This window comes from Serratia sp. BNK-17 (assembly GCF_048684935.1).
GTDB lineage: Bacteria > Pseudomonadota > Gammaproteobacteria > Enterobacterales > Enterobacteriaceae > Serratia > Serratia nematodiphila.
In genome coordinates this window covers 1-44,167 of record NZ_JBLQTR010000002.1, presented here as the reverse complement: position 1 = coordinate 44,167, position 44,167 = coordinate 1, and the positions used below count along the sequence as shown (strand labels likewise).

Sequence of the window (44,167 nt, the reverse complement as noted above, 5' to 3'; positions counted from 1 at the left end):
GCCCACCCATCGCTCGATCGCGGTCGGCATCTTTCACCCCTTCCAACTGCCGGTTTAATTTATCGACCGTTACCAGTAGCGGCTCAATCCAGTAAACAGCCTGGCCGTAGGTCAATCGGCAGCCGGCGGCAGCGGTGGCGGTATCTGTTGCAGTAGCGCCGGCGGCAAGGCCTGGCACTGCGCCGGCACGTAGACGGTTCGTGTAGTCGTACAGCCGCTTAGCAACAGCAGGATCAACGCACTGCCGGCCAATTGGGTCACGCTTAACAATCTTGCGGATTTCATTCTGTGACTCTTCTGATTTAAGTCCGACGGCTGTTTGATACCCAGCAACCGCGCCGGCTATTTGGTTCATTCGGTTAAACTGAAGCGCCTGGGTAGCGATAGTCTCACCCTGCAGGGCGTTATCGGCCTGCAGCTGGCGCGCCTGCCCCTCGGCCCGCTCTGCTCGTTCTGAGTAGTACGAGACGGACCACAGCGAAACAGCCAGGGCAGCAACAAGCATTGTCACCAGACCTAACCGCCAATATTTAAGTAACCCGGCTATCACGCGGGGATCTCGACGTGGGGGGCATCCAGGAACTTCGCCGGCTTATCTTCTGGATTATCCGTCCAGGTGATGCCAAATCGCAGCTTTACGCCAAGCTCTTGGCCAGCCTGGTGCATGGCCACCAGCACCGGCAGCCAGCATTTATGATCATTCCAGTCGGCGCCAACGGGTAGCAGGTCTACCGCATTCCCGGAAAGGTGGCGGCTATTCATGGTTTTGCTCGCGCCGGCGTCTTTCAGCTGCTGTTGTCGTGCCTTGGTGCGTAGGCCTTCAATAACGATAAAATCAACAGGTGATAGCTCTAGGGCGCGACGAACAACGGACACCAATGCAGGATTGACGCCAACGAGACTATTCTCGCTGCGTTGGCTGAATTTATAGGTCATGGGAAATTACCTTTGAAGGGGTTTTGCTAACGTCATAACGTTGCCGCGTGAAGCCATCACAGCCACACAGAACGCCAGATTAATCAACGTCTCAGACCAATTCGCATAACTATAATCACCGGTCAGAATGCGGATAGTTACTGATGCGCTAGCCACAATCAGGATCCAAGCGCAAAACGACGCAAAGGGCCGATGCTTCGACCCTTTTTTGCTATACAGAATCATGCGCGCCGCCATCACAGCGCAGGTAATTGCGTTAACGATTAAGAGGTATTCATTTAGCATCACTTCCCCCTCGCCGGAATCGGTCAAAAAAACCTGTTGGATTTTGACTTGCGGACATGAGTAACCGGACTGCGATAGCAGATGCCACCAGCGCACCAACTGGATCACCAGCCTCGATATCGCCAGGAGTCGCCCAGGTGATAAGGTCAGCTACAAACGGCGCCGCTAGAATGCCCACCAGCAAGGACACAACAAACAACGCCATTTTCTTCAACCAGATAAAATCCGTAGCCGACATGACAAAAATAACGGCGCCGGCAAAAGCCCCGATCACCACTCCAGAATCAACCCCTGATAGCAGCCCCGCTACAGTCACGCCGGTTAATGCGGCTGTTGCTGCACCAGTACCTGGCTCAGTCATTTTTTGCTCCTTTGTTCGCTCAGCGAACGCCGGGCGTAAGACATAAAAAAGGCCACGTATTAGCGCAGCCAGCAAAGAAAAAGCCCCAGCGGTTAGGCTAGGGCTTTTGGGTGAAGCGAGGTCATCTGTACCGAGAACGCAAATACATCACGTTATGAAAAAAGGTATAGCAAAGGCTCACATTCGTCAATTCATTTTGAAGTTATATTGATTCATTTTGTGGTCAAGCACTTTTCCCGGCATCTATAGCGCATAAATTAAGCTGCCGATTTATGAAAAAGAAAAGAATGTTGACGGCCTTCATGGAATACCATACTTTAACGACTGCTTTACTAGTAATTCTACTATATACTTAAAGAAGAGATTCAATAAAATGGCAAAAAAACCAAAAGTTATACCTCCTTCCGTGCCCTCTACTGCTCCAGTTGTTGACAATTTGGTACATGATTTACAATTGACCGATTGGAAAGCATCCAGTAAATCGGGCCAGGTCACGGTATCCGGCATCAGTGGAAGAACTGGCCAACACGTCCGCGTTACCACCTATGAGGGGACAGGTTTCTCAGAGCGAACTGTATCAACTTGCGATCTAATGCCCTTGGATCAGCGTCGGCAAGAAACGCAACGCCTGCGTAGCACGGGTTTGAGCCAGCAACAAATTGCCGACCGCTTAGGCGTATCTCAGAAAACAGTTAGCAACGATTTGAAAAAGAAATAATGATTTATTCCCTTGCTGTGACGCGTCACATTTTTTAAGCGTGACGCGTCACAGTCACCCATTTATTTCGCCGCACGCCCTAAGCGGGCAACACCAGCCATGAGCATTTCTTGCAATACATCCGTATCGACTACGTTTTGAACTAAATTACTCATGCTTTCCTTGCTGGACGGCGCCAACTGGATAACATCTTGCGGCAGGAAACTTACCTTAGCCTCTAAATGCTGATTGAACCCTATCTCAACCCTGAAACGTGTCAGGGCATCAGCCAGCAACCCATCAGCAAATTTATCAATATCAGCCCGGTTAAAATCATCAACAGAAATGCCTGCCGCCGTAGCATGCCGATACCAACGCTGGAACATATCAGCCGCATAATCCCGCGCGCGCCGGCGATAGTCAGAATCCACCAGCAACGGGGTATCTAAACTACTTCCTGCAGTTGCTCCCGTATTGGCCATCAACGCCCGAATAAAGGCCAGCGTGACCTCAGAACTCAAATCACCCTCGATATGCCTGGATAACAGCAGAAATCCCCACAGGGTGAACTGATAGCCGGCGCCCTTGCATTTCACTATGTTCCGCTCGGCAAAATCCTGTGTTACCTCCAGGCGCCGAACTATCGCGTTAAGGTCCCGGGCCGATACCCCATAAATTCGGGCAAGCGCCTTACTGTCTACGTATGCCATCCCGTTAAACTCAGAGACGAACGAACTCGGACGCTCTAACAGCTCATTCATTGCGGGGTAGTTACAGCGCTCTGTTCGAACCACCAGCGGCGCAGGCGCGCCAGCTGTCTCTTTGTCCAGGATATCGAGCACCCACCGGCGAAACTCTTTCGCTATCTCAGTCCGGGCAAACATGGCGATCAGGTGGGCACCACGTAGGGAGAAAATACGGCTGCGAGCCTTTAAATTCGCCGAGGTTCCTGATTTGGGTACCTCGACAACATCGGTCATTCCAGCTGTAAACTCATCTTGGTTTTGATTGAATATTTTTGTTACTGCTCTTGATGACGAATAACCAAGTGCATTGGCGATTTCTTTGCTTGATAACCAGATTTGATTGGCATGGTTTACGACGTTGAATTGAGTATCGTGGAATGCGAGTTGATTAGTCATGGCTTAACTCCTTTGGTGTTTTGAATATCACCACCAAAAGCTGCTAAACAATTTGGTGGTGAGACGTACGGGGTTAGCAGACCGGTCACCAAAGAACCCGGCGAGCCTTTCGGCTCCCCCGCACGTCCCACCATTGATAGGTGTAGCCGTGCGCCGCACACAAAAAAACCGCATGGCGCGGTTGTGCGCTTTGGTAATGTTCGAGCTGCTAAACCCGGCAACCCATTGAGGGGCTGCAGCACGATGTTATCCCGAACACCACCAGCCCTACCACCTGTTTTTATAACCATGTATCACCGCCTGTTGTTGGTTTTAACGGGGTGTGTATGTAAAAAACACAGTTACAGTGTGGAAGGCCCTGAAAATCAATCAAATAGGATTCACCGATCGGTTGCGTATCAACGATCGTTTTGAACGATCGGTTGTTGTCACTCCTTTTGTATGCCTATAAAATAACCACTCTTAAATGATGGACTTTATCAAAGGGAATGCATGACTATTATTTTTTTGATTATTGGCTTTGCCATTTTGTATTGTTATTTCGTTTACGTAGCCCCAGCCCTTTCAAAAAGAAGGTTGAAAAAGCTCCAAATCGAAATGATGGAGTCGCAGCAAAGAATCGATACTCTTTTGAAAAAACAAGATCGCATCTTGGAAAAAACCGCTATCGCCGAGACAGTGGATACCTCCCCCCAAAAGCCAAACGATACAAATCATAATTACATCGCCTCGAGGTTCGATCACTACGATCCAGAGCTTGCACTTAAAGTTGATGCCCGTCTTATTATTTTGAACTTAGACAACGAGGGAGAGGATAGACTTATTCATGTAACGGATTACGCTCCAATTTCCTGCCTTTTTCGGGGGCACTTTGTTGGGGGACCTCAAGACGGGCAAGTTATTGAGGTCAATCTCGACTACAACAAAGAGGCAATTAACCCTGAAACCGGTGAAAGAATTCCTGGCATAAAGCGCTTCCTCAGACAACACCGCCTTAAACCATAATAAGTTATTGCTGGCGCGCTCATCACAGGGTTTTAAGCGCCAGCTCTTTCCATATCAACGTTTGAGCGCATACCGCTTCACCATTTCGCCAACATCCACCAGCTGGCCCAGGCATCACCTCGCCGCACGTCGGACAACTCGTCTTCGCCAGCGCCTCCAGCTGCAATTTTAATGACCGGTCATCTTGAACGAACAATAATTCAGCGTATTCCTCCACGGTATACGCCGCCTTCCCTGGTCGACGTAAAGCCGCATTTCGCCGGTACGCTTCATACTGCGCCTCTGTGACCACCAGCTTAATCACGCGCTGGCCGCCGGCTTTCAGTTTTTCCCGGGCTTCCCGGTCGCGCCGGCGCTTCTCACGCTGGCGCGCTGCGGCCCGTTCCCTGGTGTCAGCCATCGGCGCGCTGTTTCCCAATTGCTATAAGCTGTTGTAGCTCCTCCTCGGCCTTCTCGCTCCACTTCTCGCCATGTGCCAGGTAATGCCCCAGCATGAAGTAAATCACCGCAGCCTGTTCAGCCTCTGCCTTTCTCGGGATTTCATGGCCACCAGCTCGCATCGCCGCCGCCAGGTGACAGCATTGGAAATTAGGGCGCCCGAGGATACCCGCTAATTCAGCCGTTAATGGCGGTAGCTTGCCAAGACCTGGAGCTGTTGGCGCTGGCGGGGCGGTGTAGATTGGCGTCGTCATGTTAAGGCCGCAGGTTGTGCGCGGGACAGCTGACCACGACCCGCCGGCGCGCTTGCCGCGATACTCCTTTAAGCTGTCCGGATCGATGTAACCCACCGGCGGCGCGCCCCGGTTAGCCAGGAGTGCGCGCGCCATTAATTTGGCGTCACCATGCTCCAAGAATCCATCCTCTGCGATTTCACGCAGTCGCTCAGTAGTCATCTTATTGGCCATGTGGTCCCCCGTCAGGCAGATAATCAGGATGGGCGCGCAGCCATTGCTGCAGCTGCATACGGTCCGCTTTTGAGGCCTTGCGCCAGTGTGGCGACTGGTAAACGTCCGGGCCGGGTTTACACCACTTTTCCCACATTTCCAGACCTGGCTCGTCTCGCCGACCATAGGTTTCGCGATGATAAGTAGTGCCATCGGCTAAGATGATCATCCAGCTGCGGCGCACATAGATATCCCCCCGGGTCAACCCGCCGCCGCCTTTAAGCACAGCCCCTTCAAAATTGATTTGCTTGGCCATCAGTTCACATCCTCCACCAGCTCGCCTTTTGTTAAACGGCTCAGGTTTATCAGCGCCGCGCGCAACTCTTTTGCGTGGCGCAGTTCGCCGATCAGGCGGTGAATCTCTGACGTCATAAACTCCACAGTCGGAACCGTGATCGTTTCCATGTTTGCCATTGCCGGCGCGCGGGCCTGCGTCACATCATTTGTGCCTGATCCACCAGCTGCAGGAACTACCGGCGGCGCCGGCGGGCTATCATCCGTTGCGGCAGGCGCGGCAGGCGCGGCAGGCGCGGCAGGCGCGGCAGGCGCGGCAGGCGCGGCAGGCGCGGCAGGCGCGGCAGGCGGCACGCTATCGCGCTTTTCTTCCAGCTTGTAGTAATTCACTCTATCCAGCGTGATCAGCCGCACGCGGCAGGCGCGGCGGTCATGAGCCAATAGCGGCCCAATATGCCCCGAACTTATCCCAGCTGCAGAGGCCAGCTCCGCAGCGGTCATTTTCCCTCGTTGCGCCAACAGTTCACGCAGCTGGGCCGACGTCACTTTTGGCTTAGCCGGCGCCGTTGGTTTTGCTGCCGGGGTTGGTTTCGATGCCGGCGCGGCCGGCGGAGACATGGTTAACCTTACGGCCTCCTGCTCTGCAGTGCTTAGGACCGAATACAGCCCGTTATCAAATCCAAGCGTACCCCGGCGATAAGCGCCCGTTAACAGCGCGCGTAACGTGGTTTCGCTCTCGTCCAGGACGTGCGCCAGCGTGTCCAGCGACGACGGCCCTCGCTCCTCCAGCACGCTGATCACCTCTGAAAGTTTTACGCTCACGGCTAGCCCTTCCCTGGCGCGCAGCAGCTGCACAAATCAGCCGCCACCCAATGACAGCCACCAGCACAGCCGCGCGAATAGGAACAGCCGCACACGCGGCATTTTTGGGCCTCGTCAGGTGTAACCCGATAAACGCTGGCCATATAGTCGCCAGTGCCATCGATGCGCGTCACAGTGATGTGCTGCCAGGTGCCGAAAACCTTACCGGCCAGGCGGCGCACAGCTCCTTCAGCGCTGGCCGTATTAGTTGCCTGTTTGCCGGCGTGTCTTGCGATGTATGCCCCGCTGTAGTACCGCGTTTTTACGTCAATGCTATGGATCATTCCTTTGCCCTCCCGTTGGCCGCATGAGCCGGATAAAATGCCGATGCCGGGTAATATCCGTATGCATCGACCGTGAAGCCGCGAAACTGTGCCGGCTCATACTTCACCGCTGTAACCTCCAACTCTCGAACCCAATCAGGGAGCAAAAATTTCTGAGCAATTGGCGTTGGCCAATAGAGAAACACCCAGGAGTTAGGCTTGCGGCGGCTGAATTTATAAGACATGCCCAGCTGGCGGCGCGCGGCGTGATTAGATTTCATTGGCCACCAGCCTTAGCGAGTAGCCGATCCAGTACCGGCGCTCCTGCAGTTGGGAATTCAGGGCGGAAGCGCCAATGTGAAATAGCGTCCAGCTCCACCAGCTCATCATGGTCTTCAGAGCAAAGCTCCCAGCTGAAAGCCTCGCGGTCCTGCGTCAGCTTGTGCGCTATGTGCTGGACGTTCCCCATACACACCACGTCTACGGGTACGCCATACGGCGGCAACTGCTCAGAAACGGGGATCCATCCATCGGCGCCAGCTGGGGCCACTATGCGGCCATCGGATAACGCGGCGGCGTAAAGGTCCTGATTGCGCTTGTCGCGCAAATTCCACTCAGCCCGTGCGGCGGCGATCAGCAATGCCAGATCATCAGCGTCGTTTATCTCAGCTGATACCTCGCCACTTTGGGCGCCGCACTCATGGCAAAATACAAAGGCTTCGTACCAGCCCGGGATTAGCGCGTCACCGCGTGTTAGCGGCTTTTGCGTGGTTTCGTAGCGGATAACCTCCGCCGGGGCGCCGGCGCAATATGGGCACGCGTCCAGCTCTGCAGCTGTGATTTCACTCTTTCGGCACATTGTCGAGACGTCCTTAAAGATTTATTTAAATAAAGATTTAACACTGCGATGCCTAAAAAAACGCCCCGGCTAGCGGGGCCAAAGACTACACACAGCAATCAGTGTTGCGACACCAGGGCGCTACCCCTGCTTACTTCCCGCCGCTCTGTTTTGGTATTGGCCGCCAGTTGCTGCGGCTCAGCCGATTCACGGGGCTTTGCGTCGGCCGGCGCTGCAGTGCGCTTACACACGTCACAACTGAAAGGACACTCCAGGTCAGCGACGCCCCCGTCCTGCCATCCACCAGCGCGGCGGGGAATGTCCTTTCATGTTGTGCGCCCCGTAGGGCGCGCTGGGTGTTAGCTTGCAAGCCACTCGTCATAGGTTTTCAGCGGTTTCCCGGTCATGAATTCGTTGCCTTTACCGTCGTCAGCGCAGGCAAGGTAAATCTGATATTCGCTGTCGTTGTCGCCGCGCGCCTTGGTCTGCCAATTCGCGTTTTGTTCGAGTTGCATCGTGTAACCCTCTGCTGTCGGATATGGCGCCCGCCGGCATGGCGGACGCGTCTGGAGCCTTTAGCGCAACGGAACAACCTGATAGCCGTCATAGCGCGTCATGGTGCGGCATTCACGGGCGCCCCAGGCATCAGCGGCCTGTTTGGTCGGGAACGTGTTGCCGTTCACCCACACGCCGCACACGCGGTATTGCAGACGGAATTTGTTAACTGCAGGCTTGCCGGACAGTTGGCGCTTTAACCAGTTGTTGGCGCCTTTTTCGGTTTTGAATGGCTTGCTCTTTGTGCGGGTCATCGCTGTGAAAGTGCCGTCACCGTTAGGGAAAACACCAACGCTAACGCTTTCATTGTTGCCCAGGTCGTAAGTGGTTTTTTTCATCGGGTTATCTCCGGTTTGGCCCTGGCGGTATGCCCGGCCGGTGAAAATATATTAGGACTTTTAGTCCTAACCATCAAGCTATTTTTAAATATTTATTTAATTCTTTATTTCGTTATTCCGGGAGGTGTGCCGATGACAAAGACGCGGTGCGCGAACGAGTCCGGCGCGTCCCTGACCTCTTTAATCGCTTTGTTGTTGCGCGCCTGGCACGGTACGCAGAAACCGCTACGGACATAGCGAACATTACCCCCGCATTTCGTACATACGCGGCCGATAAATTTAATGTCCCCCGCCGCGCGGGCTGCCTGGCGATCAGTGCGCATAATTACCCAGCCCGGCCAGCACCTTCGCCAGCTCGTCACGCGCGGCCACAATTTGCCGCGTAGAGACTCCGTGAACCATTCGCAGCGAATGGCCATTCGTTAGTTTTGTCAGAATGTCGATCGCTTCCTCGATCGCCGTTCTATCATCAGCAATGCGGCGCTTTTCCATCATTCCCCCGTTGTTTGCTCAACCAGGCCGCGATAAATCCGCGGCCCTTTGCTAAGCGCCGTTTGTAGGTGCTCAGCGACATAAAAAGGGCGTGGGCTTTGTCTATCTGTCTGGCTTTTTTGTCGAGGCCCCCCAGATCCCACGCCCCGTATTCGATTCGGATTACCGTTGCCGCATTTCTATCAGCTGCAGCCAACGCCATCACAGCGGCCTCTACGTCTGCCTCTACAGTCCACAGCGCCTGGCCACGGCCACCGCCGGAAAACATGCAGCCGGTGATCATCATCATTTCCAACATTGACCCGAAACCAGAGCCGCCATAACCATCGGCGCGGATCCATCTGGCCCACTGCTCCAGAAGGGCGTCCAGCTCATGAGGGCGCATAGCTAAACCTCGATAATGGTGATCGGGTAGTGTTGCTCCACCAGCTTTTTCTTGATTCGATACTCAGCAGTACGGACGCCCTTCACGTCGATAACCTCAACAACACCGTCAGCGCCAAAAACAACAAAATCCGCAACGTACTTCACACCGCCAGGCAGATGAAACGGCACCTGACGGAGGAACATCACAACATCGCCGGCGCGCTGCCGTAGTTTGAGCTGGCCGTAATAAGCCGCTTCTTTTTTGCTGTCGAACGTGAAGCCATCGACAACCGTTTTTTTATTCCCGTATTTCCCTGGTGTTTGGCGCAATGTCTTGTAATTCAGCATTGTTAATTGGCCTCTACCGGCATTTCGCCCAGGCTGAGATCGAAACCTATCTCGTCTTTCACGCTCTGCGGCAGACGTTCCCACGTCAACGCACACAGATAGGCGTCTGTGCCGTATTTCTCGGAAAATTTCACCGCTGGCTTGCCTACAGGGTGACGAACGGCAAAACCGGCAGGCAGGCGAGCACCGGCGGGGATTACGCCTCTATGATGCGCAGCGCAAGCGCCATAGCCCCGAAAGTGACAATCGGGATCGGTACTCCCAAAATCAGGATCATGATGAAACTCAGTCCACGCGCCCGGGTTTTCAATTTCGCGGCCGTCCAGGATGCAGGCAATACAGCCAACGGATTGAATTACAGCCGTGATATACAGCCTTTCCTTTTTTGTTGGTGTGCGGCCGTTCATTGGCGCTCTCTCCGCAAAAAATCGTTAAATCGAGTGATCAGGCCAGCGTAAGCCGTGCGGGCGTATGGGTTGCTGTTCAGCTCACTGCGGGACTTGATGCCGCACAATGTGCGCAGCTGCTGCGCGGCGGCTTCTTTGTCGTTTACTGGCGTATTGGTTTCCACAGCCAGAAAGCGCCAAAATTTTGGATTTGCGCAGTAGCGCGCCGCGCCTATGACGTAGCTCATACCGCACCCCGGAAACCGCGCGCGCGGCTGTAGCAGGCCGAAAACGCTTCTTCGGGGGTAATGTATTGCCGGCGTTTCTGCTCAGACTCCAGCGAGCCAGGGCGGCAGCAGACAAAGAGATCGGCAGGTGTGATCGGGTTGTCATCAAAAAGGCTATGTAGCGGCGCGTGCGGTATGCAGATCGTCGCCTGGTGTCGGCGAAGCAAATCCAACTCGCATTGCTCGTTTATCCCTGTGACGACGATCACCAGGTCCCGGGCTTTGCGGTTCGCCTTACGGTTCAATATCAGACGGCGGAGACGGGTAAATTTCTCGCCAGAATCAAGCGAAGCGCCGGTGTTGTCGATGTGCTCGACGCGGTAACAACCTTTCAGGTCTTTGGCCAGCTGCCGCACCATAACTACTTGTGCGCTATGCTGGCCTCCCACAAACGCCATAAGCATCATGATAAGCCCCTCAGTGAGTCCCGGCGGGCATCGCGGATAGCCGCATGAATCTCTTCAACGCTCCCCGCGTCCTTGCCGACCTCCTCCAACACAGAGACGGCATTTCGCACCTCTTGCACGGTTACATTAGTTGTCGCCCACCGAGCAACTATCCCGGGGCCGTTCAAATTGCATCGATGCGCCGGCAGCTGCAGCTCATCAAAAACCTGCTTCAGGCGCGCCAGATTGCGAACCATTAGCGACCCCTGCAGGCGGCGCCGGCGCGGTGAGGATTCGGAGCTATTTTTTTTCGTTAAAAACAATTCGCGCATTTGGTTGATCGCCACTAAACCATCAGAAGCCTGAATAATCCGCGCCTGGTTATCAGGGCTGGGGAATCGCTCTAAACGGGACCAGGCGCCAAGAGCCGACGGGGTAAACCCGTGTTTTTCTGAGCACTTTTTAATCCCGCCTTGCTGTTTCACCCACTCTAAAAGAGTCACAGCACACCCTCAAAAACCACACTTAATTTAAAAATAACCACAATTTGAGGTTTCGACAAGCAAAAAAATTATGCAAAACTACAATTTGTAGTAACCTAACTGCAATTTGGGTAAGGGTACGTGATGAAAACTAGAGACGAACAAACTACACAAGTGATCGGCTTGCGCCTGCAGCAAAAGAGAAATCACGCCGGGAAGAGCGTGGTAGACGTGCAAAACGAGACCGGCATACCACGCAGTACACTACAGAACTATGAAGCGGGGATCCGTCAAGCGCCATTAGGTGTGATTCGAAAGCTCGCCAGCGTCTATAGGACCTCAGCGGCTTACCTGGCCGGGCTTTCTGACTATGAGGGCGACGATGAAGCCCTGGCGTTCTCCACTGCTGATCCGTTTCTTGCCGGCAAACAGACAACGAGAGATGACCCGCTGGCGTTCAATAGCTCCATGCTAGCCCAAAAGGGATTATCACCTGCAAAACTGGCACTGATTCAGTCTTCAGATAGCTTCCTAGAAGAGGTGCCAAAAGGCGCCGATGTGCTTATAGACACATCCGTCAAAGAAGTCACAGCAACAGACATTTATGCGTTCAAAGATGATCGCGACAACATTATTATTCGGAGCGCACGCCAAGAAATAGGTAAATCCGGGTTTACTATCTACGCTACGAAAGATGTCCATTTTCCACCTAAATATATCTCAGGTGAGGATGACAGCATTTCGGTTTTTGGACGGGTCGTCTTTGTGGGTAGCTGGCGGTAATACCTCGGCACGGCGTTACGTCGTGCATTTTTTTACCCTCAAAAACCACAAAACGAGACCAAGACCACACTTCGAAGCGGTCGATAGCGCTCAAAGAGGCCATTATGCAAGATTACAGCAATACTTCTTATGCAGATTACACCATGAATACTAACGATATTTTGTCAAAAAGCATGGCTGTAGAATCTATTCTCCTCAACGTGCTTGATCGAGAGGGAAGGAACCAAGGGGAACTATTCGAAGCTGTATTATCCCTATTATTACAACAAGTAAGGGAAATTGATAGGTTTCGAATTATATGTGAGAAAGATAACCGCTTCTCCGCCGAGCTGATCCGCATTGGCTCACACAATATCGGTGCTGTAGCAATGACCGAGCGGATCCAGGCAGAAGGGGACAAAAGCGGAGACTTGGCTGAGGCGCTGTTAACCCTTATACAAAACCAAATTTTTGAGATTCAGTTAGTTAGGAGTGAGATCACCTCATTCTAAACATACGCGGGCATAGTCGCGCCCGCAATCTTTATTTCTTTATTTAAATAAATATTTACATCCCTCTTTACACCTCCCAGGCATTGCGATAAGCTCCAACACGCTTAATCTTTAAATATTTAATTAAAGATATATTTACGGAGCCTCGACAATGACACTTTCAGTAGCCCTCGCCTCCGGTAAAGGCGGCGTATCAAAATCCACCCTGGCCCGCGCCTTGGGTGTCTCTTATGCAAAATCTGATTGGACCGTACTCGGCGCCGATCTCGATATTGGCCAAGCAACAATGGCTAACTGGATGCGCCGGCGCATTGCGAACAACATCGAGCCGGTTTTTGACGTCCAGTCATTCGGGGCGCCGTCCCTGGTGAAAAAGAAAATCGAATCCGGATCGTGGGATATGGTTGTGCTGGACTGCGCCGCGTTCGCGTCAAAATCCACTATAGAGATCGCCCACATGGTAGACCTAATGGTTATCCCGACGCGTTTCAGCCTCGATGACCTGGAGTCCACAGTGCATACGGCTAATAGCCTGGTACAAGCCGGCGTCCCTATCAAAAAGTTGGCTATCGCATTCAGTGCCGTAGCCGAGAACGCGCAGGACTATGAAGACGCCAAGGCATACATTGGCCAAACCCCGTATTTCATGATTGACGGCTACATTCCCCAAAAGCCGGCTTTGAGCAAAACGCAGGACCTCGGCCGCAGCATCATTGAATGCGCCTATGTGGCTCCGCGTGAACGAGCCGATCACGTCGTCCAAGGCATCATCGATCGCCTTGAGACATTAACGAATTAAAGATTTAAATAATTAACGATATAAATATTTAAGGAGCACCTTATGGCAGGCCCATCGAAAGCAGCAAAGAAGGGAAAGGGCATTGCGCCAACACTCAGCCAGACCGCAACAGGCGTAGAAACCACAGCCAAAGCGGGCAGGGAGTTAAAAGGCGGCAAGGCGATGAATTTCAACGTTGACCCTGAATTTTTCACTGACTATAAAACGTTCGCCACAATGAATAACTTGAGCATGAAAGAGCTTTTAGAGCGGTCTTTTGCTGAGTACAAGCAAAGACACGGCTGAGGCTGGAAGGTGTAACGGCCGGGATTGCGGCCCGGCCGTTACTGACACAAGTAACTACGGAGATAGTTATAATGTCCGAGAAACAATATAACCAAATTTTGAAAACCCGTCTAACTGACCTGCCAGAATTGAAAATTAAAGACGTCGCGGCCGTCCTGGCCACTCGGCCGGCATGGCTGCGTGAAATTGCCAGTCGTTGCCTAATGAAAGCAATCTAACCTCCATGCGCTGAATTTTCAGCTCATGTAGTCATCAATCCATTTTTGGATTAATTATCATCGGCGCCCCCTGCGCCGATGTTTCTACTTGCGCGCAGAGTGGCCAGGCGGTATCTTTCCCACATCGTAGCAAAATCTGCGATCGGGATTGAGACCCCGGAATTCTTACAGGCGCATATACCGCGTTAGCGGTTTTTTTATGCGCTAAGCATGGCTACACCTCAATGGTGGGCTGTGTGGGGCATCCGTAAGGATGGCCGGTTTCCTGTAAGCCCGGTAGTCTCAACCCCACACAGCTCACCACCAGTTAAAGATTGAGACCTTCTGGCGGTGATTTCCAAATGCTTACAGGATACTCATCATGACAGATCAAAGCCCCCTTTTGACCACCCCCGAACACTTCATATCAAGCCAGAACGGCAATCTAATCACCACTTCATACGCAATAGCTGAGGCATTCGGTAAGACGCACAGTGATGTACTGCGCAGAATAAAAACACTAGATGCGCCTGAAGACTTCACTAAACGCAATTTTGCGTTTAGCTATAAAATCAATAAGTTAGCAAACAACAAAAAAGATATATACGTTAATACAACAAAAGACGGCTTTATGCTCCTGGTGATGGGCTTCACCGGCAAGAAAGCGATGGCCATTAAAATCGCCTACATCAACGCCTTTAACATGATGGCCGAGGAGCTGGCCAGGCAGCAGAAACAAGCCGACCAGGTGAAGCAAAAGCAGCTGCAGGAGATCGCCGCAAAAAGCGCCCAGGAACACGACCAGTTTAAGGCGGCGCCGGCATATCGGAACGAGGCCCGCGATTATGTGTGTGACGTCCTGGCAGGCTGTCAGGCGTTCGCGGAAGAGCATGGGATAAGCATGGCTGATTGGGTGCCCATCGACCGCGACAAAGCCGCCTCGGGCCTCCTGGCGGACCTGCTCTATGGTATCAAGGCCGAGCTGACATTTAGCGCCAGGCTCGAGCCGCAATTTAAAATACTGCCCGCCGGCGCCGTACACATCATGCCAACCGATCCAGAATGCATGAAAGCAGTTGTGGAGCGTGTTGTAAGCCCCGATATCTTGGCGGCAATGCTTCAAGTAGGCATTTCCAGACTAGCCGCCAAAGTAAAATAGTTACATTGTCACTTAATGTTTTTTCAGCCGCCAGGAATGGCGGCATTTTGTAAGGATGCACAAATGAAACGAGTTATTCTGTTCGCCGTCCTGGCGATGTTCCTGGCACCTGCAGCATACGCAAAAAATACCGCCATGCTTGAAATGCGCATCAATGGCACATGTAACACAATGGCTAGCGGGAACGGACCAGCAAGCCCTGATGTTCTTTTTGATATGTGCTGGCGTGGGGCGCGTGATGCCTACAAAGGTAAACCGGCAACCTGTCACAATAAAATTAAGCAGTTCGACCTAAAGGCGCAAAAGTTATCCGGTATAGAACGCGCTGAATACGTCCAGATTGGATCCGCTTACCGAATAGGATGTAATGCTGGGGAATCAGCAAAGAACGCAGGCCTTTAGGTAATAACCCCCTCCCCCGTGACACGTCACAGGTGTATCGTGTGGCGAGTCACAATACCAGTAAGGGGGATCAGCCAAATATGGTTCGAGGGATTAATGAGAGTAGGTGGTCGGTATATCGAGATTAATTCCAATTTTCTTTATCAGAGCGTATAAATTTTCCTTGCTGTCACCTTCAAGTATTGATGCTATCTCATTCAATGCTTGCGCTGATTCAAGAACTACAGATTGTGAGGGAACACACCTAATGCCGATATAACTTTGTTTGAGACTGCCAGGTAAAGCCGAGTATTTAGCCATTAACTGAGCCGCTGCTTCTTTTAAATCATGAAGGGTTTCATAATTAGCACGGAAATTAGTTATTTTGGATTGTTCCCTCAATAGCAGCGCTGAGATTCTCCCTAATTGTTCCCTGAATGATACGTAAGGTTCAATTACTCTCTTAGCTATAAGCTGGCCAACGACAAAAACAGTAACACCAGTTAGAACGGTTACGGCAGCAGACGAACTCATAATTTTACCAAAAGACTGAATCATGAGAGCCATCCTATCGGGTGGGTAACTACTTGTCTACTGGACAGATGTGTCATATGAACTCGCAGAGTACATGCAGATTATCTCTACTTTCGGGTAGGATGCCCGGCCGAGCAGTCAATGAGGGAGGCGGTTTGCTTACAGCTGAAACGCAAAACCCCGGAATCATTTGCATGACCCCGGGGCTGGTATCCTTTCGCTTTATGTCAAGGAACTGGCATCACTGAGATGCACACACCACTACGAGGTGGGAGAAGAACCGTCGACTAGCTACACGAGGCACAAACTACGCTAGTTTTAAGGGGCTGTCAATACCTTTTCGAATCTGGAATAATGTTAGATATCGCCTAAAAACGCCCAAGAAGATGGATTTATGCCAAACAGTTATGATTACACTGAACCGGCACGGTTGCTAAGCACCGCGCGTTTAAGCAGTTATAAAGTTTCTCTTGCGACACAATCAGATGCTCAACTTTTCGGCGCTTATTGTTGGAACTTAGCTATCGTAGGGGCATTTTATCCCCTGATACAAATCATTGAGGTTTCTCTTCGAAACGCCATAAATCATGTCGTTTGCACGAAATATCAACAGGAAGGGAAATATTGGTTCGAATTAATACCGTTCACTCAAGATACCAACCTTCAAGGGGATCTAGTTAACGCCGACCAAGTTAAAAAATTCAAAGATAACAATAAAAAAGCAAAAAAAAGCGCCAAGAAAGCATTGGAAGAAAAGGGAATAGCTCAACCTATACCGACTATTGATCAGATTATTTCTCAAACTGAATTCTCTACTTGGGAATACATTTTTGACAAACACTTTTATAACGGTACGGAAAAAAATTTCCTTTGGCCCCACGAGTTAACAAAAGTGTTTAAAAAGCTCCCGCGCGTTACTGATAAAAACCCTAGTTTTCATCAACGTGACGCTATTCGACGCAGAATTGAAGAAATAAGAGCATTCAGAAACCGGATATCTCACAATGAACCAGCCTGGCATGTTGGCAGCGCAAAGACGAAACAGGCAGTTATAAGCAGCTTGATGGAAAAACTAAATAACATGATGGAATTGTTATATTGGATTTCGCCTAAGTTTGCAAAATACGTTAGAGATATAGGGATTGAAACAAGAATTAAACAAGTGCTACATATAAATGAAATAAATAGATACATGCACACATTTGAACAATATGATGTTGCCGATTTAGAGCAATTGATAGCGGTAACACAGCGTGCAAACACAGAAAACCATCGTTGTTATTTCAGCGTAAACGGTGAAATGGGTATTTTATTACCTCGGAATACATTGCTTTTACAATAATCAAAGCTCCCTGAAAATGGGATAATCCCTCGCTGTGACACGTCACAGCGTTAAAATGTGACGCGTCACACCAGCCGGCCGCAAGGCCGGTTTCTTTTCGTGCGCCGGCGATGGTTTCTGATTACAATTTGTATCTTATTCATCCAGCAGTTACGCAAGGAGCACGATGATTCACGGACGATTCAGACTTAATCGGGACACCGTTACGCTTTTAGAGTGCGGGGTGAACGGGAACTATCCCGCGTTCTCCGGCAACGGCAAATACACCAATCAACCAGGATGCACGCATAAACCGGACGACGGCGCGCTACCAGCTGGGCGCTATTGGATTGTTGACCGGCCGACAGGCGGCATAGGCTCCCAGGCTCTCACCTGGGCGAAAGACTTTGTTAACCGTACAGATCACGCCACCTGGTTCGCCCTCTACCGCGACGATCACCGCATCGATGATTTCACCTGGATAAACAGCGTTAAGCGCGGACAGTTCCGCCTACACCCCATCGGGCCGGCCAGGCTTTCCCTGGGCTGTATCACCCTATACAACGCAGAGGACTTTGTACGGCTCCGGGAGCGGCTTTTACGGACGCCGCGCGCAGGAGTTCCACGCACAAATAACAAATTAATGGCATATGGATCCATCGATGTGATCGGCTATGAGAGGCGCTGTACAGTATGAGAAAGCTAGCGGCCGTTGTGGCCTTTCTTTTATTCATGGCTATCTTGCCGAACGTGATCCCGTCTCAGCTGCTTCTAACGAACAGCATGGCGATTAAAATGGTCCACAAGTCCACGGAATGGGGTCTAAGTGACCCCGAGGCACTATCAACGGCCTATCTGCTCGCTATCTATGCCGCGATCGCTGCAGTGGCCTCCTGGCTCGTCTTGCGCATTGTCCCAAAAAAATCAGCGTAGCCCACATAGCAAAAAGCCCGCACATTGGCGGGCCTATAAATATTTCTTTAATTATTTAAATCGTTATTTTCGACTAACTCAGCGATGCCGCGCCAGCTCTTATACGCTTTTTCGACCTCAGCCAGGGAGTGAAAAACCCGAACGCCTGGGCCGCGATATGCGCGGTGAGCAGCGTTATCAGTATACATTTCCCACCACTCAAATTTTTCATCAAACATCAGCGTCATATCGTTACCACGGGCCACCAGGTTGAAATGTTTGGCGCCGAGAATCGTCACATTTAAAGTCATCGGGTTATCTCCGGTTTGGCCCTGGCGTCATGCCCGGCCGATAGAGATATGTTAGGACTTTTTTTCCTAGCCTGCAAGACCTTTTTTAAAGATTTATTTAATTCTTTAACGGATAAAAAAAGCCCGCGAATCGCGGGCAATTGTTTGAGTTGAAAAACGAAGGTTTTATTTTTTATGCGGTTTTTTGCATTTCGCGGCGTGCCAGCTCGGCTAAAAAGCCGCTGCGGGATGTATACTCGCGATGCACTTCTACATACTGGTCAATTTTCAACAACAGATTTTGTGGAATAGTGATATTTAACTTTACGGACTTGCCGTCATATTTACTTAAATCGATATCAACATACGCCCAAATCCCGCCTTGGCAATCTTCATCATGAAGATGCGCGGAAATGTCCTGGGCAGCTGGTAACGCTTTGCCTTTCTCGGCCTGATACTCTAGATGCGCATCAATTGCGCCATATGCATCGGCGATCGCGTCGTCGATGGTATCACCGGCAAAGTAAGCGCCGATAATATCCGGTACGAAACCGGAGAAACTACCGCCCTCTGCCTGATGGAGATAGATCGGAAATTTCATTCATTCACCTTTAATTAGTTTCTCTTTAAGTGGCGCACCCGTTAGGGCGCGCCCCTTTTACTGCTTTACTACGTTACTGCTTTAACTGCTTGAGAATTCTCTGTAGCGTTCCTGTCGCTAAGTCCTTCTCAGGATGGGGGACCGTAATGATGTCTTCTCTGCCTTCCTTCACAAATGTGTGGTGGCTTCCTTTTACGCGGTCTAACACCCAACCTTCTTTCTTCAATTTCCTAATGAGTTCTGCACTGCTCAATAAAACCTCCTTCTTTTTTCAACTCGGGGGCAGTATACCCACCAATACCTACCATTGTCAATATTTTTAGTGGTTATTGGTGGGTATGGCGTACCACTCAGTGGCGGCCCGGTCATTCTGCACTAATTTGGGGCAAAAGGAGACTATTTAACATAATGGTTGTTAAGCGCCCTGGCGGATCGCCACTCGTCACGAAAACCGCGCGTACACGGTAAAAGAAGGGCTTTTCGGGCCTGATATCGGCCCTAAATTATGTTACTAACTTGTTAACAAAACGACGATTCTGATTTGATGAGGAAATGCCGGCATAACGGCCGTTTTCATCACTTATCTCTGATCGCTCTTTCCATTTCAGCCCAGCGCGCGCTCTCCGCCTCGTAGACGTGATTAAACGCCGCGTGCTGGTCACGATGCACCGTTTCATCATATCGCTCCCAAGAGCGCGCAGACCAATGATAAACGACATAGCCGGCCGCCTCGGGCCGGATAACAAATGATTGGCCAGAATAGAGGAACGGAACGCGCGGCAGCTCCTCCCCGATTTTTTGCACCAGGTAGCCCGCGCCCCCGATCGACATGAAGCCCATAACATCACCATTACTGTATTTTTATACAGTATAAATGATAGTGACCAAAAAAAAAGCCCCCGGAGGGGCCTTAATCATAGGTGTGTATCTAAGCCTGTCAGTTCTGTAAAAGTCGCCTGCAGAACGTCGCAATAGATCATGCTGCTCTCGCTCACCTCTGTAACGTTCATCCCGCGGATTTTAAACGCCTTGATCGTGTATGTATCTGAAGCATCGAGCACGATGTGCAAGCGAGTGATGCCATTTTTAACAAAATGCGCCTTCTTTGGGAGATCGAATTGCAGCCCGCGATCGATGGCTACGAAGTTTTTGGCGCCAGTCATTGCAATCAGACGGTTGCCGCCGAGCTGGGTCAGGATACTTTGTGCAATTTCTTTATTAGTCATCGGTTTATCTCCGGTTTGGCCCTGGCGTCATGCCCGGCCGATAGAGATATACTAGGACTTTTTTTCCTACCCTGCAAGACCTGTTTTAAATATTTCTTTAATTATTTAATTATTGATTCGGCGTGCGTGAACCTCCCAGCGCTCGATCCCCATTTTTCCGCAGAATGCCGCCAGGTAGTCCAGGCCGGACCATTCCCGCACATCGCCGCGCGCTTTCTCAACAAACACCGCCATATCGCCAGAAGTCGATAAGCCGAATAGCTGCCAGCGGCCGCGCTCGTTCTTTGTGGCCACAACTTTCGAAAAGGCGCCGGCGGAAAACATATCCATAAAATCGGCTCGGCCCTTACGCTTCAATGTTATGCTGCCCACGAAACAAACCTCCGATTTGTATATAGCAAATCTATCATTTGTGCTTTGGCGGTATCATGCCCAGGCCAGCGGCATAAACCAGCAGACACCACCCGGCATAAGTTGGGCCAGGCGCGCCCGCAATCCACTTCCTGATCGTTCGACCTTCAACGCCGGCATAATTCCCTGCAGCTGAGCCAGTGAAGCCGGCCAGTGTCATGATCACGCGCATATCGTCGCCCGTCGGCCGTTCCCAGCCTGCTGTATACGGGAGGAGTGTTTTAGGGTTTAGCCCTTTATCGATCGCATCTTGTTGAGCTGCTTTTATTTTTGAATCGGTCATTTGTGATCCTGCGCATTTCTTCTCGATGCGTGAACATTAGGACTTTTTATCCTAATGTGCAAGTTTTAACTATCTTTTAGGCCTGCCTTTCTACTGCATAGAACGCTCATACAGGCCACGGTGTAGATAACCAGGCGAACCCCGCGATTTTTCGCTTGATGCTTACAGCTGGCCACAGAGGCCGAATTTGCCCCCTCTTCCTGCTAAGCGCCCTTTTTGGCACGGCATTACCGCGCTTAATTGGCTTCCGGTCGGAGACAAAAGAAATATTCAGCGATTTGCCCGGGCGCTTGCGCCTGGGAGCTACCTTAGAGGCGCTTGCGCCGATATCCGAACCGGCGCGAGCGTTAGCTCGCTGCAAGGGCGGACGTTATCCCCACAACGTGGGACGTATAAGGTTATGAATAGTCATGATTAAAAGAATGTAATTTTGCATCTATTTCTAATGGAAGCATTCAAAAATGGTTTCCGCTTGCATCTATATGTGGATAAGAGATCGAGATAGGTGATTGCCGGCGGCATGAGGGGGATCTTAGCCGTTGTGATGATTTTTTGGTGGGTATTTATTGAACAATTGCGCCCAGGGCTGGATCGCCGCTAGCGCGGCTGTACGCCACGCTATTCAGGGGAAAGGTTTCAGGATGGGATTATATTGGCGGGCTATCCGCAATCCGCCTGAGTCGGCCCAGCTCGCGATCCACCAGCTCTTTAACCCCTTCAGGGCCGAGGCTGATCAGTTCATCGCGGCCCAGGCGTTTAACCAGGCCTTTTGTTATTTCATGGCGTTGCTCGTCCAGGCTCTTTGTGGCCAGCTTCTTGGCCAAACGCCGGGCGGCGTGATCCTTGTTCTGTTTCTGCCGGCGTTCGAACGCTATACGCCGATGGTTTTCCCGTGCGCGTCGGCGTGCTTCGGTGATCGTGAGCTGCTCAGCGTCTACCAGAGAAAGGCCGCGCTTTTGGAAGCCCAATTGCTGCCGCTGGGCGGCCTCATACTCTTCATCACTCAGGCCGCACATGCGAATGAATGCCGGCGTAATCTCGATCAGTTTCGGGATCCAGGTGCCGGCCGTTCTATCCCACACCTTTTCGCACTTGAGAATCCCGTACTCCTCGAGCGTCAGCACTGCACGACTGGCCCGCGTGATCGACTCATTGCCGGCCGCCGATTTGGTCGCAAGCCCGCACTGGTGCGCCAGCATTTCAACGCTCACCTGAGCTATGCCGGTGACAGTGTTCAAGTGGTGCGCGATCGCTTCGGTGACAGCCTGGATAGCTCGGCCACGGTGCAAATTAAAATGCCGTTGGCGCCGGATAGGCTTCAGAGTTTGGGGATTTATCGGCTGCAGCCCATAGAACCCTTCCCACTTCCAAACCTTGCGTTTAGACGCGAAATTACACAGTTTCCTGATGAAACTGGGCCTCGCTTTGTGGTGCTCAGGCGCTACAAACGCCGGGGCGGGATTATGGACATAGTTTGTAAACATGTACGCGGATTCTCGGCGCATTGCGCTTGCTTTTGCCTGAATCCACGTCTATTATCGGAGTTGTCGAGGCGTCCGATAGATTTTTTCTTGTGGATTCCGGCAGAACCCCCGCAGTTACCAGCTGCGGGGGTTTTGCTTTTGTATCTCCCGGAAAACATCACCGAGAGGCCGTTAATTCATTTTGTGACTCAAAACCACATTTCGGGGTCACGAAGAGACTCTAGCACACCTTTCCCAGCTTCGCATTAGATCTCGAGCCGGTCGAGCGCTTATTGTTCGTTATCCGATCTGGATCCCCAAAGGATCCTTTTGCTGCGATCTGATTCTACTCGTAACCCCCTGTACGTCAAACTAAAACGCAAAAGCGGCAAAAATAACCGATCTTTTCGACCTCCGAAGGGAGGTTTTGTGATCGTCCGCGCCGATCAATAATGAGTTATCGATCGGCCATAACCATTTGCCAACAGTTACCGATAAACCCACTCTTAATGGGTTTATCATAAGGAGCGTGTGGCATGTCGTCCTATAACATGACTTTCTGCAGAACGTGCGGACTTTGGATCGGTGATGAGGCTGACTGGCCTAACGGGGAACCTAGCTACTGTGACAAGTGTAAGCCGGCATCGCTTTTAAAGCGAACAGTGACACGAATCGGAAATATAATCCGAGCGGCGTTTATTAGAGTCTTTAAAATTTAAAATCACCAACACCAGGGAACACTAAAAGAGGTGGGTTATTGTCCTCTTTTAGTGTAATTATGGAATAGACGGGGCCATGTCCCCAAACGTATATTTAATGCTGACATTCCACGCAATTCCCTCCTTGTAATCCTCTAAAGCGCCGGACGCTACATCCATTAATTTAACAGGAGCACCAACAATAGCCAATATCATGACAGAATGCTGACGCCAAACTCCTCCCACCCTTTTATTTGTTGACCCCACACTTAGCGTGTATTGCAATGGTATCCCTGAAGTGTCACACGGTATTTTACCCAAGGTGATATCAATGATGACCGCGCCACTGGCCGTACTTGGCACCCGGCTAAGCATTACCGTATTCTTGACTCGCCAAATCCCCCCAGTCTCACTAAACGCGTTATCCTGAGTAAAATCAGGCCCCGCGCCGGTACTTACATACGTGCCAGTAATGCCTACGCAAGGGGCCTTGTAACGGTCTAACAGAAGTCCCGCATCACTCTTACTCAGCAGATTATTCGCGCTGGGGTCTAACTTGATATCACCAGGCGCTCCTCCATCGAGTAAATCAACTATATCTTTTATTGTCGCCGCCTCAGTCACTCCCTCATTAACAACGGGGACTAACGCAGTTAAATTTAACTTTGTTGTAGGTGGCAGCTTGGATATTGACAATGACAATTCATTATCTTGAATGTTTTTTCCGCCTGATTTTAATTGTTGCGCAGTACGGACAGTTTTTAATTGCTCCATTATTTCACCTTGCTTGAACAGCGTTAATAATAGCCAATGCCATCAGATTTTTTTTCTTTCTTCGCCGCTTTCGCTTTGCTCTCAGCAGGCGGTTTAATATCAGTGACCAGGTTAAAAGCCATCGTCAGGCCGGAGCTGTTCAAAGAGAACGCCAGGGACTCAATTAACCAGGTGCGATCCTCCTCCTCACCAAACCCCGCCGTTGTTATCCGACTTTCGGCAGTCAATGGCACATACTGCGGCCGCCCCGGGCCGCTCAGCGTCATTCGCCGCTCGTTGCGGTTGGCCTTCGTCATTTTGGCTTTGGCGCTGCTGTCAGCCTGGGCCTTGCTCGGCTGCGTGAAGGGATTAGCCTGGTCAGGCCCGTTATGCTCGAGCGATTGCGTTTTAGTCCGGCCGTCGGCGGCGTCGTAGTATGCAACGCTCACCTTGCCCTTTTTGCCTTTGCCGTCCGCCGTCTTCGCTGGCTTTTCTGTGGTAGCGCCGCGCTGGCCATCTGAATAACTCCACGATGTCAGCGCCTCCCGGGTGATCGTCACATTGGTAAGCCGGCGCCCGCTCGCGGTCGTCGCCTCTCCTTGTTCCAGGAATAGCCAATAGCCGCCGGCAGGCTTACTAACCGCGTTATACGTTCGCGCCAGGCGAGTCATAAGCGCGGCGTCAGACTCTCGCACCTGATCGATATGCTCGATCGCAATGCTGGCCAGCTGCTCGGCAACCTTCGGGATCAGTCCGTTATCCTTTGCGACCGTCGTCACAATGTCCCCGAGTGTCACAGCGTCCCAGCTGCGGCTTTTCTGGCTCTGTACGTCTCCGGGTTGCTTTTGCGCATTCATAGGGGCTGCAGTGGCATACAACACGATTTTTCGCGGCGGTCCGCTGCTGGCGCGGCCGGATACAACAAACCAGCCCTTGTCGACCAGCTGGCCATTGAATCCCAGGGAAACCCGGAGGCGGGCGCCCTTTGGCGGTAGTTTTAGGGTTTCAGACAGGAGGGTGATCTGCAGCTCGTCAGCTTTGCCCGTGGCGCCACCGTTATCGGTCAGGCTGAGATCAACCAGGTTTTCTCGCAGAATCGCGGTAATATCTCGCCCCTCTGCAGTTATGCGAAATTCTGGCCGAAATTCGGCCGGCTGTTTTTGTTGCATCGGTTAATCCCATAGCTGTATCGGCGATTCTGGCGTCGGCGTCTCAATGTCTGGCAAGGTGATGACTATCCCCGCCGGATAGACTGCCCCCAGGGCCGCCAGTTCGCGATTTGCATCCAAAACCGTTACAACGGTTTGGGAAAGGTTCTCCGTGCCATAGTGAGCCGCACAGACGGCATCCAGCACATCGCCCTCACGGGTTAGATAATTCGTCGGCATAGTGTTTTATCGTGATCGAGTAGGTTTTCTTGCGGGGAACGCCACCAGGCAGAAACGCCGGCGTCGTGTCGGTAAAGTCGGTAATGACCCACCAGCCCAATACATCGCCGGCGCTGCTCACCAACTGCTGAGGCTCCGCCTTGTCAGCCAGGTCATACAGCGCATCGATACTGGCCACGCCGTTCCTAAACTGTGAGTGCGCCTCTCCGTCCATTTTGACGGACCGCGCCGATTTCCCTGTGTACTGCAGTAAGTCCTGCCGGCCGATCCGTTCCTGCTCACTCCAGCGCCAACGGGCCTCACGCGTCAGCTGGTTATACGTCGCCGTATCGATGGAAAATTCAAAATTGCCGAGCATCATCATGATGCTGGCGCTGTCTGCCGGCTGCCTGGCTGAATAGGCGCCGGTGATCGTGCCGATAATGTCTACCATTACCAGGCCTCCGCAGGGTCATACATCGCATTATTGCCGTTGAACACGTCCATGTTTTTCAGTGATGAAACCGCGCTATCCGCCACCGCCTGCGCATCCTGGCCAGGTTGAGCGATCACCGTCATATTCACCTCTTGCCGGCGATTGTCCGTCATCGTGGGCTTGTCGCCGGCAGCGCCCTGATTGGTCAGCGATGAAAGGAAAGCAAACGCGCCATCTAATGGATCATCGCCCTTATCCGTCTCACCGATTGCGGCTAACATCCGATCGTCCGCCTTGTCCCAATATTCGCCCGGGCTGAATACGCGTTCAGAGGTCACGGAATATTGCGTATCGCGGTAAATCCCCTGCAGGGTCTTTTGCTTCTCCGGGTCTGCCAGAATTGACTCAAGCCAGGAACCTAGCCCGTGCGACTGCGCAAAATCACGCGCGCCGGCAATGTCACCGCTCCCGAGTGAGCGCACTATGGCTTTTTTGTCGCTCTGCTCGTTAGGTAAAAGCCAGGACAAACGGCGGGCAATGGCCAGAAACAGCTTTGTTACGGTCATGATGCCGTTGGCGAACTCCACAAGGTTCGGGATCCATTTGTTCCTGATCGTGGTGGAGATAATTTCTATGCCGCCATTTTTGAACCAGGCGGAAAGCTCGTCCGCCAGCTGCGTCACTTTCGGCGCCAATGATCCGCCCAGCTTGCCGGCGATTTCCTCAACGGCCGACCCCCACACGCTGCGCAGATTGCTAAACGCGATATTGCCGCGAATGGCGCCATCTGCGCCTTCTTTCGTCACCAGGTTGTAACGCTTCTGCTGATCCATCATCTCCTTGTAGCTTTTGCCGGTCAGGCGCATGTACGTCAGGATTTTATTGGCCTCGCCCCCCATCAGCATATCGACGGCGGACGCCGCCTCCTGCTCGTCTTTGTGCGTTAGGGCGCGCTCCATGATTTTTTCAAACTGCTGTTCATTGGTCAGGCCGGCAAAGTCGCCGGCGCCAAATTTCAGCATCTTGAAAGCATCGTTAAGCGAGGATTGCTCCCCGGTCGCCTTATATTCGCCGGCTTTGTTCTTCAGCTCCTCGAGAAGATCCCCGAAGTTTTCACCGTTCAGCCCCATTTGCTTCCCGAAGCTGTCCCAGGCGTTATACGTCTCGATGCCCACGCCATAGGTTTTCGCTTTGCCGACAGCTTCAGCGGTTCGGGCGTTCATGTTCACAGGGGAAAGGATCGCGCCGGCAGCGGCAGCCAGCGCGCCGCCGCCGAGCGTCATCCCGATCCCCGCTTTCAGCGTGCGCCCTGCTGCCGTTTTTGCACCGGCACCGAAGCGGCGCAGGCGCTCTTTGCGCAGCAATTTTTGATTAAAGGCTTCCTGCGCGGCATCCGCTTTTTTTATCTCGCGCGTCACGCCGGCATAGTCGCGTTTCAACCCGGAGATATCTTTGCCGGCTAACTTCGCCTTCTTCATTTCCAGCGCAAGCGCCTTCTGTTGCTTGCCCAGCTTTTCAGACTGTTTTTCTACAGAACTCAATCCCTTTTTCAGGCCGTCCGTAGAACGGCCCCAGGAGGAGTCGATATTGCCGCCGAAACTGATAACGGCCTTTAATTTCTGGCTAAGTCCGGCCACGATTGATTATCTCCACTTCAAGCACCAGAAAATCGCTAAACACGCTGAATGGCATGTTCAGCCAGTCGCCCAGCGTGTAATGCAGCCGGCGCCCCAGGAGCCTTAGCCCTCGCTGGATGTCGATTTCTCTCGCTTGTCGGGCGGCAGCAAAAAATCGTTAAACATGTCCTCCAACTGGGAGAAGTCCGCTGAAGTCAGGCGGCCAACGTCAGCAACGTTCATATTGCAAAGGTTCGCGATCATGGCCACTTCATTCTCCAGGTCATTCCCTTTCATCCGGGAGAACTCAATACGGTCACGAACCAGAGGCTCCCGCATGAGCACACTCGTTAACTGGCTGCCGTTTTCGAGGGTCAGCGGGGAGTAAAACTTGATTTCTTTCGTATTGGCTGGATAGCTCATAAAAAACTCCAATAAAAAAGCGGCCCGGAGGCCGCTTGTCAGCGATAAGGAAAGGTTTAAAGGCGGATTTTGGCGGCGATACCGCGCAGCTGATCCACGCCGTTCACGCGGCGAATAAAGCGCTCTGTGTCGATTTCGAACAGCTCCCGGCCTTCAAGGGTTTGCTTGTAGTAGTTGATCGCGATTTCGACCGTTGTCGCCTTCTCAGACAGCGTTTGATTGTCCCGGGCGTCAGGGGTGATCTTCGAGACAAAGCCCTCAATCTCGTCAATCGACCCCAGCGCCCCGCCGTTGCTGAGATAGCCCTCGTAAGCCGCAAAGCGGTTACGGTTGCCCGTCACAAAACCAAAGCGGGACAACATGTCCGCATCGATGCCGTAAAACTTGATCTGGCAGGTGAGCGCCTCCATGCCGTCATCCATCGGCGTCGGCGCGTCCTGCGCGCCGGTGCGCAGGTCCGTTTTAACGATCGACAGTTCCGGCGGCGTATACTCGTGCGCGCCCTGAATACGGAAACCGCCGGCGAAAAACGTCCAGGCCCTTAACGTTGTTTGTTGGCTCATACAGTCCCCAGCTCCTCTACAGCATATTTGTTGTTAATGCGGACCCGCATCGTGATCCGTTCCGTCGGCGACTTCGGCCCAAAATCGTAATCGATATAGACTTCGCCGGCCGCCAGGGTTTCGGCAGTGTTCAGCTCCTCATCCAGCCAGGCGCGCCCGCCAAAAATGGCTTTGAGCTTGGTCAGTGTGCGCATGTAGGAGTTAATCGTTCCAAGGATGTCATCGATGTTTTCAAGGTCCAGCGGGCGATCGACGTACAGCAATACAGTCTCCTGAATGCTGTCCTCGATAACGTCAGCCGTTCGGCGCACAGACTCAAATTGCCATTGCGGATGCTTGATACAAAGGCGGTTCCCCCAATGGCGAAAACCATCACGGCGGATAATGGTTGCGACGTTTTCCATATTCAGGAGGTTCGCCTGGCAGTTGCGATCGCCGAGAATAAACTCGTCAACCTGTTCAACGCCGAGAATATTGGCGATCGGCTGATTCGACTTACTCCACCACCAGCCCTTTTCCAGGTCGATTTTGGCGCGCAGGCCGGCCGCACAGGCGGAGTAAGGACGAAATACGATCTCACCGTTGGCCTTCACTTTCGAGACGCGGGGACGTAACAGCTCAACCCGGGCGCCGTACATCTGCCGGCGGGTCACAACTTCTTGCGGCGTGGCCATCGACTCACAATCAACATAAGCCACCGCGCGCAATTTATTTGCGGCCGTCTCCAGGGCCTTCCCGATCACGTCATCTTCACTAAACCCCGGGGCAATCAAAATGCGTGGACGGTAGCCGGTGATTGATTCACTTTGCGACCAGGCGGCCATTGCGGCGATCAGGTTGGCCCGCACATCTGGATCCACCGAAAATTTCTGTTCAGTGAGCAATTTTGCTCCGCCTTCGGTCGTTAACTTCGCGCCCTTTTCCGTGCTCAGCACCGCAGCGGCTTTACCCTCCGCGTCATCCGCCGCTCGCACGACAATGATCAGCGCGTTCGTTTGATCGGTGATATCCGTGATCGCCTCGCCCAGCGTACCACCAGCACCGAGGGCGCTTAGTTGAGTCCCCCCAATGACTGCCACGGGCGTATTGACAGGAAACGGCTCATCGGTCCCGCCGGTTAACAGCGCCGTGAATGGCGCCACAATCCCCGCCGCCGTCGTTTCTTCGGCCTTAATTTTGCTATCGGCTACGGCATTCACCGCTGTCACCACGTCGGCAGTCGTCGCAGTCACTACGCCTTTATCATCTGCAGCCAAGATGATCGACAGCACGCCGGCCGCATAGCTGGCCGAGGTTTTCACGCCTGCGTCGCCGGCGACGGCCTTAACACTGTACTGATTACCCTGGCGGCCAGGGTCTACCGCTTTGAATACCAGCTCGTTATCCAGTAACGGCGTTCCGCTCGTCACACTGGCCGGCGAGCCTTTCGACGCGTTCGGCGCCGTTCCCACCAGGCCGATAATCGCGGTCTGAATCGTCGTCACAGCAACAGATCCGCTATTCAGCTCTATCGTTTCAACACCATGTAATTCTGCCATTGTTATCTCCAGGCATAAAAAAACCGCCGGCGGCGGTCAAGGGAGGGGGTTATTCAGCTGGCAATGGTGGCCAGGGAACATCTGGGGCCTTGTCGAGGCTGATACGGCTCAACATCACGCGGTATTTCTTCCACGCAGCCAGGCGCTGCTCATCGCCGGCGGCAGCAATTCCCGTTTCTGCTGCATCGTTTAGCAATTCGATTTGCCGATCTGCCTGCTGCCGCAGCTGCAGCCTCGTTACCGTCGCTTGTTCTACGGCGGCCCGCTTCATAGCATCCGTATCTGTTACCCATTGCTCACCGTCCCAGCGGTCCCATTGCGACGCCGGCGCGGTAAAGGTGCAATCAGGAGGGAGGACAAAATAAGCATTGGGAACCACATGGGGACTCCCGTCGGCGGTGTAATACGTCTGCCCTGAACGATCTTCAACTTGCTGCCAGGCGCCGGCGGTATACAACACAACGTGGCCAGGTTCAGGCGCCGGCGGCGCTTCGGTTACTGCCCACTCAGGAAATGCGGCCAGCTCCATCATGACAAACGGCCGGCCCTGTTCATCCCAATATGTAGCGCCGCGCACGTCGGCCACATACTTCCAGCCTTCCCCGTTCCATATTCCCGCCTGGCCAGCTTTCGGGCTGCACTTCACAGGCGTGCAATTCGCCGGTAAGCCGGTATGCGGCGCAACGTAAAAGTTGAGCGACCCGGTGAAAATGCCGGCATCATCAAAACGGTAAACCCATACCCAGCGCGGGCTATCAGAAAATTCAAAACTATCAGTCATGCAAGCCTCACGATGTAGTTAAAGGCGATGTTATCGACGGTGTTTTTTGCGGCGCCGAACGCATCGATGCGCAGGCCGTGGCCGTGCCAGCCGAGATCAAGCCAGTGGGTGTGATTCGGTATTGGTTCTATCAAGCCGTAATCTGTGAATGGAAACCCTTGTTCAAACGAGTGGCGATCACTATCACCGCCATCTAGAGCCGTTCGCGAACGATAAGATCGCAATTTCAACTGATAAGCCCCGTTATCTGTTGTTTCGCGTGATCCCAAGTTTTCCCCCATCACCTCGCCGCTGTGGCCGTGGCTCTTAACCTCACCATCAGCCAACGATAGCGGGCCGCGATCATCGGGTTTCCCCAAAATAGTCCGGCCTCGCATGTCGGGAAAAATACCCGACGGGAACGCCTGCGCCGTGCGCGGATAGGCGTTTTTATCGAAAGCCTGCCCAACCATGAAGGCATAACCTGGCGGCGGTGTATCGCCGGAAAAAGGCAGCGGAACGATCGGCTGCAGCTCCTCTATCGCGAACGTACCCGCTTTACTTCTCAGCCCCCCGCTCTGTGTATCAAACTCCCAAATACACTCCATCCCGCTATCACCGATTGCGTGGATAACAGGATGAGCGTGCATATCTGTACCCGGCATAAGGTAGCCAAAGCTAACGGCCGTCGGCCACCCTTTGCCTTTTCGAGTCCCTCGCCCTTTAACCAGGGGGATATAAGTGCTTCCAGGTGTCACGGACCAGTGATAATCAGGCGAATAAAATGGGGCGTGGTTGTCCAATTGCTCCTTGTACATGCCTGCGCCGGCCGGTATGCCGTTCGTGCCGTTTGCCTGGAACATTGGGGCGCCTAGATCCCCCGTCGCTGTGTCGCCCTTCCTGAAGAGATAGCGGGCATCAGCCTCTTCAATCGTCAGCACCGAAATATTGGGATCAATCTCGAGCACCACGCTTTCGGCATGTACCAGCGGCATAGCAAAGTTCACCACCAGCTCTTTTACGATCGAGTCATTTTGTTCCGGTAAGTAGGTGTCTGGATAGGCGCCATAGGCAATCAGAACGCCGGCGCTACTCATCAGCCCAAACTCCCGAACCACTTTACCCGGGTGCTTACGGGCGTTAATCACCGCCTGGCCGGCAATCATGCCGCTACCCGATTCCCCCTGTGTAAAGGGCACATCCCCAAATTTATTGACCAGTTTGGTTACGGCAGGGTCAGGGGTCACAGAGGCCCCGCCACCATCACCGAACGCGACGATCGGGATAGTGACCACCTCACCGGCCTGATAGGCCGCCTCTATCGCCTCGGCCCCGACGGCGGTTAAAATTAATCCTGCTGCCATTATTCACTCTCCAGTTCAATTACGGCGGCCGTGCAATATCTGTCCGGGTTAGTCAGCCCCAGATTTTTCCCTCGGCCATACTGCAAAATAATGGCCCACCGGGTACTCTCTGGATTTGGTCTTCCCGGGGTGTCTGTGACATACAAATGCCGGTCTGTGTTATCTTGCAGCCATCCATACACCACCATGTTTCCCCACTCGTTCCACAGCGCACCATTACCTCGCGGAGCAAATTCGTTGCTCTTTAGCGATAACTCTTTTTCATGTGGCCAGCGGCCGTTGTTCGACGCCAGAAAAGCAGGCATATCGGCCTGATACATACGCTCGGGGGTTGGTATGAGATAAAGACGCGGATTAATCGTGTGTACCAGTTCGCGGCCTTTGGCGTCAGTTGCAATGATTGACACTTTCCCCGGACCCGTAATGGTTACCGTTCCGTCAGACGCCACCGTAGCCGGGCCATCCGCCCGCCAGGTTATCAGGCCAAAATTGCCTTGCGCCGAGAGGGTATAGGTTGCGCCCTTAAATGATGTCGTCGGGGTAAAATTTGACGTCATCCAGCCATTGATATGCACACCGATAAATTCAAACGGCTGCAAAATCTGGATAGACTCCGACGCAATCATGTAGCCGGCTAAAATCGCCTTACCGTCCAGGTTCCCCTTAAATGTCACATCGAACCAGGAGCGCAAATTCTTACCTTTCATCACCGCGCTTTTCAGGTCCTGCACATCGCCCAACGTGATCGGCCGGTCGTCCTGCGTCACCTCAAGAGAGAACGTGTAAGGCTCCCCCCGTGGCGTCTTTTCGAACCACTCGATAACATCGCTGGCGAACGGCGAGGAGGACAACGACATTTCGATCGCCGCCCGCGTACCTCTATGCCGATGGATATAGGCAGCACGGGCAATAGCCGCCCGTTTCTCCTCCTCCGTCCAATCCGTATTCCAGGTGTCCACGCTGTACTCCCACGCCAGCCACGGCAGCAGCTCAACGGGACATAACGCCGGGTTTTTCACTATCCGGATCAGGTCCGGGATAGAGAGCACCTCTTCAATTGTCGCGCGCTCCAGGGCGCGCTCTGCCGGAATGGCATTGGACGGGAGGAGGGTTTTAAATTTATTCGGCATTGATGATCACCTTACGCAGCGTCACTTTTGAGCATCGCGGCGCCTGCCCCATTCCCATGCCGATATCTGCAGCAGGTGAAAGCAGCTTTACCGTCACTATCCCGGGCTGATGTAAGGCGCGGTCTATGGCCGAACGTGAAACCAGCCGGCCGAGGCGGTGAACAATGGCCAGGTACTTGTCCAGCGCATCCTCCGCCGCTTTCATCACCGTGTCAGTGTCCGGGCCGTAGGGGATCTGGATATCTGCGGTCACTTCAAAATCCACCAGTTCCGCCGGCTTTACCGTGACAAAATCGGTCAGCGGCCGAACCTCTTTTTTATTGACCGCCTCGGCGACCTTCTTCAGCACCTCGGCCGAAGGGATCCCCCCGTTGGTGCGGGACAACACATAGAGATAGACCTCGCCGAGAAGCTGGTGATCTTCAGGGCCGTATGCGCGGACGTCGAGCACATCGGGATCGGCAGACGCGGCAAAAAACGTATACGCATTTTCAGCGCCGGCGGTACTTAAACGGGACCACGCCAGCTGTATTCGGGTACGAAATGCCTCATCATCTTCGAATACCGGTTCAACCGGCGGGACCGCACTCGGATCCCCGGGCTTTATCAGCAGCCGCTCCACATCAAAGTTGGCGCCGATCTGGTCAAGGTCATTCCCTTTCGCGCTGGCCAGCAATACAGCCCGAATGGAGTCATTCATGCCCTGGCGGATCAGCGTTGAGTGATACGCCAGGGCTTCCCCTTGTTTAAAAACGGGGTCAGACTCCAGCAAGGCATCATAAACCGGGTCCAGCTCGCGGAGCCGCGCCAGCCAGCCGGCAAAAATCAGCGCCGGATCGGGCATCTTTACCGCATCGGGTACGGGCAGCTCCGACAGGTTAATCGTTGCGGAATTGGTCGCCATTTATCGTTAGCTCCTCCAAAGTGATCGGGTAGCCCGTTTCTGTGTTGATGCCGTAAATCGTCAGGTCAAATTGCCCGGAGCCGGAAAACTGCACCGTCACCGATTTAACCTGCAGGCGTGGCTCCCAGCGAGCCAGGGCGCCGGCAGTCGCTGCGATGATATGCACGCGAGTGCTTTCGTCCTGGGGATTGTCCACCAGGTCTAACAGGCGGCTCCCGTAATCTCGCACCAGAACGCGACTACCGATCGGCGTTGTCAGAATGTCAAAGACGGACTGGCGCAGGTGCGCTGTCCCGGCCAGGCGCTTGCCGCTGGCCGCATTAACTCCCTGCATATTGCCCCCATAAAAAAACCCGCCGGAGCGGGTTACATTTGGTTGTTCGGTTTATCGGTGTCCCCACCGTGGGGATCGGGATGGGTGTGAATGTTGAAAATTTCCCGGATACGGTCCAGCGTGCTTTTGCCGTCGGAGATTTTCCCTGTGGCGGACAGGTCGCCGGTAACGGCAGTGTCTGCCTGCAGTTCCGTTTTGCCTTTCACCGTCAGCGTGTCCGTTATTTCTACCGGGCCGCGAAATGTCCCTTTGCCGATAATTTCATAGGTGCCGCCCTCCGGTAGCGTCAGCTTAAAGGCGTGGGCTTCGCGGTTGTAACGAAACTCGGCGCCGTCGCTGAATCGCGTGATGTGTTCCGCGTCGCTGCCTTCTGGTGCCGGCATGGCGCCGGTATTCCAGCCAGGGAAAACGCGGCCGTTATTCAGCTCCCCGCTTTCTGAAAGTACCGTAATAGGATCGCCCACTGCACAGGGGTTTGAGTCACTGCGATGGGCGCCGGCGAATCCCTGACATAACGGAAGCCAGGTTGTAATATTCTCGCCAATCTCCACGCGGCAGAATGGCTGAGGACCGTGCTTTACCGAATGAATAACCCCTCGGCGGACCATGTTGGCAACCCGGCGCTGCAGGTCTGATAACACGTCGTCACTCATCGCCGGCGCCCTCTTTTTTCTCGTAAATAAGGCGATAATCGTCAACGTGCGCGCGGCCGATGTTTGGCGCCTTGCCCAGAAAGACCTTTTTCAATGGCCCGGCTTTCGATTCAAACGGATCTTCGCCCATCGCAGCCACCTGGCTGAACGTGATACGCCAGACGATATAATCTTCCATTGCGATATCAAATTCATCCGGGCCAGCTCTGACAAACTCCGCCGGCTCCAAGCCCTCAAGCCCAAACGTTCTCCCCTGGATCCATTGGCTCAAGTCCGCGGCCGCCGTTCGGATGTAAACCTGGGGCTTTGTGATTTCGTTTGTGCCGGCACGGTCAACGACAACAAAGAGATCATGCTCAAACTCAACGCGCAGTTGGCCATCCGAACCGGGGGCATTTTCCCAGCCGGCGATCGACAAATACACCGCCGGCGTTTCCAGCTGCGTCACTACTTCCGGGTAATCATCTGCATTGGCTACCCACTCAATTTCGCGCAGTGCGGACAATATCGCGTCGTGATAGCTCGCCATTAAAATCGGTGTTGGCATAAACCCCTCACACGTTGATCCGCGCCTTCACGCGGCCTTTTAAATCCGTTTCAAAGTGATGGAAGAAAATCCGCGCCACGTCCGAAAATGCGTTGTCTTCGATGTAATCCAGCATCGGAGCATAGATATCTACCTCGGCCTCTTTTGCGCGGCGGGTCTGAGGGTCGCGGATCAATACTGTCCGACGGCCGGCGCGCGTTCGGCCCACTTCACCATCAGGGAAGTTTTTTGCAGCCAGCAAGGCCCCTTTAGGCTCAAACCCAACTTCAGCGGCGGCCCGGCGCCTGGCTGCGATAAATCGCCCCGTTCTCGGGTCCCGACGGTCATGATGAGGCCGGATCCGACCTTTTACCCGGCCTTTCAAGTCCTTCACCTTGATAGCATTCAGACCAAACCACAATTTACCCTCGTCCAGCTGGGAGCCACGGGTTAGGCGAAACGACAGGAGACGCCGGCGGATCATGGATTGGTTGCGCGGCGCTATGCCGGCCTTCATATCGGCAACGACACGCTTTCGCAACGTCGCGGCAGTACGGTTTAATGCCCGGGAGTAGGCGCGCAAATACTGCTTATGGTTCGCGCCGGCGGAAACGGCTATTCGCTGTAGCACCTGCAGATCGATATCAAACGGCAGATCACGCCTTAACCTGCTTGCTCGGGCCATATCATTAACTCCATTTGTCGATCGCCGGCGCGGGCTTCCCTGGCACTCCGCGCGCCAATGTAACAACACAGGTTCCTGTGTCGTCCGGGCCGACCTTCACCACCCAAAAGGCCTCCGCGCCAATCTCCACCCGATCTTTAGGCTTCAGGCCTGCAATCAGCGCCGTTTTTACAAATAAACGAGGGGCGACGTCCTGGACCGTGGCGGCGCCATAAGGCAGGGTAGTATCAGCGGCCGGCTCATCAAAAACGGCACGGACAGGCGTCGGCGATCCATTGATAAACACCTTCATTTCCCGCCCCATCGCCTCAATAATTCGGCTGTCAGCATCGAAAAGAGCCTCATCAAAAAGGTTATCGAACCCATCCATGCCGCCCCCTTAAAGCTCTGTAACGTAGCCAGCGTCTTCCAGCTCGTCCACGTCCGAATCCAGCACGCGGACCGTATCGCCGGCATACGCCATTTTCACCGGTTGATTGCGCGTCTCATGCAAGGCGTTGATGTGCAACGTCGTCAGCACGCGGACCGTTACCCACTCGATTTCGCCTTCTAATTTTGGCGCCATTGGCTGGCGTTGTTCGGTGGTCGCCTGCAGCAACGGACCGGCACCAGATGCCCCACCGGTGCCACCGTCTGTACCGTCGCCGTCTTCCTCCTGAGCCTCGATTTCCTCTTCGGCTTCGCGGATACGCAGTTGCAAAACTGCGATAGTTCCTTCCGTGCTCAGTTCACGGCCCAGCACCTTGCCCAACTCGCCCAGCTTGGCGATCAAATCGTCTTTAGCAGCCATTGTGTTCTCTCTCTAAAACAGGGGAAAAGGGGCCGTAGCCCCTACAGGATGGGTTAAGCGACTTTCACCACCACGAACTCATTGGCATCAGCCAATAGCATCAGCGGCGCGGTTTGCGTCATGGTGTATTCGCGCGCCGGATCGCCCGTTTGAATCCAGTTTTTTGGATAACGGCGGGCCTTGGTAATGCCTTCGTTCAGCGCCTCAACATCCTGAATAGCGCCATAGGTTCGGATACCCCGCGCCTCGTTATTACCCATCACAAAGGTGTTTTCAGGCATGTAGTTGGTTTTTTTCTGGGTCTTAGGGTCGATATACTGGCCAACGTAAACCACGATGGCCACATCGCCATACATGCCCTTAACCGATACCGCTTTGCCCAAATCCTTCAACGCGGTTTCCAGGTAAGCCACAGATCCCCGGCGGGTATCGAGCTTTTTCTGCACCGCTTTGAAAGACTGGAAGAGGGACCAGGCTTTAGGATCCATCACAACCAGATTGACAATCCCGGACGCATTGAGCGCGTACTCCTCAAGATCTCCGGTCGGGTCGTAGGTTTCCTTGTCCTGGGTAGACCAGCGACCGGCGCCAGCCTGCGTGATGTTGTTGGCCGGGTCGCGCTGCAGGTCTACTTCGACCTCTTCGAACGCTTCGCCGGTCATGATGTATTTGCCACTGATCACCGCATCGACAGCCTGTTTTTCTTCAACCTGGGCGATAGCCAATTCTTCATCTTTCAGGTTCTGCAGGATGATGCGATTACGACGATAAGCGGGATCTTTCAACTGCTCCGGATCTTCATCTGGCAGACGACGCAGCACCATTTGCGGGTTAACTTCGTGCTTTGGCTTAACGTAGCCCGGCTTAAATTGCGTGGTCAGGCCGCCACGCGAACGCAGCACTTTACCCTCAACCGTTGGAGAGATATAAACCGCCATTGCGACCTCGCCGGGGATCTTGGCCAGGTCTACGGTTTCACTATCAAACTCGTAGCTTTCACGGTAGAAAATACGCAGAAACAGCGGGTCAAACTTGAATTTTGTCTCAGTGACGGCGATCAATTTGCTCGTCGAGTACATGGATTGGGACATGAGTTTTCCTCATAAAAAAACCGCGCCAGGCGCGGTTATAAAGTGGTGATCGGGAACTATTAGTTAACGCTGATAGCCGTACCGGCAAAGGCGTTAAATTTCAGTTCATCAGTGGCCGCAGCTTCTGGCCATTGCACTTCCTCAACCCGGAATGTACCGGATTTGTAGTACGTGATTTTCGGTTGCGGGCCATCGATGGCCAGCGCCAAAATAGCAACGGCCGTCCCTGCTTTTGCCCCATCCCATGCCACCAGCGTGTTAGTGTCTTCTTTCAACATTAGCGGGGTGAGCGCTGGCGTTGCCGCAGTAAGGCCACTAATGCCGATCGCGGTATGTGCCGCATCGCTGCCACCAAGGGGCTGAACATGCTTAAACTCTTCTTGATTTACCATTCTTGGATTCCTTACACCGGGGTGTTCATTAAATCGTCAATATCGGTCTTGGCCGTAGCCACTTGCCCCAGCGCTTCGGGAGAATCGGCCATCAGGCGATCAAGTCCCGTTTCAGTCCGCACCTGAGCGCTTTCCGGCATACTGGCAAGAATGCGCTGGGCATTTTCTACCGTCATGCCTGGCGTGGCTGCCAGGGCACGCGCGGAAGCGCCACGGCCTTTCGCCTCATCACAATCTAAAATCCCCATGATGCGGGCATTTTCGGCCTGAATGGCATCATTAACGGCCGCTGTTACATTTCCTGCGGGCTGAGCCGCTGCCGGATCCGCTACCGTTTGTGCTGTAGCCACTTCTGATCCTGTTGGCGTATCCGCTGCGGTTTGGGTTTGATTTACTGACATTTGGCCTCCTATAGACCGGGTTACTTTTGAGTTGCTGATAGCCTCACGCATGACCGCTAACGCATCGGTGTTGATAACCAGTTCGTCAGACAGACCTGCGTCTATCGATTCCTGGCCGGTATACACGGCCGCTTCGGTATCGAGCACCGCCTGAACGGAAATACCGGTATAGCCCGATACTTTTTCCGCAAAGGCTTGCCGGATGGCGTTCATTTTTGCCTGAAATGTTGCCCGGACTTCCTTTGGCAAGGCTTCCCAGGGATTCCCGTCCACCTTGTGAGCACCGGCATAAATCAGAGTGATATCAACCCCGGCTTGCTCCAGATTGCCGGCGTAATTACTGTGGGCCATCAGGACGCCGATAGAGCCGGTTTTAGCCGTTTGCGTGACCAATCGCCGAGAGCACGCGCTGGCCAGCAACTGACCGGCGCTGCAGTTCATATCGTTGGCCAATGACCATATCGGCTTTTGATTACGCAGGCGGGCGATAATGTCGGCCGCATCAAATCCGCCGGCGACCATCCCGCCCGGGGTATCCATATCGAGCAAAACCCCGTCAACGTCGGGATCGTTAATTGCCGCTGTCACCCTGGAAACAATCCCGTTGTAGCCGGTCATACCAGAATACGGACGCAAAGAGCCGGACTTGCTGACCAACGTCCCTGATATCGGGACAATGGCGATCCGCCCCTGGATGTCATAGCCGTTATCCGAGACAGTCACTCGCCCCGGCCCATAAGACGCGGCTAATTCCGTCATTTGCGGCGGTGATAAGACCGTGTTTGTTGTGCCATCAATCAGGCGCCCCACGCCCAGCTCGTTACCCAACGCGCAAAAGAAAACCCGCGCATAGGCGGGTTCTAATAAAAGCGGCTCATTGAGTGCCATACTGGCGATATGGGGCAAGTTACGCGCTTGATCCACGCTGACCTCCCTCGTTTTGTGTTGAGTTCTGCAGCTGAGCCTGGAAAGCTGCAGCCACCCACGCAGGCTGCGTTAAGCCGGCGGCCTTGCGTTCTTCTGCTTCCCGGACCTGCTGGCGGAAAATGTCCTGATAATCTTCGCCCAGCTTGCCGCACTCCTTTTCAAAGGTACTTAAACCCGCCTCTATCAGCATGACGGACTCCTGCACCTCTTTCAGGCCATCAATGGCCATGCGGCCGGCGCCGATCCATTCTGAATTACTCCAGGCGCATCGCGCCTCACTGAACGAGAAACGGGCGCGGGACGGCATTTTTACCACCCCACGGATCAAGGCTTCTTCCAGCCAGCAGGAAAACATCATGCTCGCCTGGCGTGACGCAATAAACTTGCGGCGGCCGAGGAAGTAACGCCAGGATTCGTTAGCCGATGCCCGGGCACTGGAGTAACTCACCTGCGAATAATCGCGGGAAAGCTGTTCATAGGACACCCCCAGGCCGGCGGCGATGTATCTCAACAGCGACTGTTCAAAGACTGAATAGCCGTTATCCGCGTTCTGCGCGGTTTTCAGTTCCAGTTTGTCCCCAGGGAACAGGTGCGGGACTTTGGCACCGCCAAACTTCACTTGCGCGGCCTGGTAATAAATCAGGTATTGCTGCAGGAATTTATTCATCGGGGGTTCCTGGCCTTGCGCGTTCCCCGCCCCCAGGATGTAATCAAACGCCTTTTCTGTATCCAGCTCAGATTCAATGGTTGCGGCATACATCGCCTTAACGATCGCACTCTGCAGCTGCGTGTTCTGCAGAGTATCGAGCATCTTCATCTGCTCCATCACGCTGTAAAACCGGTTGGCCCCACGCGTCTGGCCATCCTCCAGGGGTTCAAAGATGTGGATCATCGCCGGCCGACCATTTGCCAGCTCACGGGGCACATAGGAAACACGGCGAGCGCCCCAGCTCGGATAGCTGTCATCCACCACGTTGTAGCCAATGGCGGCGCCATATTTGTCCAGCGAAACACCGGCCCGCTGTGTATTGCTGTCGAGCACTCCAGGCGCGTTTCGGATACGTTTGGGGCTGACCATCTTAAACTGCGTGCGAAACAGTCGATGCGGAGCACGATCCCAGCAAGGCTGGGTAAAGACCTCCCCGTTAAACGCGTGCATGGCCACGCCTTCACGGATCATCATCGTAAAGGTACGTTTGCGCTCCACGTCCAGGCAACAATCAGGGTCCTCTGCGTACTCTCGCCAGGCCGCCTCTATCTCGTCAGAAAACGCCCGAGACTCTTCCTCAGCGATACCGAGATATCGCCAGTTTGGCCGATAGCTAAGGCGAAAGAAGGAGCCGACGATATGATCCTGGTGCAACTGCACACCATTGGCTGCGTAGCCGTTATTTCGCACCAGGTCATCCGCCCGGGCGTTCCCCCGCTCAAATTGCGGCAGTAATGCGGCGTCTACGCTCTGTGACGACGGTTGCCAGCCGGCAATTTGGCCACCAAAGCCCACACCGCCACCGGTATAACCAGCGTACTCACGCAGCGGCGTAGCGCCATCCGGGCCAAGTAAAGTTGGATTTTTATTCATACCCCGAACCCCGCCGGACCTCGGCGCCGACTGGCTAACCCCAGTTGAACCTCTAAATCGGAGATATAGGCGCGCAGCTCGTTTAACGTGGCGGAGGTGAATGTCACGGCGCGCCCGTCTTTTTGAATCGATGCCACACGTTTACCCGTTAGCAGTTCGTGTAAGGCTTTTCGGGCTTCTTCCAATTGTGCCAGTGTCGCCACGTTATCCTCCCAATTGAGCCGCCAGGGCGGCCAAGTCATTATTATTTCTGGCCTGCTGGCCGGACGGTGATTGTTGGCGGCTGGCCAGTAACACATCCAAATCCAGCTGCCAGCGCGAAACGCTGATACGCAAAGCCGCCAGGGCATAAACAAAACAGTCGAGGGCCTCGTTTCGGCGTTTTTTGGCGTCCCAGAGCAATTTAATTTTCCCTTTCTCATATTTTTCTATGAGTTCCTCTGCCGTCATCTGCTCGGCTTCTGCCAGGTCGAAAACCGCCGGATTATTCGGGTAGTGGATAAGCCCGGGAACGGGGGAGCCATCGGCGGAGCGCTCCAGTTTGTAGCGGCTGTAAATGACTTCTTTGGCAACGTCCGTGCCGATTTCGGTCAGAAAAACGCCGTGGCTGTTTTTCTTGCGCGGCATGTTGGCCACAGGCTTCCCATAAACGCTGGCTCCCTTGATCGGTATTACCCGGAAGAGGCCCAGCTTTTTCGACCGGTTATAAACAATCGCCGGGTCGATACCGCCGGAGTCCCAGCAAACGCGACCAATGGTCATGATCGTGCCGTCGGCCAGGTGATACTGTTTGTTGATAGCCTCATCAACACGCAGCAGCGTTTCCTCTTCATCGTGCCGACCCATGATAATCACGCGGTCGATCAGGAATGCCTCTTCACCTGGCGCCCAGCCCCACACACGCATTTCATAACGATCAAGCTGGGAGTCAATGCCGGCGGTGAGGTAAACCACACGATCGGGCACTTCTGCCCGGTAATGTTCGGCCAGTTCGAGCAGGGTTTCAGGTAACGGACGCTCCCCCACTTCCTCGGCCCAGGTTTCGCCAAGCGTCGTGTTGGTGAACGTTTTCAGCTTGCCCGGGTCGCCCTTCGTCTTTCTAAAGTCCTTAACGATTTGCGCCCAGGTAGTAAACGAGCTGTAAGCGGTCCAGATGTGAAAGGAGACTGATTCAGGGGGATCAACCTCCTGCCCCGTCGATTCAAACCAGCGGAGGCCATCAGACGTGTAAAGGCCCGTGTTTTCACAGATATAACGCGCATCACTAAAATTAAGTTCCTGCTGGCGTATCACGCAGGCGTTATGCTCACAGAGATAAAAAACCGTCTTCGGCTTCCCTGATTCCCACTTAAAACCGTAGGGCGTTTCACGATCGCCGAACTTTAAAAACTGCTCCACGCCGCAATGCGGGCATTTCACATGAAAACGCATCAAATGCCCGGATTCACTGGCGGCGCGTTCTATCTGGCATATGCCCCTGATTTTTGGTGTAGATCCGCGTATCGACTTTGGCCACACTGAGCCTTCTATGCGTTTATCGCCCAGGAACGTCGGAGAGCCTTCCTTCTCCACATCCTCATCAAAAGCAGCCAATTCGTCATAGCCGACATAGTCGACCGATTTTTCACGGTAGTTTTTTGCCGCTTTACCCCCCAGGCACCAGAAACCCCGACCGTTCGAAAAGCGCTTCATCGAAAGCGTGTTGTCGCGGTGTTTTTTTCCGTGCCAGGGAGCCATTGCCAGGAGACTGGGAACGTCGCGGATCGTCGGTTCGACATGCGACTTCATAAAATTTTCAGCATCGCCATCCGTCGGCTGCCACAACAGCCCGTTTCGCTGTTTGTGCTGGATAAAATACGCCACGACGGCCAGCAACATTTTTGAATAGCCGACGCGCGCCGACTTAATCAGGTTTACCTCCCGGATGTCATCGCTCCCCATTGCGTTCATGATCGCAACCTGAAACGGCATCGTTTCCCAGCGCCCCTCTTGATAGGAGGATTCTTTAGGGAGGTAATAATATTCGTTTGCCCACTCTACCGCCGTCATAGGAACGGGGCGGAATAGCGAGCGCAGACCGGCGGCAACCCAATAACGCAGCCGATCAATCCGTTTGTTCGATATACTCATTCAGCAACCCCGGAAGAATTTCATCCAGCGCAGCCGCTTTATTCATGGCTTTCACCACATCCCGCTTTAAAAATTCGATATGCCGATTTTCCAGTTCAGGAAAGCGCCGCTGCATTGAGAGAGGAATGCCGTCAAGAATGCCGGCAATCTCCCCCGCGACCTTTGACAGGACAAACATGCAGAAGCCGGTTTCCACTACCTCGGCGGAGTCTTTAGCATTCTTTAATTCCTGGCCGTCGGCTTGAGCGCGGGTTAAACGGTAGCGCTCATAATCGATAGTGCCGGGCTGCAAGGCCTCATCCCCGCTTTGCTGCAGGGCGTCCAGCTCTTTACGCAATATCTCGTTTTCTAGCGAGGCCTCGCGGTCGGCGTACCAGGTAATAACGTCCTTTGTCGAATAGGTATTTTCCCCGCCTTTACCGCCGTTCCCCTCGCCGGCCACTACCGGCATTCCTTGCGATTGCCATGTGGTGATCGTGCGCGTTGAAACTTCGAAGAGATCCGCCAGTTGTGCCTTTGTTACATTCATAAATCCCCCCGAAACTCCTTTTTATTAACATTTTTTTAACCGGGAAGTGATTTCCCGAAAATCGAGAGGATCTCGATAGGATCACTTCCCGCTCTGGCTATAGGTGAATCAATTAAAAACAATGCGTTAGGTATCAAGTGAGAAGGAAGTAGGATCCGCGTCCAAAAAGCTCATAAATAGCGACTTTTCGCGCGTCTAGCGCCCCTCGGTGTTTTGAACCCCAGGAAGGACCC

62 protein-coding genes and 1 pseudogene are annotated in these 44,167 nt (G+C 53.4%); 10 read left to right on the top strand and 53 right to left on the bottom strand.

Features of this window, described 5'->3' with window-relative positions; translation table 11 throughout:
* The 4 genes from ACMGF7_RS24530 to ACMGF7_RS24515 all read right to left on the bottom strand — a co-directional run.
* Positions 1-505, bottom strand: a 505-nt coding sequence (locus ACMGF7_RS24530) for a hypothetical protein (protein ID WP_420286818.1), incomplete at its 3' end; no start/stop codon positions are given.
* Positions 506-546: 41 nt separating this feature from the next.
* Positions 547-936, bottom strand: a complete 390-nt coding sequence (locus ACMGF7_RS24525; RefSeq protein WP_420286817.1) for a M15 family metallopeptidase — start codon at positions 934-936, stop codon at positions 547-549.
* Positions 937-942: 6 nt separating this feature from the next.
* The gene (locus ACMGF7_RS24520) at positions 943-1,221 is read right to left on the bottom strand and encodes a phage holin family protein (protein WP_420286816.1); all 279 of its coding nucleotides are present in this window, start codon (positions 1,219-1,221) and stop codon (positions 943-945) included.
* Positions 1,211-1,582: a putative holin gene (locus ACMGF7_RS24515; protein WP_420286815.1), complete on the bottom strand. Its 372-nt coding sequence runs from the start codon at positions 1,580-1,582 to the stop codon at positions 1,211-1,213. The genes ACMGF7_RS24520 and ACMGF7_RS24515 overlap by 11 nt, the downstream gene beginning before the upstream one ends.
* Before the next feature lie 373 nt (positions 1,583-1,955).
* On the opposite strand from ACMGF7_RS24515, the gene ACMGF7_RS24510 reads away from it, so the two are divergent.
* Positions 1,956-2,300, top strand: a complete 345-nt coding sequence (locus ACMGF7_RS24510; protein ID WP_420286814.1) for a helix-turn-helix domain-containing protein — start codon at positions 1,956-1,958, stop codon at positions 2,298-2,300.
* A gap of 62 nt (positions 2,301-2,362) precedes the next feature.
* Here ACMGF7_RS24510 and ACMGF7_RS24505 read toward each other — a convergent pair whose 3' ends face one another.
* Positions 2,363-3,421 (bottom strand): Bro-N domain-containing protein, encoded by a 1,059-nt coding sequence (locus tag ACMGF7_RS24505; protein WP_420286813.1) that lies wholly within the window; start codon positions 3,419-3,421, stop codon positions 2,363-2,365.
* A gap of 492 nt (positions 3,422-3,913) precedes the next feature.
* On the opposite strand from ACMGF7_RS24505, the gene ACMGF7_RS24500 reads away from it, so the two are divergent.
* Positions 3,914-4,426 (top strand): hypothetical protein, encoded by a 513-nt coding sequence (locus tag ACMGF7_RS24500; protein ID WP_420286812.1) that lies wholly within the window; start codon positions 3,914-3,916, stop codon positions 4,424-4,426.
* 22 nt (positions 4,427-4,448) lie between these two features.
* Here the strand turns inward: ACMGF7_RS24500 and ACMGF7_RS24495 are convergent, their stop codons facing one another.
* The 14 genes and pseudogenes from ACMGF7_RS24495 to ACMGF7_RS24430 all read right to left on the bottom strand — a co-directional run bounded on the left by ACMGF7_RS24495 (position 4,449) and on the right by ACMGF7_RS24430 (position 11,227).
* Positions 4,449-4,826 carry a hypothetical protein gene (locus ACMGF7_RS24495; RefSeq protein ID WP_420286811.1) on the bottom strand — a complete coding sequence of 126 codons (378 nt, stop codon included), beginning with the start codon at positions 4,824-4,826 and terminating at the stop codon, positions 4,449-4,451.
* The gene (locus ACMGF7_RS24490; protein ID WP_420286810.1) at positions 4,819-5,331 is read right to left on the bottom strand and encodes a hypothetical protein; all 513 of its coding nucleotides are present in this window, start codon (positions 5,329-5,331) and stop codon (positions 4,819-4,821) included. Before ACMGF7_RS24490 ends, ACMGF7_RS24495 begins: the two co-directional genes overlap by 8 nt.
* Positions 5,321-5,626, bottom strand: coding sequence for a hypothetical protein (locus ACMGF7_RS24485; protein ID WP_420286809.1), 306 nt, complete (start codon positions 5,624-5,626; stop codon positions 5,321-5,323). Before ACMGF7_RS24485 ends, ACMGF7_RS24490 begins: the two co-directional genes overlap by 11 nt.
* Positions 5,626-6,426, bottom strand: a complete 801-nt coding sequence (locus tag ACMGF7_RS24480) for a helix-turn-helix domain-containing protein (protein WP_420286808.1) — start codon at positions 6,424-6,426, stop codon at positions 5,626-5,628. Before ACMGF7_RS24480 ends, ACMGF7_RS24485 begins: the two co-directional genes overlap by 1 nt.
* A 319-nt stretch (positions 6,427-6,745) precedes the next feature.
* Positions 6,746-7,009: a hypothetical protein gene (locus ACMGF7_RS24475; RefSeq protein WP_238969674.1), complete on the bottom strand. Its 264-nt coding sequence runs from the start codon at positions 7,007-7,009 to the stop codon at positions 6,746-6,748.
* A complete protein-coding gene (locus ACMGF7_RS24470) occupies positions 7,006-7,587 on the bottom strand; it encodes a hypothetical protein (protein ID WP_420286807.1) in 582 nt (193 codons plus the stop codon). Before ACMGF7_RS24470 ends, ACMGF7_RS24475 begins: the two co-directional genes overlap by 4 nt.
* Before the next feature lie 338 nt (positions 7,588-7,925).
* Positions 7,926-8,081: a hypothetical protein gene (locus ACMGF7_RS24465; protein ID WP_166729840.1), complete on the bottom strand. Its 156-nt coding sequence runs from the start codon at positions 8,079-8,081 to the stop codon at positions 7,926-7,928.
* Positions 8,082-8,312: 231 nt separating this feature from the next.
* Positions 8,313-8,459: pseudogene (locus ACMGF7_RS24460) on the bottom strand (DUF1391 family protein); the annotation flags it as partial.
* 312 nt (positions 8,460-8,771) lie between these two features.
* A complete protein-coding gene (locus ACMGF7_RS24455) occupies positions 8,772-8,954 on the bottom strand; it encodes a hypothetical protein (protein WP_187212356.1) in 183 nt (60 codons plus the stop codon).
* A complete protein-coding gene (locus ACMGF7_RS24450) occupies positions 8,929-9,336 on the bottom strand; it encodes a hypothetical protein (RefSeq protein WP_420279555.1) in 408 nt (135 codons plus the stop codon). Before ACMGF7_RS24450 ends, ACMGF7_RS24455 begins: the two co-directional genes overlap by 26 nt.
* A 2-nt stretch (positions 9,337-9,338) precedes the next feature.
* Positions 9,339-9,665, bottom strand: coding sequence for a DUF1064 domain-containing protein (locus ACMGF7_RS24445; protein ID WP_420279554.1), 327 nt, complete (start codon positions 9,663-9,665; stop codon positions 9,339-9,341).
* Between the two features lie 2 nt (positions 9,666-9,667).
* On the bottom strand, positions 9,668-10,072 hold the full coding sequence (locus tag ACMGF7_RS24440; RefSeq protein WP_420286806.1) for a Ref family recombination enhancement nuclease: 405 nt from the start codon (positions 10,070-10,072) through the stop codon (positions 9,668-9,670).
* Between the two features lie 223 nt (positions 10,073-10,295).
* Positions 10,296-10,745 carry a hypothetical protein gene (locus ACMGF7_RS24435; RefSeq protein WP_420286805.1) on the bottom strand — a complete coding sequence of 150 codons (450 nt, stop codon included), beginning with the start codon at positions 10,743-10,745 and terminating at the stop codon, positions 10,296-10,298.
* Positions 10,742-11,227, bottom strand: a complete 486-nt coding sequence (locus tag ACMGF7_RS24430) for a hypothetical protein (protein ID WP_154871500.1) — start codon at positions 11,225-11,227, stop codon at positions 10,742-10,744. The genes ACMGF7_RS24435 and ACMGF7_RS24430 overlap by 4 nt, the downstream gene beginning before the upstream one ends.
* Before the next feature lie 123 nt (positions 11,228-11,350).
* Here ACMGF7_RS24430 and ACMGF7_RS24425 point away from each other — a divergent pair, with 123 nt between their 5' ends.
* The 6 genes from ACMGF7_RS24425 (at position 11,351) to ACMGF7_RS24400 (ending at position 15,322) form a co-directional block, all read left to right on the top strand.
* Complete coding sequence (locus tag ACMGF7_RS24425) at positions 11,351-11,989, top strand: helix-turn-helix domain-containing protein (protein WP_420286804.1); 639 nt, start codon at positions 11,351-11,353, stop codon at positions 11,987-11,989.
* Between the two features lie 104 nt (positions 11,990-12,093).
* Entirely contained in the window at positions 12,094-12,480 is a 387-nt protein-coding gene (locus ACMGF7_RS24420) for a hypothetical protein (protein ID WP_420279550.1), read from the top strand.
* A 151-nt stretch (positions 12,481-12,631) separates the two neighbouring features.
* Positions 12,632-13,279: a ParA family protein gene (locus ACMGF7_RS24415; protein WP_420286802.1), complete on the top strand. Its 648-nt coding sequence runs from the start codon at positions 12,632-12,634 to the stop codon at positions 13,277-13,279.
* 42 nt (positions 13,280-13,321) lie between these two features.
* Positions 13,322-13,564, top strand: a complete 243-nt coding sequence (locus ACMGF7_RS24410) for a hypothetical protein (RefSeq protein WP_420286801.1) — start codon at positions 13,322-13,324, stop codon at positions 13,562-13,564.
* A 579-nt stretch (positions 13,565-14,143) separates the two neighbouring features.
* A complete protein-coding gene (locus ACMGF7_RS24405; RefSeq protein ID WP_420286800.1) occupies positions 14,144-14,920 on the top strand; it encodes a Rha family transcriptional regulator in 777 nt (258 codons plus the stop codon).
* Between the two features lie 63 nt (positions 14,921-14,983).
* Positions 14,984-15,322 (top strand): hypothetical protein, encoded by a 339-nt coding sequence (locus ACMGF7_RS24400; RefSeq protein ID WP_420286799.1) that lies wholly within the window; start codon positions 14,984-14,986, stop codon positions 15,320-15,322.
* Positions 15,323-15,415: 93 nt separating this feature from the next.
* Here the strand turns inward: ACMGF7_RS24400 and ACMGF7_RS24395 are convergent, their stop codons facing one another.
* Positions 15,416-15,859 (bottom strand): hypothetical protein, encoded by a 444-nt coding sequence (locus ACMGF7_RS24395; protein ID WP_420286798.1) that lies wholly within the window; start codon positions 15,857-15,859, stop codon positions 15,416-15,418.
* Between the two features lie 370 nt (positions 15,860-16,229).
* Between ACMGF7_RS24395 and ACMGF7_RS24390 the strand changes: the two genes are divergently transcribed.
* Positions 16,230-17,177: an Abi family protein gene (locus tag ACMGF7_RS24390; protein WP_420286797.1), complete on the top strand. Its 948-nt coding sequence runs from the start codon at positions 16,230-16,232 to the stop codon at positions 17,175-17,177.
* Between the two features lie 166 nt (positions 17,178-17,343).
* Positions 17,344-17,853 carry a DUF2778 domain-containing protein gene (locus ACMGF7_RS24385; protein ID WP_420286796.1) on the top strand — a complete coding sequence of 170 codons (510 nt, stop codon included), beginning with the start codon at positions 17,344-17,346 and terminating at the stop codon, positions 17,851-17,853.
* A gap of 283 nt (positions 17,854-18,136) precedes the next feature.
* On the opposite strand, the gene ACMGF7_RS24380 is transcribed toward ACMGF7_RS24385, so the two are convergent.
* From ACMGF7_RS24380 to ACMGF7_RS24220, 33 genes are all read right to left on the bottom strand, one after another.
* Positions 18,137-18,379, bottom strand: a complete 243-nt coding sequence (locus ACMGF7_RS24380; protein ID WP_238969661.1) for a hypothetical protein — start codon at positions 18,377-18,379, stop codon at positions 18,137-18,139.
* Between the two features lie 172 nt (positions 18,380-18,551).
* Positions 18,552-18,959: a type II toxin-antitoxin system HicB family antitoxin gene (locus ACMGF7_RS24375; protein ID WP_420286795.1), complete on the bottom strand. Its 408-nt coding sequence runs from the start codon at positions 18,957-18,959 to the stop codon at positions 18,552-18,554.
* Positions 18,960-19,032: 73 nt separating this feature from the next.
* On the bottom strand, positions 19,033-19,212 hold the full coding sequence (locus tag ACMGF7_RS24370; RefSeq protein WP_420286794.1) for a type II toxin-antitoxin system HicA family toxin: 180 nt from the start codon (positions 19,210-19,212) through the stop codon (positions 19,033-19,035).
* Between the two features lie 323 nt (positions 19,213-19,535).
* Positions 19,536-19,799, bottom strand: a complete 264-nt coding sequence (locus ACMGF7_RS24365) for a hypothetical protein (RefSeq protein WP_238969658.1) — start codon at positions 19,797-19,799, stop codon at positions 19,536-19,538.
* Between the two features lie 74 nt (positions 19,800-19,873).
* The gene (locus ACMGF7_RS24360) at positions 19,874-20,185 is read right to left on the bottom strand and encodes a hypothetical protein (RefSeq protein WP_238969657.1); all 312 of its coding nucleotides are present in this window, start codon (positions 20,183-20,185) and stop codon (positions 19,874-19,876) included.
* A 105-nt stretch (positions 20,186-20,290) separates the two neighbouring features.
* Positions 20,291-20,515, bottom strand: coding sequence for a hypothetical protein (locus ACMGF7_RS24355; RefSeq protein WP_238969656.1), 225 nt, complete (start codon positions 20,513-20,515; stop codon positions 20,291-20,293).
* A gap of 76 nt (positions 20,516-20,591) precedes the next feature.
* Positions 20,592-20,879, bottom strand: coding sequence for a hypothetical protein (locus tag ACMGF7_RS24350; protein WP_154871534.1), 288 nt, complete (start codon positions 20,877-20,879; stop codon positions 20,592-20,594).
* Between the two features lie 647 nt (positions 20,880-21,526).
* Entirely contained in the window at positions 21,527-22,363 is an 837-nt protein-coding gene (gene repA / locus ACMGF7_RS24345; RefSeq protein WP_420286793.1) for a plasmid replication initiator RepA, read from the bottom strand.
* Between the two features lie 755 nt (positions 22,364-23,118).
* Complete coding sequence (locus tag ACMGF7_RS24340; protein ID WP_154871532.1) at positions 23,119-23,814, bottom strand: hypothetical protein; 696 nt, start codon at positions 23,812-23,814, stop codon at positions 23,119-23,121.
* Positions 23,815-23,837: 23 nt separating this feature from the next.
* Positions 23,838-24,962, bottom strand: coding sequence for a contractile injection system protein, VgrG/Pvc8 family (locus tag ACMGF7_RS24335; protein WP_420286792.1), 1,125 nt, complete (start codon positions 24,960-24,962; stop codon positions 23,838-23,840).
* 3 nt (positions 24,963-24,965) lie between these two features.
* Complete coding sequence (locus ACMGF7_RS24330) at positions 24,966-25,181, bottom strand: tail protein X (RefSeq protein WP_085337420.1); 216 nt, start codon at positions 25,179-25,181, stop codon at positions 24,966-24,968.
* Complete coding sequence (locus ACMGF7_RS24325) at positions 25,156-25,614, bottom strand: phage tail protein (RefSeq protein ID WP_171884983.1); 459 nt, start codon at positions 25,612-25,614, stop codon at positions 25,156-25,158. Before ACMGF7_RS24325 ends, ACMGF7_RS24330 begins: the two co-directional genes overlap by 26 nt.
* Entirely contained in the window at positions 25,614-27,233 is a 1,620-nt protein-coding gene (locus ACMGF7_RS24320) for a hypothetical protein (RefSeq protein WP_420286791.1), read from the bottom strand. Before ACMGF7_RS24320 ends, ACMGF7_RS24325 begins: the two co-directional genes overlap by 1 nt.
* 102 nt (positions 27,234-27,335) lie before the next feature.
* On the bottom strand, positions 27,336-27,635 hold the full coding sequence (locus tag ACMGF7_RS24315; RefSeq protein ID WP_197763118.1) for a phage tail assembly protein: 300 nt from the start codon (positions 27,633-27,635) through the stop codon (positions 27,336-27,338).
* A 56-nt stretch (positions 27,636-27,691) separates the two neighbouring features.
* On the bottom strand, positions 27,692-28,198 hold the full coding sequence (locus ACMGF7_RS24310; protein ID WP_380692115.1) for a phage major tail tube protein: 507 nt from the start codon (positions 28,196-28,198) through the stop codon (positions 27,692-27,694).
* The gene (locus ACMGF7_RS24305; protein ID WP_420286660.1) at positions 28,195-29,736 is read right to left on the bottom strand and encodes a phage tail sheath C-terminal domain-containing protein; all 1,542 of its coding nucleotides are present in this window, start codon (positions 29,734-29,736) and stop codon (positions 28,195-28,197) included. Before ACMGF7_RS24305 ends, ACMGF7_RS24310 begins: the two co-directional genes overlap by 4 nt.
* 49 nt (positions 29,737-29,785) lie before the next feature.
* On the bottom strand, positions 29,786-30,517 hold the full coding sequence (locus ACMGF7_RS24300; protein WP_420286790.1) for a tail fiber assembly protein: 732 nt from the start codon (positions 30,515-30,517) through the stop codon (positions 29,786-29,788).
* Positions 30,514-31,860 (bottom strand): phage tail protein, encoded by a 1,347-nt coding sequence (locus ACMGF7_RS24295; RefSeq protein WP_420286789.1) that lies wholly within the window; start codon positions 31,858-31,860, stop codon positions 30,514-30,516. Before ACMGF7_RS24295 ends, ACMGF7_RS24300 begins: the two co-directional genes overlap by 4 nt.
* A complete protein-coding gene (locus tag ACMGF7_RS24290) occupies positions 31,860-32,990 on the bottom strand; it encodes a phage tail protein I (RefSeq protein WP_420279571.1) in 1,131 nt (376 codons plus the stop codon). The genes ACMGF7_RS24295 and ACMGF7_RS24290 overlap by 1 nt, the downstream gene beginning before the upstream one ends.
* Entirely contained in the window at positions 32,980-33,894 is a 915-nt protein-coding gene (locus ACMGF7_RS24285; RefSeq protein ID WP_420279570.1) for a baseplate assembly protein, read from the bottom strand. Before ACMGF7_RS24285 ends, ACMGF7_RS24290 begins: the two co-directional genes overlap by 11 nt.
* Positions 33,869-34,228, bottom strand: coding sequence for a GPW/gp25 family protein (locus ACMGF7_RS24280; RefSeq protein ID WP_420279569.1), 360 nt, complete (start codon positions 34,226-34,228; stop codon positions 33,869-33,871). The genes ACMGF7_RS24285 and ACMGF7_RS24280 overlap by 26 nt, the downstream gene beginning before the upstream one ends.
* 32 nt (positions 34,229-34,260) lie before the next feature.
* Positions 34,261-34,881 (bottom strand): phage baseplate assembly protein V, encoded by a 621-nt coding sequence (locus tag ACMGF7_RS24275; protein WP_420286788.1) that lies wholly within the window; start codon positions 34,879-34,881, stop codon positions 34,261-34,263.
* Positions 34,874-35,428, bottom strand: coding sequence for a hypothetical protein (locus ACMGF7_RS24270; protein WP_265260181.1), 555 nt, complete (start codon positions 35,426-35,428; stop codon positions 34,874-34,876). The genes ACMGF7_RS24275 and ACMGF7_RS24270 overlap by 8 nt, the downstream gene beginning before the upstream one ends.
* 7 nt (positions 35,429-35,435) lie before the next feature.
* The gene (locus tag ACMGF7_RS24265) at positions 35,436-36,092 is read right to left on the bottom strand and encodes a hypothetical protein (protein ID WP_420286670.1); all 657 of its coding nucleotides are present in this window, start codon (positions 36,090-36,092) and stop codon (positions 35,436-35,438) included.
* A 4-nt stretch (positions 36,093-36,096) separates the two neighbouring features.
* A complete protein-coding gene (locus ACMGF7_RS24260) occupies positions 36,097-36,462 on the bottom strand; it encodes a head-tail joining protein (protein WP_197788644.1) in 366 nt (121 codons plus the stop codon).
* A gap of 9 nt (positions 36,463-36,471) precedes the next feature.
* Entirely contained in the window at positions 36,472-36,882 is a 411-nt protein-coding gene (gene gpFI, locus ACMGF7_RS24255) for a DNA-packaging protein FI (protein ID WP_420286786.1), read from the bottom strand.
* A gap of 53 nt (positions 36,883-36,935) precedes the next feature.
* The gene (locus ACMGF7_RS24250) at positions 36,936-37,973 is read right to left on the bottom strand and encodes a major capsid protein (protein ID WP_171884969.1); all 1,038 of its coding nucleotides are present in this window, start codon (positions 37,971-37,973) and stop codon (positions 36,936-36,938) included.
* Positions 37,974-38,032: 59 nt separating this feature from the next.
* Positions 38,033-38,365, bottom strand: a complete 333-nt coding sequence (locus ACMGF7_RS24245) for a head decoration protein (protein WP_171884968.1) — start codon at positions 38,363-38,365, stop codon at positions 38,033-38,035.
* Positions 38,366-38,376: 11 nt separating this feature from the next.
* Complete coding sequence (locus tag ACMGF7_RS24240; protein ID WP_171884987.1) at positions 38,377-39,654, bottom strand: S49 family peptidase; 1,278 nt, start codon at positions 39,652-39,654, stop codon at positions 38,377-38,379.
* A gap of 19 nt (positions 39,655-39,673) precedes the next feature.
* Positions 39,674-41,275 (bottom strand): phage portal protein, encoded by a 1,602-nt coding sequence (locus ACMGF7_RS24235; protein WP_420286785.1) that lies wholly within the window; start codon positions 41,273-41,275, stop codon positions 39,674-39,676.
* Positions 41,272-41,478 (bottom strand): phage head-tail joining protein, encoded by a 207-nt coding sequence (locus ACMGF7_RS24230; RefSeq protein WP_026142328.1) that lies wholly within the window; start codon positions 41,476-41,478, stop codon positions 41,272-41,274. Before ACMGF7_RS24230 ends, ACMGF7_RS24235 begins: the two co-directional genes overlap by 4 nt.
* 1 nt (position 41,479) lies before the next feature.
* Positions 41,480-43,405 (bottom strand): phage terminase large subunit family protein, encoded by a 1,926-nt coding sequence (locus ACMGF7_RS24225; RefSeq protein ID WP_420286783.1) that lies wholly within the window; start codon positions 43,403-43,405, stop codon positions 41,480-41,482.
* On the bottom strand, positions 43,380-43,934 hold the full coding sequence (locus ACMGF7_RS24220; protein ID WP_122078345.1) for a terminase small subunit: 555 nt from the start codon (positions 43,932-43,934) through the stop codon (positions 43,380-43,382). The genes ACMGF7_RS24225 and ACMGF7_RS24220 overlap by 26 nt, the downstream gene beginning before the upstream one ends.
* Between the last annotated feature and the right edge of the window lie 233 nt (positions 43,935-44,167).

Bases quoted from the DNA above. Each gene is read 5' to 3' on its own strand.
- ACMGF7_RS24425 (WP_420286804.1), top strand. From the start codon at position 11,351: ATGAAAACTAGAGACGAACAAACTACACAAGTGATCGGCTTGCGCCTG.
- ACMGF7_RS24405 (WP_420286800.1), top strand. From the start codon at position 14,144: ATGACAGATCAAAGCCCCCTTTTGACCACCCCCGAACACTTCATATCA.
- ACMGF7_RS24380 (WP_238969661.1), bottom strand. From the start codon at position 18,379: ATGACTTTAAATGTGACGATTCTCGGCGCCAAACATTTCAACCTGGTG.
- ACMGF7_RS24400 (WP_420286799.1), top strand. From the start codon at position 14,984: ATGAAACGAGTTATTCTGTTCGCCGTCCTGGCGATGTTCCTGGCACCT.
- ACMGF7_RS24415 (WP_420286802.1), top strand. From the start codon at position 12,632: ATGACACTTTCAGTAGCCCTCGCCTCCGGTAAAGGCGGCGTATCAAAA.
- ACMGF7_RS24435 (WP_420286805.1), bottom strand. From the start codon at position 10,745: ATGATGCTTATGGCGTTTGTGGGAGGCCAGCATAGCGCACAAGTAGTT.
- ACMGF7_RS24235 (WP_420286785.1), bottom strand. From the start codon at position 41,275: ATGAATAAAAATCCAACTTTACTTGGCCCGGATGGCGCTACGCCGCTG.
- ACMGF7_RS24280 (WP_420279569.1), bottom strand. From the start codon at position 34,228: ATGCAGGGAGTTAATGCGGCCAGCGGCAAGCGCCTGGCCGGGACAGCG.
- ACMGF7_RS24300 (WP_420286790.1), bottom strand. From the start codon at position 30,517: ATGACTGATAGTTTTGAATTTTCTGATAGCCCGCGCTGGGTATGGGTT.
- ACMGF7_RS24270 (WP_265260181.1), bottom strand. From the start codon at position 35,428: ATGCCAACACCGATTTTAATGGCGAGCTATCACGACGCGATATTGTCC.
- ACMGF7_RS24310 (WP_380692115.1), bottom strand. From the start codon at position 28,198: ATGAGCCAACAAACAACGTTAAGGGCCTGGACGTTTTTCGCCGGCGGT.
- ACMGF7_RS24520 (WP_420286816.1), bottom strand. From the start codon at position 1,221: ATGCTAAATGAATACCTCTTAATCGTTAACGCAATTACCTGCGCTGTG.
- ACMGF7_RS24340 (WP_154871532.1), bottom strand. From the start codon at position 23,814: ATGGAGCAATTAAAAACTGTCCGTACTGCGCAACAATTAAAATCAGGC.
- ACMGF7_RS24525 (WP_420286817.1), bottom strand. From the start codon at position 936: ATGACCTATAAATTCAGCCAACGCAGCGAGAATAGTCTCGTTGGCGTC.
- ACMGF7_RS24385 (WP_420286796.1), top strand. From the start codon at position 17,344: ATGATTCACGGACGATTCAGACTTAATCGGGACACCGTTACGCTTTTA.
- ACMGF7_RS24470 (WP_420286807.1), bottom strand. From the start codon at position 7,587: ATGTGCCGAAAGAGTGAAATCACAGCTGCAGAGCTGGACGCGTGCCCA.
- ACMGF7_RS24445 (WP_420279554.1), bottom strand. From the start codon at position 9,665: ATGCTGAATTACAAGACATTGCGCCAAACACCAGGGAAATACGGGAAT.
- ACMGF7_RS24260 (WP_197788644.1), bottom strand. From the start codon at position 36,462: ATGGATGGGTTCGATAACCTTTTTGATGAGGCTCTTTTCGATGCTGAC.
- ACMGF7_RS24330 (WP_085337420.1), bottom strand. From the start codon at position 25,181: ATGCCGACGAATTATCTAACCCGTGAGGGCGATGTGCTGGATGCCGTC.
- gpFI (WP_420286786.1), bottom strand. From the start codon at position 36,882: ATGGCTGCTAAAGACGATTTGATCGCCAAGCTGGGCGAGTTGGGCAAG.
- ACMGF7_RS24220 (WP_122078345.1), bottom strand. From the start codon at position 43,934: ATGAATGTAACAAAGGCACAACTGGCGGATCTCTTCGAAGTTTCAACG.
- ACMGF7_RS24265 (WP_420286670.1), bottom strand. From the start codon at position 36,092: ATGGCCCGAGCAAGCAGGTTAAGGCGTGATCTGCCGTTTGATATCGAT.
- ACMGF7_RS24515 (WP_420286815.1), bottom strand. From the start codon at position 1,582: ATGACTGAGCCAGGTACTGGTGCAGCAACAGCCGCATTAACCGGCGTG.
- ACMGF7_RS24420 (WP_420279550.1), top strand. From the start codon at position 12,094: ATGCAAGATTACAGCAATACTTCTTATGCAGATTACACCATGAATACT.
- ACMGF7_RS24500 (WP_420286812.1), top strand. From the start codon at position 3,914: ATGACTATTATTTTTTTGATTATTGGCTTTGCCATTTTGTATTGTTAT.
- ACMGF7_RS24465 (WP_166729840.1), bottom strand. From the start codon at position 8,081: ATGCAACTCGAACAAAACGCGAATTGGCAGACCAAGGCGCGCGGCGAC.
- ACMGF7_RS24485 (WP_420286809.1), bottom strand. From the start codon at position 5,626: ATGGCCAAGCAAATCAATTTTGAAGGGGCTGTGCTTAAAGGCGGCGGC.
- ACMGF7_RS24375 (WP_420286795.1), bottom strand. From the start codon at position 18,959: ATGAAATTTCCGATCTATCTCCATCAGGCAGAGGGCGGTAGTTTCTCC.
- ACMGF7_RS24390 (WP_420286797.1), top strand. From the start codon at position 16,230: ATGCCAAACAGTTATGATTACACTGAACCGGCACGGTTGCTAAGCACC.
- ACMGF7_RS24275 (WP_420286788.1), bottom strand. From the start codon at position 34,881: ATGAGTGACGACGTGTTATCAGACCTGCAGCGCCGGGTTGCCAACATG.
- ACMGF7_RS24295 (WP_420286789.1), bottom strand. From the start codon at position 31,860: ATGGCAGCAGGATTAATTTTAACCGCCGTCGGGGCCGAGGCGATAGAG.
- ACMGF7_RS24325 (WP_171884983.1), bottom strand. From the start codon at position 25,614: ATGGTAGACATTATCGGCACGATCACCGGCGCCTATTCAGCCAGGCAG.
- ACMGF7_RS24225 (WP_420286783.1), bottom strand. From the start codon at position 43,405: ATGAGTATATCGAACAAACGGATTGATCGGCTGCGTTATTGGGTTGCC.
- ACMGF7_RS24290 (WP_420279571.1), bottom strand. From the start codon at position 32,990: ATGCCGAATAAATTTAAAACCCTCCTCCCGTCCAATGCCATTCCGGCA.
- ACMGF7_RS24360 (WP_238969657.1), bottom strand. From the start codon at position 20,185: ATGACTAATAAAGAAATTGCACAAAGTATCCTGACCCAGCTCGGCGGC.
- repA (WP_420286793.1), bottom strand. From the start codon at position 22,363: ATGTTTACAAACTATGTCCATAATCCCGCCCCGGCGTTTGTAGCGCCT.
- ACMGF7_RS24490 (WP_420286810.1), bottom strand. From the start codon at position 5,331: ATGGCCAATAAGATGACTACTGAGCGACTGCGTGAAATCGCAGAGGAT.
- ACMGF7_RS24440 (WP_420286806.1), bottom strand. From the start codon at position 10,072: ATGAACGGCCGCACACCAACAAAAAAGGAAAGGCTGTATATCACGGCT.
- ACMGF7_RS24510 (WP_420286814.1), top strand. From the start codon at position 1,956: ATGGCAAAAAAACCAAAAGTTATACCTCCTTCCGTGCCCTCTACTGCT.
- ACMGF7_RS24305 (WP_420286660.1), bottom strand. From the start codon at position 29,736: ATGGCAGAATTACATGGTGTTGAAACGATAGAGCTGAATAGCGGATCT.
- ACMGF7_RS24395 (WP_420286798.1), bottom strand. From the start codon at position 15,859: ATGATTCAGTCTTTTGGTAAAATTATGAGTTCGTCTGCTGCCGTAACC.
- ACMGF7_RS24315 (WP_197763118.1), bottom strand. From the start codon at position 27,635: ATGAGCTATCCAGCCAATACGAAAGAAATCAAGTTTTACTCCCCGCTG.
- ACMGF7_RS24240 (WP_171884987.1), bottom strand. From the start codon at position 39,654: ATGGCACTCAATGAGCCGCTTTTATTAGAACCCGCCTATGCGCGGGTT.
- ACMGF7_RS24450 (WP_420279555.1), bottom strand. From the start codon at position 9,336: ATGCGCCCTCATGAGCTGGACGCCCTTCTGGAGCAGTGGGCCAGATGG.
- ACMGF7_RS24365 (WP_238969658.1), bottom strand. From the start codon at position 19,799: ATGGGCTTCATGTCGATCGGGGGCGCGGGCTACCTGGTGCAAAAAATC.
- ACMGF7_RS24505 (WP_420286813.1), bottom strand. From the start codon at position 3,421: ATGACTAATCAACTCGCATTCCACGATACTCAATTCAACGTCGTAAAC.
- ACMGF7_RS24455 (WP_187212356.1), bottom strand. From the start codon at position 8,954: ATGATGGAAAAGCGCCGCATTGCTGATGATAGAACGGCGATCGAGGAA.
- ACMGF7_RS24250 (WP_171884969.1), bottom strand. From the start codon at position 37,973: ATGTCCCAATCCATGTACTCGACGAGCAAATTGATCGCCGTCACTGAG.
- ACMGF7_RS24335 (WP_420286792.1), bottom strand. From the start codon at position 24,962: ATGCAACAAAAACAGCCGGCCGAATTTCGGCCAGAATTTCGCATAACT.
- ACMGF7_RS24285 (WP_420279570.1), bottom strand. From the start codon at position 33,894: ATGGCGACCAATTCCGCAACGATTAACCTGTCGGAGCTGCCCGTACCC.
- ACMGF7_RS24350 (WP_154871534.1), bottom strand. From the start codon at position 20,879: ATGACCGATTCAAAAATAAAAGCAGCTCAACAAGATGCGATCGATAAA.
- ACMGF7_RS24475 (WP_238969674.1), bottom strand. From the start codon at position 7,009: ATGAAATCTAATCACGCCGCGCGCCGCCAGCTGGGCATGTCTTATAAA.
- ACMGF7_RS24495 (WP_420286811.1), bottom strand. From the start codon at position 4,826: ATGGCTGACACCAGGGAACGGGCCGCAGCGCGCCAGCGTGAGAAGCGC.
- ACMGF7_RS24245 (WP_171884968.1), bottom strand. From the start codon at position 38,365: ATGGTAAATCAAGAAGAGTTTAAGCATGTTCAGCCCCTTGGTGGCAGC.
- ACMGF7_RS24355 (WP_238969656.1), bottom strand. From the start codon at position 20,515: ATGGATATGTTTTCCGCCGGCGCCTTTTCGAAAGTTGTGGCCACAAAG.
- ACMGF7_RS24410 (WP_420286801.1), top strand. From the start codon at position 13,322: ATGGCAGGCCCATCGAAAGCAGCAAAGAAGGGAAAGGGCATTGCGCCA.